The 57671-nt window shown below is 72.1% G+C and carries 51 protein-coding genes (2 of these 51 only partly in view); 16 read left to right on the top strand and 35 right to left on the bottom strand.

What is annotated here, in order from left to right; all coding sequences use genetic code 11:
* From BLV05_RS13940 to BLV05_RS13925, 4 genes are all read right to left on the bottom strand, one after another.
* A protein-coding gene (locus BLV05_RS13940) for a GDSL-type esterase/lipase family protein (RefSeq protein WP_052762237.1) crosses the window boundary here: on the bottom strand, positions 1-1791 show its 5' portion. 3675 nt of this gene lie to the left of the window's left edge; the window shows 1791 of its 5466 coding nt (coding positions 1-1791); the start codon lies at positions 1789-1791; its stop codon lies beyond the left edge, outside the window.
* Between the two features lie 46 nt (positions 1792-1837).
* Positions 1838-3112, bottom strand: coding sequence for an ABC transporter substrate-binding protein (locus BLV05_RS13935; RefSeq protein WP_046767428.1), 1275 nt, complete (start codon positions 3110-3112; stop codon positions 1838-1840).
* A 65-nt stretch (positions 3113-3177) separates the two neighbouring features.
* The gene (locus BLV05_RS13930) at positions 3178-4089 is read right to left on the bottom strand and encodes a carbohydrate ABC transporter permease (RefSeq protein WP_046767429.1); all 912 of its coding nucleotides are present in this window, start codon (positions 4087-4089) and stop codon (positions 3178-3180) included.
* Positions 4086-4952: a carbohydrate ABC transporter permease gene (locus BLV05_RS13925; RefSeq protein ID WP_063932506.1), complete on the bottom strand. Its 867-nt coding sequence runs from the start codon at positions 4950-4952 to the stop codon at positions 4086-4088. The genes BLV05_RS13930 and BLV05_RS13925 overlap by 4 nt, the downstream gene beginning before the upstream one ends.
* A 400-nt stretch (positions 4953-5352) precedes the next feature.
* On the opposite strand from BLV05_RS13925, the gene BLV05_RS13920 reads away from it, so the two are divergent.
* A complete protein-coding gene (locus BLV05_RS13920) occupies positions 5353-6426 on the top strand; it encodes a 3-deoxy-7-phosphoheptulonate synthase (protein WP_046767431.1) in 1074 nt (357 codons plus the stop codon).
* A gap of 88 nt (positions 6427-6514) precedes the next feature.
* On the opposite strand, the gene BLV05_RS13915 is transcribed toward BLV05_RS13920, so the two are convergent.
* From BLV05_RS13915 to BLV05_RS13900, 4 genes are read right to left on the bottom strand one after another with little or no spacing between them, the layout of a single operon-like run.
* Positions 6515-7129, bottom strand: coding sequence for a DUF624 domain-containing protein (locus tag BLV05_RS13915; protein ID WP_046767432.1), 615 nt, complete (start codon positions 7127-7129; stop codon positions 6515-6517).
* Entirely contained in the window at positions 7122-7847 is a 726-nt protein-coding gene (locus BLV05_RS13910) for an SDR family NAD(P)-dependent oxidoreductase (protein ID WP_046767433.1), read from the bottom strand. Before BLV05_RS13910 ends, BLV05_RS13915 begins: the two co-directional genes overlap by 8 nt.
* Positions 7844-8758 (bottom strand): dihydrodipicolinate synthase family protein, encoded by a 915-nt coding sequence (locus BLV05_RS13905; RefSeq protein WP_046767434.1) that lies wholly within the window; start codon positions 8756-8758, stop codon positions 7844-7846. The genes BLV05_RS13910 and BLV05_RS13905 overlap by 4 nt, the downstream gene beginning before the upstream one ends.
* Entirely contained in the window at positions 8755-9924 is a 1170-nt protein-coding gene (locus BLV05_RS13900) for a mandelate racemase/muconate lactonizing enzyme family protein (RefSeq protein ID WP_046767435.1), read from the bottom strand. Before BLV05_RS13900 ends, BLV05_RS13905 begins: the two co-directional genes overlap by 4 nt.
* Positions 9925-10009: 85 nt before the next feature.
* Here BLV05_RS13900 and BLV05_RS13895 point away from each other — a divergent pair, with 85 nt between their 5' ends.
* From BLV05_RS13895 to BLV05_RS38200, 7 genes are read left to right on the top strand one after another with little or no spacing between them, the layout of a single operon-like run.
* Positions 10010-10801 (top strand): IclR family transcriptional regulator, encoded by a 792-nt coding sequence (locus BLV05_RS13895; RefSeq protein WP_082155027.1) that lies wholly within the window; start codon positions 10010-10012, stop codon positions 10799-10801.
* Positions 10802-10837: 36 nt separating this feature from the next.
* On the top strand, positions 10838-12292 hold the full coding sequence (locus BLV05_RS13890; RefSeq protein WP_046767436.1) for an ABC transporter substrate-binding protein: 1455 nt from the start codon (positions 10838-10840) through the stop codon (positions 12290-12292).
* A 6-nt stretch (positions 12293-12298) separates the two neighbouring features.
* Positions 12299-13255, top strand: a complete 957-nt coding sequence (locus tag BLV05_RS13885; protein ID WP_046767437.1) for a carbohydrate ABC transporter permease — start codon at positions 12299-12301, stop codon at positions 13253-13255.
* Entirely contained in the window at positions 13252-14148 is an 897-nt protein-coding gene (locus BLV05_RS13880; RefSeq protein WP_082155028.1) for a carbohydrate ABC transporter permease, read from the top strand. The genes BLV05_RS13885 and BLV05_RS13880 overlap by 4 nt, the downstream gene beginning before the upstream one ends.
* Before the next feature lie 24 nt (positions 14149-14172).
* On the top strand, positions 14173-18891 hold the full coding sequence (locus BLV05_RS13875; protein ID WP_046767438.1) for a golvesin C-terminal-like domain-containing protein: 4719 nt from the start codon (positions 14173-14175) through the stop codon (positions 18889-18891).
* 13 nt (positions 18892-18904) lie between these two features.
* Positions 18905-20044 carry a mandelate racemase/muconate lactonizing enzyme family protein gene (locus BLV05_RS13870; protein ID WP_046767439.1) on the top strand — a complete coding sequence of 380 codons (1140 nt, stop codon included), beginning with the start codon at positions 18905-18907 and terminating at the stop codon, positions 20042-20044.
* Positions 20022-21683: an acyltransferase gene (locus tag BLV05_RS38200; protein ID WP_046767440.1), complete on the top strand. Its 1662-nt coding sequence runs from the start codon at positions 20022-20024 to the stop codon at positions 21681-21683. Before BLV05_RS13870 ends, BLV05_RS38200 begins: the two co-directional genes overlap by 23 nt.
* Here the strand turns inward: BLV05_RS38200 and map are convergent.
* Together map and BLV05_RS13855 are read right to left on the bottom strand one after the other, a co-directional pair.
* Positions 21646-22410, bottom strand: coding sequence for a type I methionyl aminopeptidase (gene map, locus BLV05_RS13860; RefSeq protein ID WP_046767441.1), 765 nt, complete (start codon positions 22408-22410; stop codon positions 21646-21648). The genes BLV05_RS38200 and map overlap by 38 nt on opposite strands.
* Positions 22411-22556: 146 nt before the next feature.
* Positions 22557-23294 carry an SDR family NAD(P)-dependent oxidoreductase gene (locus BLV05_RS13855; protein WP_052762238.1) on the bottom strand — a complete coding sequence of 246 codons (738 nt, stop codon included), beginning with the start codon at positions 23292-23294 and terminating at the stop codon, positions 22557-22559.
* Between the two features lie 82 nt (positions 23295-23376).
* Between BLV05_RS13855 and BLV05_RS13850 the strand changes: the two genes are divergently transcribed.
* Both BLV05_RS13850 and BLV05_RS13845 read left to right on the top strand, forming a co-directional pair.
* Entirely contained in the window at positions 23377-24513 is a 1137-nt protein-coding gene (locus tag BLV05_RS13850) for a mandelate racemase/muconate lactonizing enzyme family protein (protein WP_046767443.1), read from the top strand.
* 7 nt (positions 24514-24520) lie between these two features.
* On the top strand, positions 24521-25288 hold the full coding sequence (locus tag BLV05_RS13845) for an NAD-dependent epimerase/dehydratase family protein (RefSeq protein WP_046767444.1): 768 nt from the start codon (positions 24521-24523) through the stop codon (positions 25286-25288).
* A 7-nt stretch (positions 25289-25295) separates the two neighbouring features.
* Here BLV05_RS13845 and BLV05_RS38605 read toward each other — a convergent pair whose 3' ends face one another.
* Together BLV05_RS38605 and BLV05_RS35775 are read right to left on the bottom strand one after the other, a co-directional pair.
* Positions 25296-28202: a helix-turn-helix transcriptional regulator gene (locus tag BLV05_RS38605; RefSeq protein ID WP_160312718.1), complete on the bottom strand. Its 2907-nt coding sequence runs from the start codon at positions 28200-28202 to the stop codon at positions 25296-25298.
* Positions 28203-28302: 100 nt separating this feature from the next.
* Positions 28303-28473 (bottom strand): hypothetical protein, encoded by a 171-nt coding sequence (locus BLV05_RS35775; protein ID WP_157524251.1) that lies wholly within the window; start codon positions 28471-28473, stop codon positions 28303-28305.
* Positions 28474-29355: 882 nt separating this feature from the next.
* Here BLV05_RS35775 and BLV05_RS13835 point away from each other — a divergent pair.
* On the top strand, positions 29356-30762 hold the full coding sequence (locus BLV05_RS13835) for an IS1380 family transposase (RefSeq protein ID WP_083421320.1): 1407 nt from the start codon (positions 29356-29358) through the stop codon (positions 30760-30762).
* 152 nt (positions 30763-30914) lie between these two features.
* Here BLV05_RS13835 and BLV05_RS13830 read toward each other — a convergent pair whose 3' ends face one another.
* A complete protein-coding gene (locus BLV05_RS13830) occupies positions 30915-31772 on the bottom strand; it encodes an IS5 family transposase (RefSeq protein ID WP_157524380.1) in 858 nt (285 codons plus the stop codon).
* A 333-nt stretch (positions 31773-32105) separates the two neighbouring features.
* On the opposite strand from BLV05_RS13830, the gene BLV05_RS13825 reads away from it, so the two are divergent.
* The 3 genes from BLV05_RS13825 to BLV05_RS13815 are packed head-to-tail and all read left to right on the top strand — an operon-like array spanning position 32106 to position 35019.
* Entirely contained in the window at positions 32106-32975 is an 870-nt protein-coding gene (locus tag BLV05_RS13825) for an ABC transporter ATP-binding protein (RefSeq protein WP_046771362.1), read from the top strand.
* Positions 32972-33790 carry an ABC transporter permease gene (locus BLV05_RS13820; RefSeq protein WP_046771361.1) on the top strand — a complete coding sequence of 273 codons (819 nt, stop codon included), beginning with the start codon at positions 32972-32974 and terminating at the stop codon, positions 33788-33790. The genes BLV05_RS13825 and BLV05_RS13820 overlap by 4 nt, the downstream gene beginning before the upstream one ends.
* Positions 33766-35019 carry a sensor histidine kinase gene (locus tag BLV05_RS13815; protein WP_052762910.1) on the top strand — a complete coding sequence of 418 codons (1254 nt, stop codon included), beginning with the start codon at positions 33766-33768 and terminating at the stop codon, positions 35017-35019. The genes BLV05_RS13820 and BLV05_RS13815 overlap by 25 nt, the downstream gene beginning before the upstream one ends.
* A gap of 7 nt (positions 35020-35026) precedes the next feature.
* Here BLV05_RS13815 and BLV05_RS13810 read toward each other — a convergent pair whose 3' ends face one another.
* Positions 35027-35713 carry an alpha/beta hydrolase gene (locus tag BLV05_RS13810; RefSeq protein WP_046771360.1) on the bottom strand — a complete coding sequence of 229 codons (687 nt, stop codon included), beginning with the start codon at positions 35711-35713 and terminating at the stop codon, positions 35027-35029.
* Positions 35714-35737: 24 nt separating this feature from the next.
* On the opposite strand from BLV05_RS13810, the gene BLV05_RS13805 reads away from it, so the two are divergent.
* Positions 35738-36388: a response regulator gene (locus BLV05_RS13805; protein WP_082155626.1), complete on the top strand. Its 651-nt coding sequence runs from the start codon at positions 35738-35740 to the stop codon at positions 36386-36388.
* 35 nt (positions 36389-36423) lie between these two features.
* Positions 36424-37590: an ROK family glucokinase gene (locus tag BLV05_RS13800; protein ID WP_046771384.1), complete on the top strand. Its 1167-nt coding sequence runs from the start codon at positions 36424-36426 to the stop codon at positions 37588-37590.
* Here the strand turns inward: BLV05_RS13800 and BLV05_RS13795 are convergent.
* The 21 genes from BLV05_RS13795 to thrC all read right to left on the bottom strand — a co-directional run.
* A complete protein-coding gene (locus BLV05_RS13795; protein WP_046771359.1) occupies positions 37578-38426 on the bottom strand; it encodes a 3-hydroxyacyl-CoA dehydrogenase family protein in 849 nt (282 codons plus the stop codon). The genes BLV05_RS13800 and BLV05_RS13795 overlap by 13 nt on opposite strands.
* 2 nt (positions 38427-38428) lie before the next feature.
* Complete coding sequence (locus tag BLV05_RS13790) at positions 38429-39475, bottom strand: phosphatase PAP2 family protein (protein ID WP_063932621.1); 1047 nt, start codon at positions 39473-39475, stop codon at positions 38429-38431.
* The gene (murA, locus tag BLV05_RS13785; protein ID WP_046771358.1) at positions 39468-40742 is read right to left on the bottom strand and encodes a UDP-N-acetylglucosamine 1-carboxyvinyltransferase; all 1275 of its coding nucleotides are present in this window, start codon (positions 40740-40742) and stop codon (positions 39468-39470) included. The genes BLV05_RS13790 and murA overlap by 8 nt, the downstream gene beginning before the upstream one ends.
* A gap of 49 nt (positions 40743-40791) precedes the next feature.
* The gene (locus BLV05_RS13780; protein WP_052762909.1) at positions 40792-41232 is read right to left on the bottom strand and encodes a DUF2550 domain-containing protein; all 441 of its coding nucleotides are present in this window, start codon (positions 41230-41232) and stop codon (positions 40792-40794) included.
* A 39-nt stretch (positions 41233-41271) separates the two neighbouring features.
* Entirely contained in the window at positions 41272-41643 is a 372-nt protein-coding gene (locus tag BLV05_RS13775) for a F0F1 ATP synthase subunit epsilon (RefSeq protein WP_046771357.1), read from the bottom strand.
* Positions 41644-41718: 75 nt separating this feature from the next.
* Positions 41719-43170 (bottom strand): F0F1 ATP synthase subunit beta, encoded by a 1452-nt coding sequence (gene atpD / locus BLV05_RS13770; RefSeq protein ID WP_046771356.1) that lies wholly within the window; start codon positions 43168-43170, stop codon positions 41719-41721.
* A gap of 6 nt (positions 43171-43176) precedes the next feature.
* Positions 43177-44175 carry a F0F1 ATP synthase subunit gamma gene (locus BLV05_RS13765; RefSeq protein WP_046771355.1) on the bottom strand — a complete coding sequence of 333 codons (999 nt, stop codon included), beginning with the start codon at positions 44173-44175 and terminating at the stop codon, positions 43177-43179.
* A 49-nt stretch (positions 44176-44224) separates the two neighbouring features.
* On the bottom strand, positions 44225-45904 hold the full coding sequence (gene atpA / locus BLV05_RS13760; RefSeq protein ID WP_046771354.1) for a F0F1 ATP synthase subunit alpha: 1680 nt from the start codon (positions 45902-45904) through the stop codon (positions 44225-44227).
* A 59-nt stretch (positions 45905-45963) separates the two neighbouring features.
* Positions 45964-46773: a F0F1 ATP synthase subunit delta gene (locus tag BLV05_RS13755; RefSeq protein WP_046771353.1), complete on the bottom strand. Its 810-nt coding sequence runs from the start codon at positions 46771-46773 to the stop codon at positions 45964-45966.
* 2 nt (positions 46774-46775) lie between these two features.
* Positions 46776-47345: a F0F1 ATP synthase subunit B gene (locus BLV05_RS13750; RefSeq protein WP_046771381.1), complete on the bottom strand. Its 570-nt coding sequence runs from the start codon at positions 47343-47345 to the stop codon at positions 46776-46778.
* Positions 47346-47359: 14 nt separating this feature from the next.
* A complete protein-coding gene (atpE, locus tag BLV05_RS13745; protein WP_046771352.1) occupies positions 47360-47563 on the bottom strand; it encodes an ATP synthase F0 subunit C in 204 nt (67 codons plus the stop codon).
* Positions 47564-47591: 28 nt separating this feature from the next.
* Positions 47592-48377, bottom strand: a complete 786-nt coding sequence (atpB, locus tag BLV05_RS13740; RefSeq protein WP_046771351.1) for a F0F1 ATP synthase subunit A — start codon at positions 48375-48377, stop codon at positions 47592-47594.
* A 345-nt stretch (positions 48378-48722) separates the two neighbouring features.
* Positions 48723-49172 (bottom strand): hypothetical protein, encoded by a 450-nt coding sequence (locus BLV05_RS13730; RefSeq protein ID WP_046771350.1) that lies wholly within the window; start codon positions 49170-49172, stop codon positions 48723-48725.
* Positions 49173-49224: 52 nt separating this feature from the next.
* Positions 49225-50340: an MraY family glycosyltransferase gene (locus BLV05_RS13725; RefSeq protein WP_046771349.1), complete on the bottom strand. Its 1116-nt coding sequence runs from the start codon at positions 50338-50340 to the stop codon at positions 49225-49227.
* An 11-nt stretch (positions 50341-50351) separates the two neighbouring features.
* A complete protein-coding gene (locus BLV05_RS13720; protein ID WP_046771348.1) occupies positions 50352-50999 on the bottom strand; it encodes an L-threonylcarbamoyladenylate synthase in 648 nt (215 codons plus the stop codon).
* Between the two features lie 7 nt (positions 51000-51006).
* Positions 51007-51876: a peptide chain release factor N(5)-glutamine methyltransferase gene (gene prmC / locus BLV05_RS13715; protein WP_046771347.1), complete on the bottom strand. Its 870-nt coding sequence runs from the start codon at positions 51874-51876 to the stop codon at positions 51007-51009.
* On the bottom strand, positions 51873-52964 hold the full coding sequence (gene prfA / locus BLV05_RS13710; protein WP_046771346.1) for a peptide chain release factor 1: 1092 nt from the start codon (positions 52962-52964) through the stop codon (positions 51873-51875). Before prfA ends, prmC begins: the two co-directional genes overlap by 4 nt.
* A gap of 87 nt (positions 52965-53051) precedes the next feature.
* On the bottom strand, positions 53052-53273 hold the full coding sequence (rpmE, locus tag BLV05_RS13705; RefSeq protein WP_046771345.1) for a 50S ribosomal protein L31: 222 nt from the start codon (positions 53271-53273) through the stop codon (positions 53052-53054).
* Between the two features lie 885 nt (positions 53274-54158).
* The gene (gene rho / locus BLV05_RS13700) at positions 54159-56249 is read right to left on the bottom strand and encodes a transcription termination factor Rho (RefSeq protein WP_046771344.1); all 2091 of its coding nucleotides are present in this window, start codon (positions 56247-56249) and stop codon (positions 54159-54161) included.
* 260 nt (positions 56250-56509) lie between these two features.
* Entirely contained in the window at positions 56510-57412 is a 903-nt protein-coding gene (gene thrB, locus BLV05_RS13695) for a homoserine kinase (RefSeq protein WP_046771343.1), read from the bottom strand.
* Positions 57409-57671, bottom strand: the 3' portion of a protein-coding gene (gene thrC / locus BLV05_RS13690; RefSeq protein WP_231948815.1) for a threonine synthase. 808 nt of this gene lie beyond the right edge of the window; only the last 263 of its 1071 coding nucleotides appear in the window; its start codon lies beyond the right edge, outside the window — the gene reads right to left on this strand; the stop codon is at positions 57409-57411. The genes thrB and thrC overlap by 4 nt, the downstream gene beginning before the upstream one ends.

The raw sequence follows: 57671 nt of genomic DNA, 5'->3' as shown, positions 1-57671 counted from the left end.
CAGCACGGTGTCGTAGACGTACGGGTGCAGGGCGTCGTGCCACAGCGCGAGGTCGAGCACCTGGGCGGCGTAGTCGGGCCGGCCCAGGTCCCACGGCCCCTTCCCGAACGCCAGCACCGGGGTGAGCGCGTTGAACTGCGCGTTGCGCACGAAGTAGTCCATGTACGCGGGGTCGGTCAGCGACGGGCCCGGGGTGCCGCCGACGTAGTCCGGGTACAGGTTGCCGGCGCCGCTGGCGGCCATGTTCAGCAGGTTCACCGGCATCCGGTCCGGGTCCTCGTGGAACACCTCGCCGGTGCCGTAGATGGTGTCGTTGATGCGGATGATGTCGCCGGGCACGGAGTACGCGGCGTTGCGGACCATCAGCAGGTCGCCGGCGCCGGCCAGGGCCTGCTGCACCGGGTTCCAGTTGCCGTCGAGGTGGAGGTCGGGCTCGTAGAGCATCGTGTCCTCCTTCCACCCGTCCACGCCCCAGGCACGCATCCGGTCGACGTACCACTCGACGGCCGCGGGGTCGGAGCCGTCCAGCACGTAGCTGGCGCCGCTGGGGAACTGCGCGCGGCTGACGACCGTCGGCGTCCCGTCGGCGTCCTCCAGGAGGAGGCCCGCTGCGGCGGCCTCCTCCATGAACGGGCCGTCGTGCACCGGGTTGTGGTTGCCGCCGTCGGCGACCGTCGCCTTGACGTTGTTGCGCGCCCCCAGCAGCAGGTCGAGGTCGTTCTCCGCGAACAGCCGCTTGAGCCCGTCGGGGTCGGGGTAGCGCGGGTTCGGCAGCCCTGGCTGGGAGTCCTCGCGGCCGGGCTCCTCGGTGTCGTCCCACATGCCGAAGCTGTTCGTGGTGCCCTCGGCCGGGCGCCCGCGCGGACCCGGCCAGAAGCCGGAGCCGACGACGCCCCAGCCCAGCGGGTACCCGTGGTCGAGGAAGCCTTGAACGGTCTCCTCGACCGAGGACTGGTAGGTGTTCCACGACAGAGCGCCGTAGGCCTCCCAGCCCAGCTCGAACAGGTCCGGCCGCGGCTCGACGTCGACGTAGCCGTGCTCGACGCGCGCATCGCGGTAGTCGGCGTAGACCCGCTTCAGGTCACCGGCCAGGAAGTAGTGCACGGCGTCGACGCGGTCCACGCCCGCGACGCCCAGCCGGTTCTCGGTGTCCGTCAGCGCGACCCGCTTCTGGCCCTCGTCGAACAGCACCTGCCCGACGCCCTGCGCGGGAAAGACGGTGAACGTGCTGATGTAGCGCTTGCAGGAGCCCTGGTTCGTGAGGTTGTCCAGCACGATCCCGGTCAGCTCCAGCGTCGGCCGGGCCTCGACGTTGCCGCTGCACGGCGTGCCCTGGTCCGGCTGGCCGTCGGCGTGCGCCCCGTAGTCGCCCAGGCCGTAGGACGGACCGGCCGGGCCGGTGCGCAGGTCGACGGTGGCGTCGTCGACCCCGTCGACGGTGATGCGCACGGTCGTCGCCGCCGTGTGGACGTGCACCCGCACCGCCTCGCCGTTCTCCAGCGTGACGTCGAACGCCCCCGGGTCGCCGGCCGGTTCGGCCGTGACGGCGTCGGCGCCGTCGACGCGCAGCCCGGACTCCGGGTGCGGTGGCAGCGTCGGCCGGCCGGCGGCGTCGGTGAAGCCGTAGCGGAAGCCGTCGGCGGCGATGGTCATCGTGTAGGTGTCGCCGCGCAGGACGACGGTGCCGTCGGCGGCGGCGGCCGGGCCGCCCGCCACCCCGGCCAGGCCGGCGGCCAGCGCCACCGTCGCGACGACCGCCAGGCTGCGGTTCCGGGCACGGTCCAGGGTCACGGGAGCTCTCCTCGAACGTCGTCGGTCGTGGAACTCGAAGGTCGGGTCAGATCAGGCCCTGGACCGCCTCGCCCGCCGCGGCCATGGCGTCGGCCGGCGACGAGCTGCCCACGAGCACGGCCTGCACCTGCTCGGCGACGGCCGACTCCATCTGGGCGTACTGCGGGAACTGCCAGAACGGGTTCACGGTGGCGGTCGCGGTGACCCGCTCGCTGAACGCGGCGGTGAACGTATCGCCGGTGACGACGTCGGAGTCCAGGGCCGCCTGGGTCGTCGGCGGCAGGCCCAGCTGCTCGAAGAAGTCGACCGTGGTCGCCTCGTCGGAGGTGACCCACTGCGCGAACTCCGCCGCGGTGCCCGAGCCGTCGCCGTCGACCACGACGATCGCGTGGCCCCAGAACAGCGCCCGCGGGTCGTCGCCGTCCTGCACGACCGGCCGCGCGATCGGGTCGAGCTTGGCGGCGAAGTCGGGGTCGGGCGACTCGCGCACGACCGCGCTCTTGCCGATGATGGCGTCGTCGTACATGACGGCCCGGCCCTGGCTGAACAGCGCGCGGGCGTCGAAGCGGTCGACGTCCGGCGCGATCAGGCCGTCGTCGTAGAGGCGCTTGTACCAGGTGACGGCCTCGACGCTGGCGTCGTCGCCGATGGTGACCTGGCCGTCCTCGATCAGCGGGCTGCCGAACGTCTGCATCCAGATGAGGATGTCCTTGAGCTGCGCCACCTTGGTCGACGCCGCGTAGGGCACGATGCCGTCGCCGAGGCCCTGCAGCTCGCGCAGCATCGCCTCGAAGTCCTCGATGGTGGTCGGCGCGGTGGTGACGCCGGCCTGCTGCAGCAGCTCGGTGTTGGTGACCAGGCCGATGGCGCCGATGGTCCAGGGCAGGCCGTACTGCGTGCCCTCGTACTGCCCGGCCTGCAGGGCGGCGTCGGTGTAGCCGCGGCCCTCGGTGAACGAGCTCAGGTCGGTCAGCTTGCCCAGGGCGGCCAGGGCGCCCAGCCAGGCGACGTCGACCTGCGCCGCGCCGCTGAACTGCCCGCCGCGGATCTGCAGCGTCAGCTGGTTGAGGTACTCGTTGTAGGGGTAGGTGACCGGCGCGATCGAGACGCCGGCGTCGCCCGCGAACGCGCCGACCAGGCCCTCGATGACCGGCTTGGGCGCCTCTTCGCTCAGCGACCATGACGCGAAGGAGAAGTCCTGCGCCTCACCGCCGCTGGTGGGCGTGCTGCTGGAGCCGCCGCTGGTGTTGCTGTCGTCGTCCGCCGACGGCGCGCAGGCGGCCAGGCCGCCGAAGCCGACGGCGCCCGCGCCCAGGCCCATCAACTGGAGCAGACGGCGACGGGAGTAGGTGGTGCTCACGTTGACCTCCGAAGACTGAAGACCGGTCAGCCCTTGACCGCGCCGGCGGTGATGCCGCCGACGAGATAGCGCTGCAGGACGATGAAGCCGATGACGACGGGCAGCGACACGACCAGGGACGCCGCCATGAGTTGCGGCCAGGCCGTCTGGGCCTCGCCGACGAACGTGTTCACCAGGCCGGGCGGCAGCGTCTGCTTGTCCGGGCCGGCCAGGGTGAGAGCGAAGATGAAGTCGTTCCAGCCGCGGACGAACGCGAACAGGCCGGCGGCCACCAGGCCCGGCGCCGACAGCGGCAGGACCACGGAGTGGATGATGCGCATCCGGGACGCACCGTCGACCCGTGCGGCCTCGATCAGCTCGTCGGGGATGGTGTCGAAGAACCCCTTGAGCATCCAGACGCACAGCGGGAGGGTGAACGTCGTGAACGACAGGATCAGCGCGGCGTAGCTGTTGAGCAGGCCGTACGCGCTGAACACCGCGTACAGCGTGACCAGCAGCAGGGCCTGCGGGAACATCTGCGACGACAGCACCAGGTACATCAGCGAGCGCCGGCCGCGATAGCGGAACTTCGAGAACGAGTAGCCCATGTAGGCCGACACCAGGACGCTGAGCACCGCCGTGACGACCGAGACGATGACGCTGTTCACGAGGTAGCGGAACAGGTCCGGGTCGTCGGCAAGGTCGGCGTAGTGCTCGAACGTGATGTCGGTGGGGAAGAACGACGGCGGGTACTGGAACACCTGGTCCTGCGGGCTCAGCGAGGTCGCCAGCAGCCAGTAGGCCGGCAGCAGCGCGAACCCGCCGAACACGACGATGGCCACCCAGGCCGACACGCGCGGCCCGAGCCGGTCGCGCGGCGAGCGCCGCCGCCGCTTCCGGCCGGGCTGGTCAGGTGCGGCGACCGGCCGGGACGGGCGGGTGGACGTGGTCACGCTCACTCCTGCTCACCTCGTTCGGAGAAGCGGACGTAGATGACGACCAGCACCAGCAGGATGAGCATCCACAGCAGGCCGAGTGCGCCGGCCCGGCCGAGGTCGAAGCCCCGGAACGCGGTCTCGTAGACCGACGTCGCGAACGTCTGCGTGGTGCCGGCCGGGCCGCCGCCGGTGAGCACGTAGATGATGTCGAAGTGCTGGAAGTTCCAGATGAACTCCAGCAGCAGCACCAGCCCGACGATGCCCTTCAGGTGCGGCAGCGTGATGGAGAAGAACCGCCTGATGGTTCCGGCGCCGTCGACCTCGGCCGCCTCGTGCAGCTCGGGCGGCACCGTCTGCAGGCCGGCCAGCAGCATGACCATCATCCAGGGGAAGCTCGCCCAGGTCTTGGCGATGATGACCGCGGCCATCGCGGTGCCGGGCTCGGCCAGCCACGCGTGCGGCTCGTCGATGATCCCGAGCCCTTCCAGCAGCCCGTTCGCCACGCCGTAGTTGGCGTTGAAGATCCACATCCAGAGGAAGGACACGATGACGCCGGGCACCAGCCACGGCACCAGGAAGACGCCGCGGAAGACCTTCTGCCCGGGCAGCCCGGAGTTCAACGCCAGCGCCAGGCCGAAGCCGATGACGAACGGCGCCAGCGTACTGCCGATGGTGAACACGAGCGTCTGCCGGAAGATCCGCCAGAAGTCGTTCTCGAGGACGGCCTGGATGTTCTCCAGCCCCACGAACTCCCGCCCGGGGAGCACCAGGCTCTGCTCGAAGAACGCGGTGACCAGCGCCGACACGAGCGGATAGAGCACCACGGCCACGAGGAGAGCCAGGCCAGGCAGGGTCAGCGCGACCGCGAACGCGCCGTCACCGATCCGTCGCGGCGCCGTCGTCGAGGGCGTGTCGACGTTCGCTACACCCGCGCGACCTGGTGCCACAATGCCTCCATGCATCGGATGGAGTTGCTATGCAACATGTGCATACACTACGCATATGCTGTTAAGTGTCAAGCGCGTGTTTCATGCGCTGGTCAGAACGGTGACGTCAGAGGGCCTCGCCGCCGACGGTCGGCTATAGTCGCCACCGTGACCGTGGTTCGTCGGTATCCGTATTTTGCGCAGGCTCCGGGTGGAGCCTGGCGCGTCATGCGCTAGCCACGACCACCCGGAGCCAGCAGGGCAGAGACGTCGGCGTCTCTGCCCTTCGTCATGAGACGGGCCGGCTCGCAGGGCAACCGACGGGACGTCCCACTCGACGCAGAGGAGACGTAGACCCATGTCCGAGCCCCAGTCCCCCACCGGCGACCTGCGCATCACCGGGTTCCAGCCGCTCATCTCGCCGGCCGGCCTGCTCGCCGAGCTGCCGATGGACGAGGAGCACGCCGCGCTCGTGCGGTCCAGCCGGGCCGAGGTCCGCCGCATCATGGCCGGCGACGACGACCGCCTCCTGGTGGTCGTCGGCCCGTGCTCGGTGCACGACCCGGTGGCGGCGCTCGACTACGCCCGCCGGCTGCGGCCGGTGGCCGACGAGCTGCGCGACGACCTCGCCGTCGTCATGCGGGTGTACTTCGAGAAGCCGCGCACGACGGTGGGCTGGAAGGGCCTGATCAACGACCCCGGCCTCGACGGGACGTTCGACGTGCCGCGCGGCCTGCGCATGGCCCGCGAGCTGCTGTTCGAGGTGCTCGGGGCGGGGCTGCCGGTGGGCTGCGAGTTCCTCGAGCCGATCAGCCCGCAGTACATCGCCGACACCGTCTCGTGGGGCGCCATCGGGGCGCGCACGCCGGAGAGCCAGGTGCACCGCCAGCTCGCGTCCGGCCTGTCCATGCCGGTCGGCTTCAAGAACGCCACCAGCGGCGACGTCCAGGCCGCCATCGACGGCTGCACAGCGGCCGCCCACGGCCACGTCTTCTTCGGCGTCGACCACGACGGCCGCGCGGCCGCCGTCAGCACCGCCGGCAACCCCGACTGCCACGTCATCCTGCGCGGCGGCAGCGCCGGCCCGAACTACGCGCCCGAGCACGTCCGCGACGCGCTGGCGCTGCTGCACAAGGCGCAGCTGCCCGAGCGTCTGGTCATCGACGCCAGCCACGGCAACAGCGGCAAGGACCACGAGCGCCAGGCGGTCGTGGCCCGCGAGATCGCCGCGCAGGTCGCGGCCGGCCAGCGCGGCATCGGCGGCGTCATGCTGGAGAGCTTCCTCGTGGCCGGCCGGCAGGACCTCGCGAGCACGCCGCTGGTCTACGGCCAGAGCGTCACCGACGCGTGCATGAGCTGGGAGACGACCGAGGTCCTGCTCGGCGACCTGGCGGCCGCCGTCCGCGCCCGACGCGACGCCGTCCCGGCCTGATCGAGACGCCGCGGCTCAGCCGAGCCACCACCGTTGATCATGGAGAAGGTCGGCTTCGGGGACCGCTGAGAGCCGACCTTCTCCATGATCAACTCGGGGTCCGCGGCGGTGAGTCGGCCAGGCCGCGGTGGACGGTGACGGTGGCGATCAGGGCGGGCAGGGCGGGGAAGAAGAGCGGGACGGCGGCCGGCGTCGTGAGCCAGCCGCCCACCGCAAGCCCCACGACCAGAACCGCCACGGCCACCGTCACCAGCGGCCGGCGCCACGCTACCTCGGCCGTGACCTGCCACGACCGCACCACCGGCAGGTCGACGTGCGCGACGACGGCGGGCAGCTGGAGCAGCGTCGCGAGGTACCCGGCGGCCAGCACGGCCATCCCGACGGCGAACGGCGTCGACCGCGACAGCAGCAGGTAGAACACCACCACCCACACGGTCAGGATCGGCAGCCCGAGCACGACCTGCGACGAGCGCAGCGACGCCCGCCAGGCAGCCCAGTAGTCGTGCCACAGCCGCGGCGACCGGTCCAGCACGTAGGCCCGCAGCACCGCGTACAGGGCGGCCGTAGCCGGGGCCAGGCCGAACAGCACCAGCCCGGCCAGCACGCCGAGCAGCCACAGCACGTTCAGCGCGTCCAGCCGCGCGGGCCAGTCGAGGAACCCGTAGAGGCGGCCGAACCGGCCGCCGATCTCGACCTCAGCCATCGCCCTCCAGCCGGGCCCGCAGGTCCGGCCGGGCGAACGCCGCCGGCGAGGCGATCGACAGCCCGCCGTCGACCGGCAGGACGACGCCGGTGATGGCCGAGGCCGCCGGGCCGGCGAGGAACTCCACCGCCGCCGCGACCTCGTCCGGCCGGATGGTCCGCCCGATGGGGTAGCCCGCCTCGGCGTCGGCGTACTGCTCGCCGCCCACCAGGCCGGGCGCGACGGCGTTGACGCGCACGCCGGAGCGCGCGTAGTCGAGGGCCAGTTGGCGCACCAGGCCGTCGACGCCGCCCTTGGCCGCCGCGTAGCCCGGCAGCCAGGGCGCGGCGAGGAACCCGTTGACCGACGAGACCGCGACGATGGAGCCGCCGCCGTCGACCAGCCGCGGCAGCGCGGCGCGCGCGGTCAGGAAGAACGTGTCGAGGCAGGCGGCCAGGGCCAGCCGCCACTGCTCGTCGGTGGTCCGGTGCGCGGGCGCCACCGGCATCGCGCCGGCCGCCGGCACGAGGACGTCGATGCCGCCGAGGACGCCGGCCGCCTCGGCGACCGCCGCCGAGGCCTGCGCGGGGACGCTGCAGTCGGCGGTCAGGTCCGCCGCCAGCGGCGCGCTGCCCGACGGCTCCAGCGAGATGCCCACGACCCGGCCGCCGGCGGCCGCGAACCGGTCGGCGACGGCGCCGCCGATCGGCGTCGAGGCGCCGACGAGGACGACTCTCACCGAGCGGCCCGCAGGTCCAGCGGGGCCAGGATCTCGTCGAGCAGGGACCGCCCGCCGGCGTCGAGCGTCTTGGCCGGCAGCCGGACGGTGGTGTGTTCGATGATGCCGCGGCGCACCAGCACCTCCTTGTGCACCGCCCAGGCTATGCCCTGCTGCAGCCCGTGCACGATCAGCGGCAGCAGCCGCGTGAACGCCGCCCGCGCCCCGGCCCGGTCGCCCGCGTTCCAGGCGGCCAGGACCGGCGCCAGCAGGTCGGGGAACTCGCAGGCGGGCATGGTGCCGATGGAGCCGCGGGCGTACTCGTCGAGGACGAACTGGGCGTTCTGGCCGCCCAGGACGGCGAACTCGTCCTCGTCGCCGATGGCGTCGGCGACCGCGCCGACCTTGGGCACCGTCGGCGGGGCCTCGACCTTGACGGACGTGACGCCGTCGAGCTTGCTCAGCTCGACGATCAGCGCCGCCGACATCGCGACGCCGGTGACCCCGGGCGCGTCCTGGACCATCACCTCGGTATCCGCCGACGCCGCGAACTCGCCGACCAGCCCGTAGAACTCCACGAGCTGGTCCGGGCCGGGCTTGACCATGAACGGCGGCAGCACCATGAGCGCGTCGGCGCCGCCGTCGGCGGCCTCGCGGGCCTGCTCGAGCGCGGTGACCGACGAGGTGCCGTTGACGCCCGCGACGACCGGGACGGCGTCGGCGACCACCTCGCGGACGTCGCGCAGGATGAGCTGGCGCTCCGTCAGCGTCAGGGCGAACCCCTCGCTGGCCATGCCGAACACCGCGACGCCGTCGACGCCGCTGGTCAGCTGGAACTCCACCAGCCGCCGCAGCCCCGGCCGGTCGAGTGTGCCGTCGGGGAGGAAGGGAGTGGCCAGGATCGGCACCAGGCCGTGGACGGAGTGGGTCATCTGGTTCGGGACTCCTCGGCGAGCGTGCGGATGGTTTCCTCGTCGACGTCGATCCCGAGACCCGGACCGGCCGGCAGCGGGAAGCCGCCGGGGCCGGACGCGATCGGGTGCCGCAGAATGCGCTGGCCGACGTCGGTGGATCTGGGCTGGTACTCGAACACCTCGAGGCTCTCCACCGCGGCGCTGACGTGCAGGCCGGCGGCCAGGGCGACCGCGAGTCCGGTGGAGTGGTGCGGCGCGACCGGCAGGTGCCGGGCGGCCGCGAGTTCGGCGACGACCATCGCCTCGGTGATGCCGGTGCGGCCGACGTCGGGCTGCGCGATCCGCAGCGCCCGGGCGTCGAACCACTGGCCGAACTCGTAACGGTTGCGCAGCGCCTCGCCGACGGCGATCGGGACCGGCGACGTGCGGGCGAGCTCGGCGTGCCCGGCGAGGTCCTCGGGCGCGAGCGGCGCCTCCAGGAACCAGGCGCCCCGCTCGGCCAGGCCGGCGGCGAGCCGGCCGGCGTCGGTGACCGAGTAGACCCAGTGCGCGTCGACGGCGATCCGCAGCGACGGTGCGGCCGCGCGGATGGCGTCGACGGTGGCGAGGTCGGCCTCGACGCCGTGGCCGAGGTGCAGCTTGACCGCGGTGGCGCCGCGGGCGACCCAGTCGGCGGCCAGCGCGGCCCGCTCGTCGTCGGTGGTCCGGGGCAGCCCGGAGACGTAGACCGGCAGGTGGTCGCGGAAGGCGCCGCCGAGCAGGTCGGCCACGGAGCGCCCGCTGAGGCGCCCGGCCAGGTCCCAGAGGGCGATGTCGACGGCGGCCAGAGCGTCGGCCTGGTGCCCCACCAGATGACCGCGCTCGCGCATGAGGTCGCGCAGCCTCGACCACGCCGGCCGCGGCCGGGTGGCGTCCATCCCCCGCAGGATCGGCGCGAGCAGCAGGTCGACGACCGCCGCCGGCACCTCGGGCGCGACCGGCGCCAGTGCCTCACCCCACCCGGACGTCCCGTCCTCCGCCGTCACCTTGACCAGGAGCGCCTCGAACCGATCCGAGTAGAGGCTGCGCCACGGCTCACGGACGGTGTACGCGGGACCGATGTCGCTGCCGTCGCGCAGCGCGCCCAGGTAGGCCTCGTCCGAGCGCAGCTTGACGACGAACGTCTCGATATCACGAATCAACATCTGACATCCGAAGAGGGCTTGACTTCATGCACCATATGCGTAACTCTCCCACATGATGCACGGTTCCTTCAATGTCAGGAGCGCAGTGGCAACGGACCAGGCCACGAACCAGAGTGTCGAGAAGGCGGCGACCGTCCTCAGCGCCTTCCTCGACGGCCGGGCCCTGCGCGTGTCTGACGTCGCCAAGCACGCTGGACTGGGTCAGTCCACGGCGTCCCGACTCCTGTCAACACTTGAATCGTTACAGTACGTCGAGCGCGAACCGGTCAGCGCCCTGTACCGGCTGGGGCCCGCGCTCCTGACGCTGGCCGGCGTGGCGATCAACCAGCACCCCGTGCACCGCGAGGCCCGGCAGGCCGCGCAGCTGCTGGCCGCGTCGCTGGGCCTCGGCGTCAACGTCGCGGTCCGGCACGGCTCGTGGCTGTTCTACCTGTGCAACTTCGAGGGCCGGCTGGCGCCGAAGTCGTTCACGCTCATGGGTCAGCGCAATCCGCTGCACGCCACGGGCATCGGCAAGTGCCTGCTGCTGCCGCTCACCCCGGCCCAGCGCCGCGAGCTCGTCCCCGACCTGCATCGCTACACGCCGCGCACCATCTGCGACCACGACCAGCTCGACGCCGCCCTCGATCTGGCCGCGCACCGCGGCTACGCCACCGAGGTCGAGGAGCTGGCGCTGGGACGGTCCTGCGTCGCGGCCCCGATCCTGGACCAGTCCGGCAACGTCGTCGCCGCGCTGTCCATCTCCGGCCCGCTCTCCGCGCTGGGACTCGCCGACGGCGACCCCGAGCTGGCCAGCACCGTCATCGAGGTAGCCGACTCGATCAGTGTCGGCCTCGGCTACCTCGGTCCCCGGCACGCGCCGGCGTCGCACTACTAGACCCCACGTTCCTCGACAAAGGAGTCAGCGAGAACCATGTCCCGCACACGACGCACGCTGCGCTGGGCCGCCGCCGCCACGGCCGTCGCCCTGACGGCCACCGGCTGCAACCTCGTCGGCAGTGGTGAGGACGACAGCGACAACGACGACGCCTCCGGCGAGAGCGCCACCATCACCGTCGCGCTGGTGCCCGACCCGCCCGGCGCCAGCGAGTTCTACCGCGCTCAGTTCGACCAGTTCGAGGAGGACAACCCGGGCATCACCGTCGACGTGGTCGAGAACCCGTCGGACCAGCAGCTCAACGCCGTCGAGCTGATGTTCCAGCAGGGCGCCCCGCCGGACGTGTTCCGGGCGCAGGCCGACGGCTTCGACCGCATGTACGAGCGCGGCTGGACGCACTCGCTGGAGGAGTTCGTCACCGACGAGTTCATCGACCGCTTCCCCGAGGGCACGATGGACCCGGCGACGTCCGGCCTGCACCGCGACGGCGAGCTGTACACGCTGCCGCTGGTGACCGGCAAGTGGGACGTCCGCGTCATGATCTACAACGAGGCGATCCTGCGCGACAACGGCTACGACGATCCGCCGGAGACGTGGAGCGAGCTGGAGGAGATGGCCACGACCATCACCCAGAACGGCGGCGGCTCGGTGTTCGGCTACGCGCCGACGTCGGGCAAGGCCGGCGCCGTCGAGATCCTCGCGCAGACCGCCGTCCCGTACTCGGTGGTCCAGGACGGCATCGACTTCCGCACCGGCGAGCCGGCGACGGCGTCGCCCGGCATGGTCGAGGCGGTCGAGTTGCACCGGCGCATGCAGGCCAACGGCGTCATGGTGCCGGGCTGGGAGAGCTGGGACGGCAGCCGCGCGTTCACCGAGTTCGCGGCCGGCACGATCGCCATGTACCCGAGCGCGCCGTGGCACGTCGCGGAGATCCGCAAGCTCAACCCGGAGATCGAGATGGGCGTGGCCGCGCTGCCGGTGCCCGACGACGGGCGCGGCGGCTACACGCCGACGAAGCAGTCGTTCCAGCCGATCTGGTCGATGTCCTCGGAGACGGAGAACCCCGAGCAGGCGTGGGCGGTCATGGACTTCCTGGCCTCGGAGGACTTCAACCGGGCCTACTACGAGGAGTTCGGCACGCTGACCGCGGTCGAGAGCGCCTGGGAGGAGCAGGCGGCGGAGAACCCGGACCTGGCGGCGATCCTGGCCGTCTCCGAGGAGGGGATGCGGCTGGTGCCGAACCCGACCCTGGCCAGTCCGGGCGGCGCCGCGCTGCTGCAGGCCCGGGCGCAGCGGCCGGAGCTCAAGCACACCGACGCCGCGGTCGACGCGATCATCAACAACAAGCCGTTCCTGCCGATCGCCGAGGCTCTCGACGCCCAGATCCAGACGTTCCTCGACGAGTCGCTGGCCGAACTGAGCGGTACCGCGACCATCGACGACATCACCTTCCCCGGCTGGGACCCCCTCGAGAACTACACCCCGGAGTAGCAGTCCATGGCTTCGACGCACGCACCCGCCCGGCGGCCTCGCGCCGCCGGGCGGCCCCGGGCCGCGCGCTGGCGCCGGCATGCCTGGAGCTACGCGTTCCTGGTGCCCGGGATCCTGTTGTTCGGCGGCTTCTCGCTCTGGCCGCTCATCGCCAGCTGGTGGTACGCGTTCTTCGACTGGGACGGCGTCGGCACCCCGACCAACTGGATCGGGTTCGACAACTTCCGCGAGGTGCTCGGTTCCGACGCCTTCTGGGACGCGTTCTGGCACTCGTTCCTGTTCTCCTTCGCCGCGCTGGTCATCGAGCTGCCGCTGGCCCTGGTGCTGGCGATCCTGCTGAACAACGCCTGGCTGCGCGGCCGCAACGTGTACCGGCTGGCACTGTTCCTGCCGGTGGTCACGACGACGGCGGTCATCGGCATCGTGTTCGCGATCCTGCTCGACCCCATCCGTGGCGTCGTGAACACCGCGCTCACCGACTCCGGGCTGGTCGGCTCGGCGGTGAACTTCCTCGGCGACACGACGACCGCGCTACCGACGCTGATCGGCATCGACGTGTGGAAGGGCTTCGGCATCACGCTGATCTACTGGCTGGCCGCGCTGCAGACGATCCCGAAGGACATCCACGAGGCGGCGCTGATCGACGGCGCCAACTCGCGGCAGTCGCTGCGCTTCGTGGTGCTGCCGATGCTGGTGCCGCTGGCCATCGTCATCCTGCTGCTGGTCTTCCAGCGCAGCCTCAACACCTTCGACCTGGTGCAGGCCACCACGCAGGGCGGGCCGAACTACTCGACCGACGTCGTGCCGACCTACATCTACCGGTTCGCGTTCGACCCGTTCCTGCAGGCGCCGCGGTACGGCTTCGCCTGTGCGGCGGGCGCGGTCTTCGGCCTGATGACCCTGCTGATCACCCTGATGCAGGCGCCGCTGCTGCGGGGCCGGTACAAGGCGGGAGCGCCATGAGCACCACCGAACTCGTCCGCGAGACCCCGGCGCCGCCCGCGCAGGCCGGTTCCGACCGGCGCAACCGCTGGTATCGGCACCGGCGCAAGCTCTGGCACCTGTTCCTGATCCCGTTCTGCCTGCTGTGGGTCTACCCGTTCATCTGGATGATCTCGGCGGCGTTCAAGTCGCCGCGCGAGATGCTGCTCGGCGGGCTGTCGCTGATCCCGGACGAGTGGACGTTCGACAACTTCGACCGGGCCTGGACGACGGCCAAGTTCGGCGATTACACGATCAACACCATCACGTTCTCCGTCACCGTGGTGCTGCTGGTACTGGTCGCGTCGTCGACCATGGGGTACGCGCTGTCCAAGCCGGGCCTGCCGGGCAAGAAGGTGATCATCGGCGTCCTCGTGGTGACGATGTTCATCCCGCACAGCTACACGATCATCCCGGTGTTCCTGCTGATCAACGACCTGGGGCTGAACAACGGCCTGCTCGGCGCCGCGCTGGCGCAGGCCGGCCCGGGACTGGTGGTGCCGATCCTGCTGTTCATGGGGTTCTTCGCCGGCATCCCCCGGGACCTGGAGGACGCCGCCCGCGTCGACGGCGCCGGCTACGTGCGCACGTTCGCCCGGGTGCTGCTGCCGCTGGCCCGGCCGGTCATCGGCACGGTCGCGCTGATGAACTTCGTCTTCGCCTGGAACGCGTTCTTCGTGCCGCTGGTGTTCACCCTCGGCGCGCCGGAGCTGCGCACGCTCGGCGTCGGCATGTTCAGCTTCTTCGGCCAGGAGGGCACCGACTGGACCGGGCTCGCGGCGGGCGCGTGCATCAGCACCGTCCCGATCGTCATCGTGTTCCTGTTCCTGCAGCGCACGTTCGTGGAAGGCATCGCCGGCGCGGTCAAGAGCTGACCCTCGTACGAAAGGTCGGACCCCATGCACGAGGTACCCCGGGCGGCAGCCTGCCCGAATCCGAGTCTGTCCCGTCGCTCCGCGATCCGCCTGCTGGTCGGCGCGGCCGTGCTGCCGCCGGTGGTGAACGCGTTCGGGCTGTCGTCCGCGGCGGCGGCCACCACCCCGGCCGCGGAAGGGCAGCCGCCGCTGCCCGACGCGCTGCGCCGGCTGCCGATGCCGGACCTGGCCACCGAGCCGGCCGCGACGATCACCGGCGACCGGCACCGGGTGACGTTCCACCGCGCGAGCTGGGGCGGCGGCCACACCTACGTCCGCGACCTCGAGGTCCAAACGGACGGCGGCGACTGGCTGCCGGTCACCGCGGCCGAGCACCGGTTCGACGAGCAGTGGATCGTCCTGACCGGCGACGACGGCAACCCCACCGACTATTACACGTCGATGACGCCGAACTGGGTCGCGTTCGACTCACTCGCCCAGCTCGACGCGCACACCGTCGAGCTGCGCAGCACGCCGCCCGGCGGCTACGACCTCACCGTCCGCTGGTCGCTGGCCGGCGCCAGTCCGGAGCTGCAGTGGACGCTCACCGCCGGCGCCGACGACCACTACGTCGTCGGCTACCAGTCGGTCGACGCCGTCACCCCGGACGACGTCGACGAGGTGCTCTGCGGCTCGTGGCAGCATGCCCGGGTGATCGGCGGGGCACAGTCGCTGGGCGCCTGGGAGCTGTTCGCGCCGATGTCGCTGACCCAGCGCCGCATCGGCGACCACGACGTCACGCTCGGCGTCTACACCCCCGGTGAGGTGCTGCTGTTCGAGCACGAGCGTGAGCCGGGCCCGGACGGCCAGCCGTTCGGCATGAGCCTGCGCAACGACGACCGCGACGTGCAGCCGGTGGTCTTCGCGCCGCAGGCCGGCCGCCGGACGCCGCTGGCCGCCGGTGAGAGCCGCGGGTACGCGTTCGGCCTCTACGCCGCCGCCGGCACCGTCTACCAGTCCTACACCGACCTCGTCCGGAACGAGTACGGCTACACCGACTACCGGCGCAACGTCTACGACACGTCGCTCACCGACACCGTCCACCACCTCATCGACCTGCTGATGGTCGAGCCGGACGGCGACGACAGCGAGTCCTTCGTGCCGTCGTTCAGCGGCTGGTGGAACCGCGCCAAGGGGTTCGTCGACATCGAGAACGACCAGGCCGTGCGTACCCCGATCGCCGGCGTCCTGCTGTCGGCGTACCACCTGACCGGCGACGACGCGCTGTACGAGCGCCGGGCCCGGCCGCTGGTCGAGTACCACCTGTCGCGCGCCGGCCACGGCAGCACCCCGGTGAAGGGCGCGCCGGTGTACGGCAACCCCGATCTCTACCGCATCGGCCGCATCCCCGGCGACGCCTCGACCCTGGTGCCGCTGTACGAGCAGACCCGCGGGCAGAACGCCGGGCTCCACTCGCTGGCGATGGAGCTGATCCGCCAGCGGCCCGGGCGCGACGCCCGCACCCCGATGAGCACCCCGCTGCAGGCCTACGTGCTCACCGGCAACGAGGCCTACCTGGCCGAGGCCAGGGCCGAGGCGCGACGGCTCATCCGCGACCAGATCATGCGGCCGTACGCGACGAACGCCGCCGAGAACGAGTTCGGCTACCACTACGTGAAGGCCTGGACCGAGCTGCTGGTGCTGTTCGAGCTGACCGGCGAGCAGGAGTTCCTGGACGGCTCGTACCGCGAGGCGCAGCGCTACCTCGGCGTCATGAACGTGCGGCCGGTCCCGGACACCACGGTCACGGTGCCGAACCAGCCGTTCATCGACAACCAGATCGACTGGTGGAACACCCCGCTGCTGCCCGACTACCCGCAGACGACCGTGCCGAGCGAGGAGGTGCCGGCCTGGACGGTGTCGTCCTCCGGGGTCACGTTCGAGCAGCTGTCGACCTTCAAGGTCTCCGCGGGCCGGGTGAACCCGGGCGGCGGCTTCACCTGGATCCCCGCCTGGGCGCCGTTCTTCCTGCGCCTCGCCCACCACACCGGTGACGACCTGTTCCGTGACGTGGCGCACAACCTCGTGGTCGGCCGGTTCACCAACTACCCCGGCTACTACAACCGCCAGTTCAGCGTCGCTCACATGAAGCCGGACTTCCCGTACCAGGGTCCGCCCGGTGCCGGGGGCATCTACTTCCACCACATCCCCGCCCAGCTCGGCCTGGCGCTGGACTACCTGATCACCGAGCACCAGACGCGCTCCGACGGCGAGATCGACTTCCCGCGGCAGTTCGAGACCAACTACGTGTTCTTCAAGTTCTCGACCTACGGGCACGCGCCCGGCACCTTCCACGGCGAGGACGGCGTCTGGCCGTACTTCCCGAAGGGGATCGTCGGCGTCGACAACCCGCAGGTCAACTGGCTGACGGCGGTCGGCAACGGCAGCCTCTACCTCAGCCTCACCAACGAGAGCGACACCGACGAGCGGGTCACCGTCGACGTCGCCACCCCGGTCACCGGGCTGGCGCGGCGCGCGGCGAACCGGGTCGAGGTGCTCGGCGGCGGGGTCCGGACCGCTCAGACCCTGCGGGGCGGACGGCTCACCACGACGATTCCGGCGAAGGGCCATGCCGCGCTGGTGGTCCGCGACGTCGACCTCGACGTCCCGTGGCACTGGACCTCCGACGCCGCCGACCAGGGCCCGGACAGCCACCACCACGCCTTCCTCGACCCCGCCGCCCAGGCCGGGCTGGTGCGCGCGGTCCTGCTGGTCCGCCCGGACCGCTCCGGGTACGACGCCTACGTCCAGGCCGACACGGAGACGACGGCCCAGCTGCACTACGCCGTCGGCGACGCTCCCGCCCAGCAGGCGCCGGCGAAGGTGTTCCCGTTCGAGTGGACGATCCCGGTCGGCAACCTGACCGCGCCGATCACCTTCCGGGTCGTCGCCGGCGACCGGGCGACCGCGGACCACACGCTGCGGCTGCCGCCGTCGGTCACCGGGGTCGTCCCGCCCGGCGAGGCCGCCTGCGGCGAGCTGTCGGCCGCGCCCGACACGACGCCGGGCGACGACGTCCGGGTCCGGGCCCGGGTCCGCAACGGCACGGACGCGCCACTGGACGGCGCCGAGCTCGCCCTGGCGGTGCCGAGCGGGTGGACGGCCGCGCCGGTGGGCGACGTGCCGGCGTCAGTGCCGGCCGGCGGCACCGCGGACTGGCTCTTCGACGTCACAGCGCCGGCGGACGCCACCGGAGCCGCCGAGCTGACCGCCACCGCCCGGTGGACGGGTGGCAGCACGGTGCTCACCCCGGCCACGGTCGCGGTCCTGGTGCCGCTCAAGCTCCCCGCGCTGACGGCGGTTCCGGCCGAGCTCGCCCGGCCCGGCGACGCGTTCGAGCTGACCACCGCCGTGCTGAACCTCGGCCCGGTGCGGCGTTCGGGGACGCTGCAGGTGAGCGTCCCGGCGGGCTGGCGGGCCGAACCCGCCATCGTCGGCTACGACGTGCCCGGGCGCGAGGAGCGCGAGTACACCGTCACCGTCACGTCGGCGGCAGGAGCCCTGCCCGGCACCGCGCACCGCATCACCGTCGCCGCGGACGCGTCGGCGCAGCAGGCGGTCACCGTCCGGCTCACGGGCACCGAGATCGTCGTCGACAACGCCGACCCATGGCCCCGGTACGTCGAGACCGGCTGGTGGCTGCCCAGCACCCTGGCCGGCTGGAACCGCACGGCGTCCCGGTTCAGCGAGGAGGACCGGCTCGGCGGCACGGCCACCTGGACCCCGGAGCTGCCGGCCGACGGCGTCTACGACGTCGCCGTCTGGTACCCGTCGAACGCGGACACCACCCGGGCGGCGGTCTACGTCGTCCGGCACGCCGACGGCGAGGACGAGATCGTCGTCGACCAGCAGCAGGACGCCAACGGCTGGCGGGCGCTCGGCCGGTTCCGGTTCACCGCCGGCACCGGCGGGTCCGTGCGCATCGAGGTCCGCAACCCCGGCTTCCACCGGGTCGACGCGGCCCGGTTCCTGCCGGTCGACGCGGCGGCGCTGTTGCCGGTGGTGTCCGGCCTGGCCGCCGCCGACGTCGCGGCGCCCGGCGGCGGCACGACGGTGACGGCGACGCTGCGCGCCCAGGACGGCACCCCGGTGCGGGGCACGGCCACGCTGGCCACCCCGGGCGGCTGGACGGTCACGCCCGCCGAGATCCCGGTGGACCTCGCCGGCGGCGCCACGACGACCTTGGAGTTCGCGCTGACGGCGCCGGCGGACGCCGCGGCCGGGTCGCTGCACGAGCTCGCCCTGTCCGCGGCCGGCGCCGAGGCGGCGATCGCCGTCGCCATCGGGGCGCCGAACGCCGCGGCCGCCGTCGTCGTCGACGACGAGGACACCGGGTACACCGACGCCGGCGGCTGGAGCGCCAGCAGCCTGCTCGGCCACGACGGCAGCCGGTCCCGCTTCGCCGGCGGCGGCAGCGGCGCGGTCGCCACGTGGTCCCCGGAGCTCGCGGCGGCCGGCCGCTACCGTGTAAGCGTCTGGTACCCGACGAACGCGACGACCACCCGCGAGGCCGTCTACACCGTCGTGACGGCCGGCGGCGAGCGGACCGTCGTCGTCGACCAGCAGGCGGGTGGCGCCGCCTGGCGGCCGCTGGCCATCGTGGACCTGGACCCCGCGACCGCGGCGGTCCGGCTGGCCGCGCAGAACAGCGGCCACCATCGTGCCGACGCGGCCCGGTTCGAGCCCGTCGTCCCCGCACAGTGAGGTTGGAGAGCACATGAAGAGCCTGGTGATCGCGGCCGTCGAGGCGCTGCCGCTACGGCTGGCGCTGGACGGCACGCCCGACCGCGGCGGCCCCGACTACCAGGCGCCGCACGAGCGGCCGACCATCTACTCGCCCAGCCGCGAGACGGTGTTCGTCCGCATCGAGACGACCGACGGGCTGGTCGGCTGGGGCGAGGCGCTGGTGCCGGTGGCGCCGCGAGTGGTCGCGGCGATCGTCGAGGACCTGCTGACGCCCGCGCTGATCGGCGCCGACGCCGCCGACGTCCGGCCGCTGCGGTACCGGCTGGGCGAGCTGATGCGCGAGCGCGGGCACCTCGGCGGGCACCAGGCCGACGCGCTGGCCGCCGTCGACATCGCGCTGTGGGACCTGCTCGGCCGGGCCACCGGGCTACCGGTCGCGACGCTGCTCGGCGGGGCGTTCCAGCGGCGGATCCCCAGCTACCTCACGTCCGTCGGCACCGCGACCACGGCGGAGCAGTTCCGGCAGCACTGGGACGACGGCGTGCGCCGGTTCAAGCTGCACCTCGGCCCGTCCGTCGACGAGTCGCTGGCGACGTTCGACGCGGCGGCCGCCGTGCTGCCGGATGCCGCGTTCGCCGTCGACGTGCACTGCCGGCTCGACGGCGCGTCCGGGCTGCGGCTGGCCCGCGAGCTGTCGGCGCGCGGCGCGTGGTTCCTCGAGTCGGCGCTGCCGGCCGAGCACGCCCGCGGGTACGCCGAGCTGGCGGCTGCCGCCGACCTGCCGATCGCCGCCGGCGAGGCGCACCGGCACCGCTACGAGGTGGCCGACTGGCTGGCGATCGACGCCCTGGACATCTACCAGCCCGACATCGGCCGCACCGGGATCACCGAGGGCGACGCGATCGCGACACTGGCCAACACCGCGTACCGGCCGATCCTGCCGCACCACTCGGCGGCGCTCGGGCTGGCGCTGGCGGCCGGCCTGCACGTCGCGGCGGCGGCGGACAACGCGCCGTTCTTCGAGTTCTCGCCGGGGACGGTCGCGCTGGCCAACGTGCTGCTGGCCGAGCCGATCGTCACCGAGCCCGATGCCTACCTGCTGCCCGACGGGCCCGGCCTCGGCGTCGTGGTCGACGAGGACAAGGTCCGTGCCGCCGCCGTCGAACGCTGACCGGTTCGACGTCCTGCCCTGGGAGTTCGCGGCGTCGGCGACCTCCGCGGAGCGCGCCGAGCAGGCGTCGGTGCAGGCCGGGGTCGCGGGCGACACCTCGTTCGGGCCGGACGTGTACGTGTCGCCGCGCGCGGCCGTGTTCCCGCGCCGGCTGGTCCTGGGCGCGCGGTCGTACGTGGCGGCGCACGTGTACCTCACCGACGACGTCGAGCTTGGCGCGGACTGCACCCTGAACCCGTACGCCGTCGCGCGCGGGCGCATCGTCGCTGGTGACGGCGTGCGGGTCGGCGCGCACACGTCGCTGCTCGGGTTTTCGCACGGTATGGCGCCGGACGCGCCGGTGTTCCGGCAGCCGGTGACCAGCCGTGGCATCTCGATCGGCGACGACGTCTGGATCGGCTCGCACGTGGTGGTCGTCGACGGCGTCCGGATCGGGTCGCACGCGGTGGTCGGCGCCGGGTCAGTGGTGACCCGCCACGTGCCCGACTGGGCCGTCGTCGCGGGCAACCCGGCGCGGGTGGTGCGCGACCGGCGGGCGCTGCGGACCGGCGGCTCGGGGCTGGAGTCGCAGCTGGCCGCGTTCGGCGCGCGGGTGCACGAGCAGGCGGCCGACGTGCTGGCGCGGTACTGGACGCCCGCGCCGGCCGCCGAGCTCGGCGGCCGGTTCGCCGAGACGCCTGGCGCCGCGCCCACCGTCCGGGCCTGGTGCGACGCCGTCGAGATCGCCGACCTGCTGCTCGGCGCTCCCCCGCCGCAGGTCGACGGTGCGGCGCTGGCGGCGTACCTGCGGTCGCTGCAGCAGCCGGACACCGGGCTGGTGCCGGAGTACGGCCGGCCGGCATCGCTGGACGACTCAGCGGCCGCGTACCACGTGCTCAGCGTGGGCTATGCGCTGTCGCTGCTGGGCAGCCGGTTCGCGCACCCCGTGGCGGTGCCGCCGGCGGCCGAGCTCGTCGCGCGGCTGGACGCGCTGCCGTGGGCGGAGTCGGCCTGGGCGGCGGGCGCGTGGGTCGATACCGTCGGCACCGCACTGCACCGCAACCGCGCCGACGCCGGCGTCGACGGCCCGGTGGAGGCGCTGTTCGGCTGGCTGCTCACCCGCGCCGATCCCGCGCACGGCATGTGGGGACGCCCGTCGCCACCGCCCACCGGCTGGCACGAGGTGGTGAACGGGTTCTACCGGCTGACCCGCGGCACGTTCGCGCAGTTCGGGCTGCCGCTGCCCTACCCCGAGCGGGCCGTCGACACCGTCCTGGCGCACGCCGCCGACCCGCAGTGGTTCGGGCCGGACCGCGGCACCGCCTGCGACGTCCTCGACGTCGTCCATCCGTTGCTGCTCACCCGGCAGCAGACCGCGCATCGCCGCTCCGACGGCGACGGATGGGTGCGGCAGCAGCTGGACCGGGCGCTGCGCGGCTGGGTCGACGGCGCCGGGTTCTCGTTCGAGCTGACCACCGGCGCGTCGCGGCACCGCACGCCGAGCCTGTTCGGCACCGAGATGTGGCTGGCGATCGTCTGGCTGCTCGCCAACCACCTCGGTGAGAGCGACGCGCTCGGTTACCGTCCCCGCGGCGTGCACCGGCCGGAGCCGGCCGCCGCCGTCAGGGCGCCGTCAGCACCTGGGCGCCGTCCGGCGTGATGGCGATGGTGTGCTCGCTGTGCGCCGTCCGCGACCCGTCGGCGGAGCGGATCGTCCAGCCGTCCGGGTCGTAGACGATGCGGCTGGTGCCGGCGGCGAACCACGGCTCGACGGCGATCGTGAGGCCCGGGCGCAGCGGGTAGCCGCGACCGGCGCGGCCGATGTTGGGGACCGACGGGCTCTCGTGCATCGTCCGGCCGACGCCGTGGCCGCCGAACTCGCCGCTGGGCGTGTAGTCGTAGGACTCCGCGACCGCGGCGATGGCGGCCGAGACGTCCCCGAGCCGGCCGCCTGGCTTGGCCGCCTCGATGCCCGCCGCCAGCGCCTCCTCGGTGGCCCGGACCAGCCGCACGTCCTCGTCGCGCGGCGTCCCGGCGATGACGCTGATGGCGCTGTCGCCGACCCAGCCGTTCAGCGACACGGCCAGGTCCAGGCTGAGCAGGTCGCCGTCGCGCAGCGTCACGTCGTGCGGCAGGCCGTGCAGCACCGCGTCGTTGAGCGACAGGCAGATCACGTTGCGGAACGGCCCGTTGCCGAACGACGGCGCGTAGTCCCAGTAACAGGACACCCCGCCGCCGGCCTCGATCAGGTCGCGCGTGCGACGCTCGATGTCGAGCAGGTTCACCCCGGCCCGGACCATCGGCCGCAGCTCCTCGAGGATCCCTCCGACGAGCCGCCCGGCCGCACGCATCTTCGCGATCTCGGCCTCGGTCTTCAGTTCGATCATTCCCGCACCTCCGGTATAATCATACCGGACCCAAGAGCCAGCCCCACCCCCACCCAAGTTGATCTTGGAGTAGTGCGGCAATTACGGCCCGAAATGCCCGGTAGATACCCGCAGAACTCCAAGATCAACTTGGGCGGGGCGGGGGGTCAGGCGCCGGGGAGGAAGCGGCTGCGCATCTCCGGGCGGGCGAAGGCCGACGGGCTGGCGATGGTCAGGCCGCCGTCGACCGGCAGCGTCACTCCGGTGACGAAGGAGGCGCCGTCGCCGGCGAGGAAGTGGACCACCTCGGCGACCTCCGCCGGGCGTCCGGTGCGGTAGAGCGGGTAGCCCTCGGCGAGGCCCGGCCGGTCGTCGGCGTCGGTGGTGATGAGGCCGGGCACGACGGCGTTGACGCGTACGCCGCGCGGGCCGTAGTCCAGCGCGAGCTGGCGGACCAGGCCCTCCAGGCCGGCCTTCGCGGCGGCGTAGGCGGGCAACCACGGCGACGCGACCCGTCCGTTCACCGACGACACCGCGACGATCGACGAGCCCGGAGCGAGGTGCGGGAGGCCCTGCTTGCAGACCTGGAACGCGGTGGTCATGACGGCGTCGAGGCTGGCGTGCCACTGCTCGTCGGTGGTCTCGACCAGCGGCGCGGTCGGCTGCACCGCCGCCGCGGGCACGATGACGTCGAGCCGGCCGGCGCGGTCGAGCACGGCGTCGACGACCTGCCGGGCGCCGGACGCGGTGGCACAGTCGGCCTCGAGGTGGACGGCCAGCGACGGGTGGTCGAGCGGGTGGACGCTGACGCCGACGACGGTGTCGCCGCCGGCGGCGAACCGGTCGGCGATGGCCCGGCCGATCTCGGACGACGCGCCGATCAGCAGGACACCACGTGCGGGCACCCCGACCTCCTCGCAATTGCACACCTAGTGCATTATCGGGATGACACTATCACCATATGGATACCGAGCTGAGGTCGCATCGATGAAGATCACCGAGGTCGAGCCGCTGGTCATCGCCACCGGCACCGGGACGTATCTGCTGGTCGTCGTGCACACGGACGAGGGCCTGCACGGCCTCGGCGAGGTCGGCATGCGGTCCCGGCCGCGGGCCGTGCTGGGCGCACTGGCCGACTTCGCCGACCTGGCCGTCGGCACCGAGGCGCACCGCATCGAGGAGCTGTCGCAGCTGTTCCTGCGCGGCGGCTTCTTCCCCGCCGTCGGCGACGTCGCGGCGGCCGCGGCGGGCATCGACCTCGCGCTGTGGGACCTGCGCGGCAAGGCGCTCGGCGTCCCCGTCCACGAGCTGCTCGGCGGCGCCGTCCGCGAGCACGTCCCCGCCTACGTGCACCTGCCCGGCCACGGTCTGCCCGAGTACGTCGAGAACGGGCAGCGGCTGGTCGAGCAGGGCTGGCGGCACCTGCGGCTCGGGCTGCAGCCGCCGGCCGAGCCGGTGCTGGAGCCGCGGGCGACGCTGCGCGAGAACATCGCCGCCTTCCACGGCCTGCGCGACGCTCTCGGCGACGACGTCGAGCTGCTCATCGACGTGCACACCCGGCTGGACCCGGCCGAGGCGGCCGTCTTCTGCCGCGAGATCGAGCCGGCCCGGCCGTACTTCGTCGAGGACCCGCTGCGCTCGGAGAACCTGGACTCGTACCGGACGCTGCGGGCCCGCACCGGGGTGCCGCTGGCGGCCGGCGAGCAGCTGACGACGGTGTGGGAGTTCCGCCCGCTGATCGAGGACGACCTCGTCGACCACGCCCGCATCGACCTCGCCAACACCGGGCTCACCCAGGGCCGCAAGGTCGCGGCGATGGCCGAGGCGCACCACATCCAGGTCACCACGCACAACCCGCTCGGCCCGGTCTGCTCGGCGGCGTCGGCGCACTTCAACCTCACGCTGCCCAACCTCGGCGTGCAGGAGCAGACCCATCCGCACGGCTGGGACGACGACCCGCTGCTGCTGGCCGGCCCGGTGGTCTCGGCCGGCGCCGTCCGGCCGGGTGACGGGCCCGGGTTCGGCGTCGAGATCGACCTGCCCGCTGCGCGGCGGGCGGCCGCGGGCGAGCTGGGGCCGCCGCCCCGCTACCGTCGTCCGGACGGATCGCTGACGAACTGGTGAGGTGCCCATGACCGCAGTGCTCGTGACCGGCGCGGCCGGCAAGGTCGCCCAGATGCTCCGGCCCGCCCTGACCGGCCTCGACGTGCGCGCCGTCGACGCCCGCGAGGTGACCGGCTGGGACGGCGCCGACACCCGCACCGGTGACCTCGCCGACCCCGACTTCACCGAAGGCGCAGTCGAGGGCATGGACGCGGTCGTGCACCTGGCCGCCAACCCGCGCCCCGCCTCGTCGTGGCCGGAGTTGCGTGGCCCGAACGCCGACGCCGTCGCCAATCTCCTGGACGCGGCCTGGCGGGCCGGGGTGACGAAGGTGGTGCTGGCCAGCTCGGTGCACGCGATGGGCGGCTACGTCGCCGAGGGCCTGCCCGCCGGCACGCTGGTCGATCCGGCGTGGCCGGCGCGGCCGTGCTGCACCTACGGCGCCACCAAGGTGTTCGCCGAGGCATACGCCCGCACCGTCGCCGACGGCGGCGGGCCGGCCGTGGTGTGCCTGCGGCTGGGCGGGGTGGTGCCGCGGCCGACCGACACCGGCAACCTGCTCGGCTGGCTCTCCCCCGGCGACCTGCGGCTGCTGGTGCGGTCGTCGCTCGCGGCGGACGTCCGCTACGGCACCTACTTCGGGGTGTCGGCCAACACCCGGGGCGTGTTCGACTACGCCAACGCGGTGGACGAGCTCGGCTACCGGCCCGAGTCGGACTCCGAGACCTACGCCGGCGACGTCACACTCGGCGACGGCGGCCTGTGCCGGTGGAGCGCCGAACGCGCCGGCGTCTGAGCGCTGGTCACGAGGCGGCGGTGTCGAGCAGACCGTCGCGGTGGGCGATGGCTGCCGCCTCGCCGCGGCCGGAGGCGCCCAGCTTGGCCAGGATGTTCGACACGTGCACGCTGGCGGTCTTGGCGCTGATGAACAGCTCGGCGCCGATCTCGCGGTTGCTCCGCCCCTCGGCCACCAGCCGCAGCACCTCATGCTCGCGCACCGTCAGCCCGGACGGCGCCGCCGGGGCGGGTACGCCGGACACCAGGGGCAGCTGGGCCCGCCGGGAGAAAGTGCCGATCCAGTCGCGGATCAGTCCCGCACCCACGGCGTCGGCAGCGGCGGCGGCCTGGCGCAGTGCCTCGACCGCGTCGTCGCGCCGGCCGGCCTCGACGAGCGCCTGGCCGAGCCGGTAGCCGGCGTACGGCACCAGGTGCACCGGGCCCTCGGCCGCCCGCAGCTCCGCCAGCGCGGCCTCCCACGCGGCGGCGTCGCTGCCGCCCGGCCCGGCCAGCTCGGCCTCGACCAGCACCGTCCACACGCCGAACGGCCAGCCGCGGCCGGCGTGCGCCGTCAGCGCCCGCAACCACTCGATCTCGGCGCCGAAGCCGGCGGCGCCGCCCGCGGCCCGGATGCGCGCCCCCAGCGCCTGCGCGCCGGCGAACGCCAGCGGCAGGTCGTAGCCGGGCACCGCGGCCTCGGCCCGCGGACCGACCGCATCGGTGACGGCGGCCCAGGCCCGCTCGGCGTCGCCGTGGACGAGGGCGACGTCGGCCTCGAGGCGGGCCACCAGGCGGCCGTCCTGCGGCAGGACCACGCGACGGGTCATGCCGGCCCGCAGCCGCTCGACCGCCGCGGCGGCAGCGTCGACGTCGCCGCGCCAGAGGTCGAGCCAGGCCCGCAGGCCGATCATGTGCCGCTCGTGGTTGGGCGGCGGCACCAGCTCGAGACCGCGCCCGATCATCCGCTCGGCCCGCTCCCAGTCGCCCAAGGCGAGCATCGGCTCGGCCGCGTTGCCCGCCAGCACGACGCCGGAGGTGCGCTTGCGCCCGCGCTTGCGCGCGTGCTCGTAGCCCTCGGTGGCGACGTCGACGGCCTCGCGGTAGCGGCCGAGCAGGCTGTACGCGTCGGACAGGTTGACGAAGTAGCGGTGCAGGTGGTCGGGCTCGGCGGTGGCGATGGGCCCGGCCCGGCGCAGCTCGGTGAGCGCCTGCTCGGCGTCGCCCATGTGCACCCACGCGGTGCCCCGGGTGATGCGCGCCGACGCCACGATGCGGTCGAGGCCGATCAGCGTGGCGACCCGCTCGGCTTCGTCGGCGACCTCGAGCGACTCGTCGAAGCGCCAGTCGAGCATGAGCATGGTGGCCAGCCAGTCCAGCGCCTCGGCCCGCTGCACCGACGGCTCGGCCGGAATGAGCTCGCGCGCCTCCATGAGCGCCTCGATGGCGCCGGGCCGCCCCAGCCGGTTCTTGACGCTGCCCAGGTGCGCCAGCAGCCAGCCGGCCCGGACCGGGTCGGCGGACCGGTCGACCAGCCGCAGGCCCTCTTTGACCAGCGACAACGTCCGCTCGAACTCCCCCGCCGCGTACGCCTCGGTGGCCGCCCGGATGAGGACGTCGAGGCGGTCGCTGCCGGCCACCTGCTCGGGCTCGGCGACCTGGTCCCACAGTTCCAATGCCCGCTCCAGCAGCTGCTGCGCAGTGGCGTGGGCGTAGCTGCGGACCAGCTCGTCGGCCGCGGTCAGCGACCAGGCGAACGCCCGCTCGACGTCGTGGGCGGAGTACCAGTGGTGCGCGACCTCGGCCGCGGTGGGCGTGCTGGGCATCAGCTCGGGGTGCGCCTCGAGCGCCTGCGCGTAGCGGGCATGCATGCGGGCGTGCTCGCCCGGCAGCATGTCGTCGTGCAACGCCTCGCGCAGCAGCGCGTGCCGGAACGCGTAGCCGTCGCCGTCGACCACGATGACGCCGGCCGAGACGGCCTCGCGCAGCGCGGTCTCCAGCGGCCCGGACTGCTCGCCCGCGACCAGCTCGAGGACGGAGTGGTCGACGCGGTTGCCGGCCGCCGACATCAGCCGCAGCAGCCGTTGCGTCTCTTCGGACAGCGGCTCGACCCGGACCAGCAGCAGGTCGCGCAGCGACCCGGGGAGCTCGGCGCAACCGCCGTCGGCATGGGCCAGCTCTTCGACGAAGAACGGGATGCCCTCGCTGCGCCGCACGACGCGGTCGACGTGGGCGCGCTCGGGCGGCCGGCCCAGCAGCTCGCGCAGCTGCACGACCACCTCGTCGGCGTCGAGCCGGGGCAGCTCGATGCGGTGCACCTGGCGCAGCCGGTCGAGCTCGGCCAGCAGCGGGCGAAGCGGATGGCCGCGGTGCAGTTCGTCGGAGCGGTAGGTGGCGACGATCAGCAGCTGGGTGTCGCGCACCCCGCGGACCAGGAAGCGCAGGAGGTCGCGCGTGGGGCTGTCGGCCCACTGCAGGTCCTCGAGCACGACCACCAGCGGACGGTCGGCCGCCACCCGCTCGAACAGCGAGGTGACGACCTCGTACAGCCGGCCGCGACCCTCGGGCCCCTCGGCCGGCGCCACCCCCAGCTCGGGCACCAGCCCGGCCAGCGCGTCGCCGCCCGGACCGGCCAGCTCTAGCAGGCGTTCCGCCCCGAACTCGGCATGCAGCCCGCGTAGCGCGCCCACCAGCGGAGCGAACGCCGGTCCCTCGCCGTCGAGCGGAACCGACTGGCCGGCGACGGCGCGGGTGCCGCCCGCCACCACCTCGGCCACGAACTCCTCGGCCAGCCGCGACTTGCCGATGCCGGCCTCGCCGCCCAGAAGGACGGTGACCGGCTCGCCCGCACACGCGGTGGCATAGGCCGCCCGGAGGTCGGCGAGCTGCCGATCCCTCCCGACGAGGCCCGTGGTGTGGGTGACGTGAATGACCACGTCATTCATCCTGCCACCCGCCACCGACAGCCCCATCCGACCTTTCCTCCCAGCAGAGTCGTCCTCCAGCAGAGACGTCGTCCAGCAGACCCGCCGCCGCTCAGGCGATCCGGGCCCGGCTGCGCGCGGTGGCGCCGGCCTTGCGGCCGGTCCCGCGCCGCAGGGCGGCCAGCGCCTGCCGCGCCAGCCCGTCCCTGCGTGCCTCGGCCTGCAGTTCGCGCGACCGCTGGTCGTGAACGATCCGTGCCGCGTAGTCCCCGTGAATGCTCATGATGCTCGGCTCCTCGCCATGCTCGTGTCCTTCTGTCATCGAGCATGGTTCTGAGGCGCCGTGTGACGCATCGGGAGACTGCCGCATTGTGGCCGCCCGGAACCCGTCTAAGGCGGTCTGAGGCAGCACCTAAGGTGGCTCTGAGCTGGGCTGAGGTGCCTCAGAGACGCAGTTCGCCCGGTGTTCGCCGAGCTGGGGCGTCCCCCTGCTGCCCATTGTCTTAGCCGCGCACCCGCGCCTCAAGCGGACTATGGGGGCGCTTCGCGCCGACGGGACCGCTTGACCCGCGCGCACGCGGCCTAAGAACTGGCAGCTATCAGGGGGACGGGGAAGAACCGGGCACAGCCCGCGCCCGATATGCACCGTTCGCCGGACCCCGCAGTGCCGGCATCCTGGGTCTGAGGCGCGTCCTGGGCGTGAGTCGCGCCGAACCGGCGAAACGGGCCCGAAAACGCGCCTCACGCCCAGGACGCGCCTCACACCCAGGATGGTGTCCGTCGGGCTCCTGGTCTGCCGTGACGTCCTGGTCCCCGGTCACGCCACGAGCCCCGAATCCGCCATTTCGCGTCACGGCAAACCACGACGTAACGCCAGACCACGACCCGCACCGTCGTCCTCAATGGCCAAGGTCATCCTCGATGGCAGAAACCGTCCTCGTGCCCCATCGAAGACGCCCGGCGCTATCGAAGACGACAGCCGGCATCGACGACCAGCCGTCGCCAGACTCCTCCCGTCCCCCTGATAGCTGCCCGTTCTTAGCCTCGATCCACCGACAGGTGGAGTGTCGTGGTAGGGCGTGGGAGCGTGAGAATGCCCTTCTGAGCTGGGAGGATACGACTTGTCTAAGGCACGTATCGCCAGCTCAAGAAGGGCATCTCGTAGATGCAACTCTCTCACACCCGACCGGTCGTCTCGGCGGCCTTCGATGAGCCCAACCTCGTGTCGTCGGCGGGCCTGGTCCCGGCGATGGCCCTGGCCGGCGAGGCACGGCTGCGCGAGCTGGGCGATGAGCACCTGAGCGTGCCGACGGACAAGGGCGCCAACGCCGGGCTGAAGCTGTCGGGCCTGGTCGCCGGCATGACCGCCGGCGCGGACAGCATCGACGACATGGCCCTGCTACGCCACGGCGCGATGGGGAAGGTCTTCGCCGGCATCTACGCCCCCTCCACACTTGGCTCGTTCCTGCGCGCCTTCACCTTCGGCCATGTCCGCCAAGCCGACGCGATCGCCTCTCGGTTTCTGATCAACCTGACCCAGCGCACGGCCCTGCTGGGCGAGACCGCAGACACCGCGACGGTGATGGTCGACATCGACGACACCATCGTGGAGGTACACGGCTATCAGAAGCAGGGCGCGGGGTTCGGGTACTCCGGGGTGCGGGGCCTGAACGCCGTGCTGGCCACCGTTTCCAGCCAGACCTTCGCGCCGGTGATCGCCGCCCAGCGCCTGCGCAACGGCTCGGCCGGGTCCCCACGCGGGGCGACGCGTCTGGCCACCGACGCCCTCGCCCTGATCCGCCGCACCCACCTGGCCGGCCGAGACGTGCTGGTCCGGGCGGACTCGGCGTTCTACTCCCACGCCCTGGTCACCGCAGCGTTGAAGGCCGGCGCGAACGTCTCGATCACCGTGCGGATGGACCCGGCGGTCAAACGCGCCATCGCCGGCATCGCCGAGACCGCCTGGACCACGATCAAATACACCGACGCCGTCTACGACGAGACCACCAGAACATGGAACTCTCGTGCCGAGGTCGCCGAGGTTCCCTTCACCGCGTTCACCTCCAAGAACAAGACCGACCAGGTCCCCGGCCGGCTCGTGGTCCGCCGTATCCCCGATCTCAACCCCCGCAACAGCGAAGGCCAGGACACGTTGTTCGATTCCTGGCGCTTCCACGCCTTCTTCACCACCACCGACACCACCGAGATGGACACCGTCGCCGCGGACCAGACCCACCGGGCCCACGCGGTCATCGAGAACGTCCACGCCGACCTCAAGGCCTCCGCGCTGGCCCACCTGCCCTCCGGGGTGTTCAACGCCAACGCGGCCTGGCTCGTCTGCGCGGTCATGGCGTTCAACCTCACCCGCGCCGCCGCGACCCTGACCAAGACCCCCACTCTGACCAGGGCGACCACCGCGACGATCCGCCGCAAACTCATCACCGTCCCCGCCCGGATCGCCACCTCCGCCCGGCGTCTGACCCTGCACCTGCCGACCAACTGGCCCTGGCAGACCGCGTGGTCCACGCTCTACAACGCCCTCTTCCCCCGGCCCGCCACGACACACACCTGACCACCAGCCCCCGCCGGCACGAGAAGGAACCCCAGTGGAAAGCCGGGCAGACCGGTAACTCACTCACACCCAACGTGATCACAACCACCTCGCCTGAAACCAGACGACGTCACCAAGCTGGTCGGTGGATCGAGGCTTAGAGGGCGTCTGGTCTAGATCTGTGGGGGTGCGCCTGAGTTGGCTGGTTCGTCGCGCCAGGTTTGGATGGTTTCGCCGGTGATCCGGCGGCTCATGTTGTCGATCATCGCCCAGTGGATCATGGTGCGGGAACGTTCTGGGAGCGTCTCGTAATCTCGGACTAATCGACGATGCAGCATCAGCCAGCCGAAGGTGCGCTCCACGGGCCAGCGCAGAGTCGGGTGGAAGCCCTTCAGCCCGGGGTCTTTCTGGACGACCTGAACGTCGATACCGCGATCGACACCACGCTGGGCGACGCTGGCGCGGTAGCCGCGGTCCACCCAAGCCTTGGACACGCCCGCGTGGCGATCGGCGAGGCGATCAACCAGGTCACGCCCACCTGCGGTGTCGTGCACGCTGGCCGCGGTGATCAACACCACCAGCAGCAGCCCCAGCGTGTCGGTGGCGATATGCCGCTTGCGTCCCTTGATCTTCTTGCCCGCATCGATGCCCTGATCGGACTCGGCCACATTCGACGACGTCTTCACCGACTGCGCGTCCAGGATCGCCGCGCTGGGCTCACTGGCCCGCCCGGCCGCTGCGCGCGCCGTGCCGCGCAGCAGGTCATGGATCTTCTCCGTCGTCCCGTCCTTCTCCCACTTGGCGTAGTAGTCATAGACGGTCTTGAACGGCGGGAAATCGTGCGGCAAGTACTCCCAGGCGATGCCGGTCCGGTTCACGTACAAGATCGCGTTGACGATCTCTCGCAGGTCATGGACGGGCTCACTGATCCCCAGCCCGCGCCGGGCCGCACGCCACCCGGACATGACCGGCTCGATCAGCGCCCACCGGGCATCGGACAGATCGCTACGGTACGGCGCCCTGGACATCACAACGACGAGCCCTACCACACCACCCGCCCAAGAACGAGGACCCGAACACCAGCCAACCTCACAACCAGAACATCAACGGATCAGACGCCCTCTTAGACCGGGGACGTGCGGGTCAAGTCCAAGCCCCCAACCACCGCGGAACTCAACCACAGCGGCGCGGACTTGAGGCGCGCGTTCACGGCTAAGAAAATGGGCAGCAGGGGGACGGCCAACGGTCGCTATCCCCCGCCAACTCGGCAACCCGAGCGACAAGTGGGTCCACCGGATGGTGGACACCGGAGCCCACCGCGCGGTGCTCGCCGCCGGCCCAGGCCGGAGCGCATGGTTGACGTCATGAGCACACCCACCGCCATCCGGGTCCGCGGGCTGCGCAAGGCCTATGCCGGAGTCGCCGCCGTCGACGGGCTCGACCTCGACGTGGAGCACGGAGAGGTCTTCGCCCTGCTGGGGCCGAACGGCGCCGGAAAGACCACCACCGTCGAGATCCTCGAGGGCTTCCGCCGCCGCGACGGCGGAGAGGTCAGCGTGCTCGGCGCCGACCCCGCCCGGCCGGGCGCCGGCTGGCGCGAGCGCATCGGCATCGTGCTGCAGAGCTCCGGCGGCCACGACGAGCTGACCGTCCACGAGCTGGTGCACCACTTCGCCGGCTACTACCCCGACGCCCGCGACCCGGACGAGGTGATCGCGGCCGTCGGGCTGGACGAGAAGAGCACCACCCGCGCACGGCACCTGTCCGGCGGCCAGCGCCGCCGGCTGGACGTCGCGCTGGGCATCCTGGGCAACCCGGCGCTGCTCTTCCTCGACGAGCCCACCACCGGGTTCGACCCGGAGGCGCGGCGCGAGTTCTGGGCGCTCATCACCTCGCTCGCCGCCGACGGCACGACGATCATCCTCACCACCCACTATCTCGACGAGGCCGAGCACCTGGCCGGCCGCGTCGGCGTCATCACCAGCGGGCGCATCGTCGCGCTGGACAGCCCGGACCGCCTCGGCGGACGCGACCAGGACCAGGCCGTCGTCCGCTGGACCGAGGACGGCCACACGCAGACCGAGCGGACCGCCGAGCCGACGGCGCTCGTCTCCGCCCTGGCGCACCGCCTCGGCGGCGAGGTGCCCGGCCTCACCGTCAGCCGGCCCACGCTGGAGGACGTCTACCTGCGGCTCATCGGCGAGCCGGCCCAGACCATGGAGGTCGTGTCATGAGCGTCGCCGTGAGCCCGGCACGCATCGCGCGGTCGCGCGCGTCGCTGGAGATCAAGAGCTACTTCCGCGAGCGCGACTCCGTCATCTTCTCGTTCCTGTTCCCCATCATCATGCTGGGCATCTTCGCCGTCGTGTTCGGCGGCGACGACGTCGCGCTCGGCAGCGAACAGGGCATCGACTTCGCCCGCTACTTCCTGCCCGGCATGATCGCGTCCGGCATCATGCTGGTCAGCTTCCAGACGCTGGCGATCAGCCTGGCCATCGAGCGCGAGGACGGCACGCTGAAGCGGCTGCGCGGCACACCGATGCCGCCGGTGTCGTACTTCCTCGGCAAGGTCGGCATGATCCTGGTCGTCGGGCTGAGCCAGACGGTCCTGCTGCTGGCGGTGGCCGCGGTCGCGTTCGGCGTCGAGCTGCCGACGGACCCGGCGAGGTGGCTGACGTTCGCCTGGTGCTACGTGCTCGGCACGGCCGGCGGCGCCGTCCTGGGCATCGCGTACTCGTCGGTCCCGAAGTCGGCGAAGAGCGCGTCCGCCGTCGTCGTCGGGCCGCTGATCGTGCTCCAGTTCATCTCCGGCGTGTTCTTCGTCTTCAACGACCTGCCAAGCTGGCTCCAGAACGTCGCCTCGGTGTTCCCGCTGAAATGGCTGGCCCAGGGCATGCGTTCGGTGTTCCTGCCCGACCGCTTCGAAGAGCTGGAGGTGTCCGGATCATGGCAGCACGGTCCGACGGCGCTGATCCTGTCGCTGTGGCTGATCGTGGGCCTGGTGATCTGCGTCCGGACGTTCCGGTGGCAGCGCCGGGACGACGGCTGAGCCCGGACGACGGCGACCCGGCACGCAGCAGCGTCGCCGAGCTGGACGCGTTCTGGCAGCGCACGACGGTCGCCTGGCACGCCGTCTACCTGGGGTTGCTCGGCCTGCTCGCGGTGATCATCGGCAGCTCCGGCGATCTGTCCAGCCGGCACCGGCTGGCCGGGCTGCTCGTCGTGGCGGCGATGGTGGTCGTCTATCTGCTGATCGGGCGGCGGCTGCTCGGCGCCGAGGAGCACGGCTGGCAGGGCGTCGTGCAGCTGGTGGTCAGCTGGGGCGGCATGTACGCGCTGCTGGGCCTGGGCGTCTACGACGCGTACTTCCTGCTGTTCGGGCTGATCCCGCACATCTGGGTGCTGCTGCCGACCCGCTGGGCCGTCGGCGCGTCGCTGGTGTTCCTGTCCGGCCTGGCCGTCGTCGAGGTCGGCCGCGACGGCTGGACCAGCGAGGCGGTACGCGACGTCGTCCCGCAGGTCGCGCTGCAGATCGGGCTCGCGCTCCTGATGGGCCTGTTCATCACGCACGTGTTCATCCAGGCGGAGAAACGGGCCACGCTCATCGACGAGCTGGAACGGACCCGTTCGGAACTGGCGCAGCTGGAGCACTCCCGCGGCGTGCTGGCCGAGCGGGAACGGCTCTCGCACGAGATCCACGACACCCTGGCCCAGGGCTTCACCAGCATCCTCACGCTGGCACAGGCCATCGAGGTCGCGCTGGACCGCGACCCGCGCGCCGTCCGCGACCGGCTGGCGTTGCTCGAGCAGACCGCGCGCGACAACCTCGCCGAGGCGCGGGCGCTGGTCAGCTCGCTGGCGCCGGTCAGCCTGCAGAACGCGTCGCTGCCCGAGGCGCTCGAGCGCATCGCGGCGCGGTTCGCCGACGAGACCGGGCTGGAGGTCAGCCTGCAGGTCGACGACGGCTGCCCGCCGCTGCCGGCGAACGTCGAGGTCGTACTGCTGCGCACGGCTCAGGAGGCGCTGACGAACGTCCGCAAGCACGCCGGGGCCCGCCGGGTCATCGTCGCGCTGCGGTTCCGGGCCGGGTCCGCGGGCGCCGCCACGGTCGCCGTCGTCGACGACGGGCGCGGGTTCCTGCCCGGCGCGTCGCATGACGGGTACGGGCTGCGCGGCATGCGGGCGCGGGTCGAGCAGGTGGGCGGGCTGCTGGAGGTCGTCAGCGCGCCGGCCGCCGGGACCACCGTCCGCGCGACCGTCGGGCTGGCACCGGGGTAGCTCCGCTTCAGCGCTGAAACGCCCAGGACACCATCAGCGGGAACTCGGCCTGCCAGAACGGGTCGCCGTGGTCGCCAGCCCGCTCGGCCATGACGACGTCCGCGCCGGCGTCGCGCAGCGCGTCCGCCCAGCGGGTCGCGTTCTCGAGGAACCACGGCTCCAGCGTCCCGGCGACGAGGTACGTGGCCGGCAGCGGGCTCGGCAGCACGGCAGGCGGGCGGAAGCCGCCGCCCGGCGATGCGCAGAAGACCGCGCCGTAGACATCCGGGTGGCGAAGCCCCATGGCGAGGGCCAGCTCACCACTGGCCGACACGCCGCACACCGCGGTGCGTTCGGCGGGCGGGGCGAGGCCGAACCGTGACCGTACCCAGCCGCGGACCTCCTCGACGAAGAACCGCTCGTGTGCCGCGAACCGTTCCTCGTCGAAGGACGGTGAGTACTCGGCGATCCGGATCATCTCGTCCGGGTCGTCCGTCCGGTGGGCACCGACGATCATGGTGGGCGGCACGTCGGCCGCCTCGAGGTGTCCGCCCCACTGCGAGATCAGCTGACCGTCGCCGGCGTACACGACGGCTTCGGGCGGATCCGGCGGCACGTACACGGTGACCTGCCGCCCGCCGTCGTAGTCGAAGGTCTCGGTGACCAGGTCACCAGCGATCGGATCGGCGCGCGCCGGCTCCGGCTTCTCGGGCACGACGTCAGGGTAACGTGGGCGGCCGTGACGACGTTGCGGCTGCTGCTGGTCGACGACCACCCGGTGGTGCGGACGGGACTGGCCGGCATGCTCGGCGCCGAGGACGACCTCGAGGTGGTCGGCGAGGCCGGCGACGGCGAGGAGGCGCTGGTCATGGCGCGCCGGTTGCGTCCCGACGTCATCCTGATGGACCTGCGGATGCCGCGGCTGGACGGCGCCGAGGCGACGGCGCGCATCCTGGCCGAGCTACCGAGCATCCGGATCCTGGTGCTGACGACCTACGACACCGACTCCGACATCGTCCGCGCGGTCGAGGCGGGCGCCACCGGCTACCTGCTCAAGGACACCCCGCGGGTCGACCTCGCCGCCGCCGTCCGCGCCGCGCACCGCGGCGAGACGATCCTGGCACCGCCGGTGGCCGCGCGGCTGGTGCACCGGCTGCGGGCGCCGTCGGTGCCGCCGCTGACGCCGCGCGAGCGCGAGGTGCTGGCCGCGGTCGCGACCGGGCTGTCCAACGCCGACGTCGGCCGGGCCCTGCACATCGGCGAGGCGACGGTGAAGACGCACCTGCTGCGGGTGTTCGCCAAGCTCGGCGTCGACGACCGCACGGCCGCCGTGACGACGGCGTACGCGCTGGGCATCCTGGCCCCGCCGGGGTCGTCCCCGGCCCCTTGACCGGCCGGTTGACCACGCCCGGCCATACTGTGGGCATGTCTCCAACCCGGACACGGGTGTCCCGGCTGGCGCTGCGGCCCACCATCGGCATCGACATCGGCGGCACCAAGGTCGCCGCCGGCGTCGTCGACCCCGAGGGCACGATCATCGAGCGCACCCGCCGCGAGACGCCGAGTAAGAGCAAGAGCCCGCGCGTCGTCGAGGACACCATCGCCGACGTCGTCGCCGAACTCGGCGCCCGCCATCACGTCCTCGCGGTCGGCATCGGCGCCGCCGGCTTCGTCGACGGCACCCAGTCCTCCGTGCTGTTCGCCCCGCACCTCGCCTGGCGCAACGAGCCGCTGCGCGACGCCGTCCAGCAACGCATCGGGCTGCCCGTGGTGGTCGACAACGACGCCAACGCCGCGCTGTGGGCCGAGTGCCGGTTCGGCGCCGCCCAGGGCGAGTCGCACGTCGTCTGCGTCAACCTCGGCACGGGCATCGGCGGCGGCGTCGTCCTCGACGGCGTCCTGCACCGTGGCCGGTTCGGCGTCGCCGGCGAGTTCGGGCACATGATCGTCGTGCCGGGCGGGCACCGGTGCGAGTGCGGCAACCGCGGCTGCTGGGAGCAGTACGCCAGCGGCAACGTGCTGGTCCGCGAGGCACGCGAGCTGGTCGCCAACGGCTCCCCCGTCGCCTACCGCATCGCCGAGACGTGCGAGGGCGACCCGTCGCGCATCACCGGCCCGATGATCAGCGAGCTGGCCGCCCAGGGCGACCCGGCCGCGCTGGAGCTGCTCGAGGACATCGGCCACTGGCTCGGTGTCGGGCTGGCCAACCTGGCCGCCGCGTTCGACCCCGGCCTGTTCGTCATCGGCGGCGGCGTCTCCGACGTCGGCGACCTGCTGCTGGATCCGGCCCGGACGACGTTCCGCCGGACGTTGACGGGGCGCGGCTTCCGGCCCGAGGCGAAGGTCGTCCGGGCGGCGCTGGGCAACGACGCCGGCCTGATCGGCGCCGCCGACCTCGCCCGGCGCGAGCGGGCCCGCCGCCGCCGCGACCGCGCCAAGCTGGTGACGACGCGCCTGCTGCTGCCGCGCCGGCGCGAGCTGATCGCCAACGGCACCCCGATCCGCCGCTCCCGTCGCGTCAGCGGCACCGGCACCGCGATCGAGCCGGCCGGCCGCCGCACGAACAGCGCGTGGCGGCGTCAGTACGAGTAGAAGCCGCGGCCGGTCTTGCGGCCGTGCTCGCCGGCGTCGACCATGCGCCGGAGCAGTTCGGGCGGGAAGAACTTGGGGTCGGCGGTCTCGTCCCAGATGTTCGACGTGGCGTGGTGCAGGACGTCGACGCCGGTGAGGTCGGTGGTGGCGAGCGGGCCCATGGCGTGGCCGAAGCCGAGCTTGCAGGCGGTGTCGATGTCTTCGGCCGACGCGACGCCGGACTCGTAGAGCTTCACCGCCTCGACGACGATCGCGCTGATCAGCCGCGTGGTGACGAAGCCGGCGACGTCGCGGTTGACGACGATGCAGGTCTTGCCGGCCGACTCGGCGAACTCGCGGGCCGCCGCCAGCGTGGCGTCGGACGTGTGCAGGCCGCGGACCAGCTCGCACAGCGCCATCATCGGCACCGGCGAGAAGAAGTGGGTGCCGACGACCGCCTCGGGCCGCTGCGTGGCGCCGGCGATCTTGGTGATCGGGATGGCGCTGGTGTTGGTGGCCAGGACGGCGCCGTCGCGGCACAGCCGGTCCAGCTCGGCGAACAGCTCGCGCTTCACGTCGACGCTCTCGAACACCGCCTCGACGACGATGTCGGCGTCGGCGACGGCGCCGAGGTCGGTCGTCGTGCTGATGCGGGCGAGGGCGGCGTCGCGGTCGGCCTCGGACAGCCGGCCCTTCTCGACGAACTTCGCCGTGCTCGCCTCGATCGCCTGGCGTCCCCGCGCGACGGCGGACTCGTCGAGGTCGCGCAGCACGACGTCCCAGCCGCCGGTCGCCGCCACCTGGGCGATGCCCGATCCCATCAGGCCGGCTCCGACGACGGCCACACTGCGTGCCATGCTCACTGCCTTCCCGCTCGTTCGTTCGGTTCCGTGGCGACGCTCGGCTCGGTGCGCAGCGCCGGCTCGACCGGCGCCGGCGTGCCGGCCGACAGCGTGGCCGCCACGGGCTCGAGCCGCTGCCGGCGCCAGCGCTCCCACAGGTGCGCGATGCCGATGACGGCAGCGACGTACAGCCAGCCGAGCAGGACGTCGACGACGTAGTGCTCGCCGCCGTAGACCAAGGTGAACGCCATCGCCAGCGGGTACGCCATGACGAGCACCCGCAGCCACCAGCGTCGCGCCAGCGGCCACAGCGTCACCGCGACCAGCATCGCGAACCCGGCGTGCAGCGACGGCAGCGCCGCCACCTCGTTGGCGCCGCCCTGGGCGTCGGACAGCCAGGCGTTGGCGCTGCGCAGGCCCAGCTCGTTCCAGCCGCGGCCGACCAGCCGATAGACGGGCTCGGCGATGTCGCCGGTGCGGGCCGACGCGTACCACGGCGGCGCGGCCGGCAGCAGCACGTACGTGAGCAGGCCGGCGTACGTCAGCAGCAGCACCCGCCGGATGTAGGACACCCACAGCGGCCGCGACCACATGTAGAACGCCGCCGCCAGCACCCACGGCACGACGAAGTGGCTGAAGTAGATCAGCGCCGCGCCGACGTCCCACCAGCGCACGGTCGACTCGAACAGCTGCTCCTGCAGCCACACCGTCGGGACGGTGCCGCCGAACAGCCATCGTTCGACGTCGACGACCCCGCCCACCTGCAGCGGCATGCCCAGGGTGTCGGCGATGCCGCGGGTGTGGTCGTAGAGGATCAGCGCGGCCAGCAGCGGCAGCCAGTCGAGGAAGGTGCGCAGGTGCTCGCGCCAGGGCCGGCCGATCTTGACCGCGATCATCCCGGCGATGATCCAGCCGGTCTGCCCGACGCGGTCCATCGGGATGCCCTCGACGGCGCAGTAGACCAGCAGCGCGACCAGGTAAGCGGCCAGCCCGACGCGACCCGGCGTCACCCAGCCGCGCAGCCTGTCCCCGGCGCTCGCCGGCGCCTCCGCCTCGTCAGTCATCGAAGTGGTCCGGGTCGGGCTCACGGACCACGTCGGCGCCCAGTGACTGCAGCTGCCCGACGAAGTCGGGGTAGCCGCGGTCGATGTGGTGGACGGCGGACACCAGCGTCTCGCCCTCGGCCAGCAGGCCGGCCAGCACGAGGCCGGCGCCGGCGCGGATGTCGGTGGCGACGACCGGCGCGCCGGACAGCCCGGGCCGGCCGCGCACGACGGCGTGGTGGCCGTCGATGCGGACCTCGGCGCCCAGGCGGACCAGCTCGTTGACGAACATGAACCGGGCCTCGTACACGTTCTCGGTGATCATCGCGGTGCCGTCGGCCACCGCGTCGAGCGCGACGATCATCGGCTGCAGGTCGGTCGGGAAGCCCGGGTACGGGAGCGTGACGACGTCGATGGCGCGCGGCCGGCCGGACATCCCCACCCGTAGCCCGTCGCGCCCGGACTCGATGACCGCACCGGCCGCGGCCAGCTTGTCCAGCACGATCTCGAGGTGCTCGGCCCGGCCGTTGCGGATGGTGATGTCGCCGCGGGTCATGACGGCGGCGACGCCCCAGGTGCCGGTGACGATGCGGTCGGGGATGGTGGTGTGCTCGGTCGGGTTCATCGAGTCGACGCCCTCGACCCGCAGCGTCGACGTGCCGGCGCCGTCGATCTTGGCGCCCATGTCGCCGAGCATGCGGCAGATGTCGACGATCTCGGGCTCGCGGGCGACGTTGTCGATGACCGTCGTGCCCTTGGCCAGCACCGCGGCCATGAGGATGTTCTCGGTGGCGCCGACGCTGGGGAAGTCGAGCCAGATGCTGGTGCCGTGCAGCCCCTGCGGCGCCCGGGCCACCACGAACCCGTGCTCGATCTCGACCTGCGCGCCCAGCTTCTCCAGCCCGGACATGTGCATGTCGAGGCCGCGTGAGCCGATGGCGTCGCCGCCGGGCAGCGCCACGTTCGCCGCGCCGCACCGGGCCACCAGCGGGCCGAGCACGCAGATGGACGCGCGCAGCCGGCGCACCAGGTGGTACGGCGCCTCGTGGTCGATCTTCGCCGGGACGTCGATGGCGACGGTGCCGCCCTCGCGGTGGACGTCGGCGCCGAGTTGGCGCAGCAGCTCGCCCATGTAGTCGACGTCGGTGATGGTGGGGACGTCGTGCAGCACGGTGCGTCCCTCGGCCAGCAGTGCCGCCGCCATCAACTTGAGTGCGCTGTTCTTCGCGCCGCTGACCCGGACCTCACCCCGCAGGGAGCTCCCCCCGGTGACCCGAAATCTCTCCACGCCCGCTGTACCCTTCCGCCGTTCCGATGAACGGTACGCCCCGAAGGCGTCAACCGACGAACTGACCCCCGGGCGGCGCCGCCTCCAGCCAGGTGACGAACGCGGTGGCCGCGGCCTCGGTCATGGACACCTCGACGGTGGAGCCGCTGGAGCGGCAGACCAGCACGACGTGGGCGGCCGGCAGCTCGTAGCTCTCCTCGGCGTCGGGCTGACGACGGCTCTCGACGACCAGCTGGTGGCGCCGGAACGACCGCTTGGGCCACGTGGTGAAGCTGAACGTGCGGAACCACTCGAGGGTGTCCTCGCGGTAGCGCCCGATGCCGAACGCCCAGCCGCCGGACCAGCCGTCGTGGCTGTCGCCGCGCACGCACATGTCGAAGCCGCCGTCACGCTGCAGGATGCCCCGGCGGACGTACAGCGCGAGGAGGACCAGCACAGCGGCGAGCGCGAGCGCACCCAGCACCAGCAGGGTCCACGACACCAGCGCCACCGATCACCTCCCCCGAGCGTGATACCGATGCTCTCAGATCTACCGGCTCGCCGCGACGTCGAGCCTGGCCTGGGCCCATCGGCTCGCGCCGTCACCGTCCTCGCCCAGCTCCGCGAGCTCGGCCTGAGCAGCGGCGACGTCGATCTCGTCGGCCAGCTCCGCCTGTTCGGCCAGAATCGCGATGGTGTTCTCGGAGACCGACAGGAACCCGCCGGACACCGCCACCACGACCGCCTCGCCGCCGGTCGAGCGCACCGTCACCGGGCCGGCCACCAGCAGGCCGAGCACGGGCTCGTGACCGGACATGATGCCGATCTCGCCCTCAGGCGTGCGCGCGATGACGATCGAGGCCTCGCCGGACCACACCTTGCGGTCGGCGGCGACCACCTCGACGTTCAGATCTTCGGCCACGATCTTCCCTTTCTCGTGATCGGCAGGGAGCTGCCTCGCGTGGAGACGGCCCCCTGCCGGTCACCGATGTCAGCCTCAGGAGGCGAGCTCGCGCGCCTTCTTCTCGGCGTCCTCGATGTTGCCGACGTAGCTGAACGCCTGCTCGGGCAGGTGGTCGTACTCGCCCTTGGTGATGGCGTCGAACGACTCGAGCGACTCCGACAGCGGGACGAACACGCCCGGCTGGCCGGTGAACGACTCGGCCACGAACATGTTCTGCGACAGGAACCGCTGCAGGCGCCGCGCCCGGTTGACGGTGACACGGTCCTCCTCGGTCAGCTCGTCGACACCGAGGATGGCGATGATGTCCTGCAGCTCCTTGTACTTCTGCAGGATCTCCTTCACCCGGGTGGCGATGCGGTAGTGGTCCTCGCCGAGGTACGCGGCGTCGAGGATCCGGCTCGAGGAGTCGAGCGGGTCGACCGCCGGGTAGATGCCCAGCTGCGAGATGGGCCGCGAGAGGACCGTCCGGGCGTCGAGGTGCGCGAACGCGGTGTGCGGCGCCGGGTCGGTGATGTCGTCGGCCGGGACGTAGATGGCCTGCATCGACGTGATGGAGTGACCACGCGTCGAGGTGATGCGCTCCTGCAGCTCGCCCATCTCGTCGGCCAGCGTCGGCTGGTAACCGACGGCCGACGGCATGCGGCCCAGCAGCGTGGAGACCTCGGAGCCGGCCTGGGTGAACCGGAAGATGTTGTCGATGAACAGCAGCACGTCCTGCTTCTGGACGTCGCGGAAGTACTCGGCCATGGTCAGCGCCGACAGCGCGACCCGCATGCGGGTGCCCGGCGGCTCGTCCATCTGCCCGAACACCAGCGCGGTGTCCTTGAGGACGTTGGCCTCGCCCATCTCGACCCAGAGGTCGTTACCCTCGCGGGTGCGCTCGCCGACGCCGGCGAACACCGAGGTGCCACCGAAGTTCCGCGCGACACGGGTGATCATCTCCTGGATGAGCACCGTCTTGCCGACACCGGCACCACCGAACAGGCCGATCTTCCCACCCTGGATGTACGGGCTCAGGAGGTCGAGCACCTTGATGCCGGTCTCGAGCATCTGGGTGCTGCCCTCGAGGTCGGCGAACGGCGGCGGGTCGCGGTGGATCTCCCAGCGCTCGCTGACCTCGATCTGCGACTCGTCGACGTCGAGCGGCTTGCCGAGGGCGTTGAACACGTGGCCCTTGACGCCGTCGCCGACCGGCACCGAGATGCCCTTGCCGGTGTCGCGGACGACCGCGCCGCGGACCAGGCCGTCGGTGGGCTGCATCGAGATGGCCTTCACCAGGCCGTCGCCGATGTGCTGCTCGACCTCGAGGGTGAGCGTGCGGTCGCCGCCGGCCTCGTCGGCCAGCTTCACGTCGACCTCGAGGGCGTTGTAGATGCCGGGCATGTGGCCGCCGCCGAACTCGACGTCGACGACAGGTCCGATGACCCGGACCACCCGGCCTGTAGCAGCGGTGGTCTCTGCTGGGGTTTCGATGGTGGCAGTCATGAGGTCCTACTCGCTCCCTGCGGCCGCCAGCGCGTCCGCGCCGCCGACGATCTCGCTGATCTCCTGGGTGATCTCGGCCTGGCGAGCCGAGTTGGACTGCCGGGTGAGCGTCTCCTGCAGCTCACCGGCGTTGTCCGTGGCGTTCTTCATGGCCCGGCGCCGGGCCGCCCACTCCGACGCCGCGGCGTCGAGCAGGGCGGTGTAGACGAGGTTGCCGGCGTACTGCGGCAGCAGCGCGTCGAGCACCTCGTCGGCCGACGGCTCGAACTCGTACAGCGGCAGCACGTCGGTGCGGGCCGGCCGGGTGCTCGCCGCGCCGCCCGAGCCGGCCGCGCCGGCCTGCCGGCCGTCGTCGTCGTCCGAGCGGACCGCGCCGGCCTCGGCCTGGTGCAGTTCCTCGGGCACGTCCTCGACCATGATCGGGAAGAGCCGGCGGGCCCGGACCTGCTGCGTGACCATGTTGACGAAGTGCGTCGAGACGATGTGGATCTCGTCGACGCCGCCCTCGTCGGTGGGCGTGTTGATGGCCTCGAGGAGGTCGTCGGCGATGCGCCGCGCGTCGGCGTAGGACGGCCGGCCGGTGAAGCCCACGTACTGCCCGCCGAGCTCGCGGCCGCGGAACGTGAACCAGCTGACGCCCTTGCGGCCGACGACGTAGGGCACGGTCTCCTGGCCCTGGTCGCGCAGCAGCCCGGCCAGCGCCTCGCTCTGCCGGATGACGTTGGCGGAGTAGGCGCCGGCGAAGCCGCCGTCGCTGCTGACGACGAGGATGGCCGAACGGCGCGCCTGCTCGACGCCCTCGAGCAGCGGGTTGTCGAGGCGGGCGCGCTCGGCGGCCGCCTCCATGGCTCGCACCAGTGCCTGGCTGTACGGACGCGCGGCCTCGGCGTACTGCTGGGCCCGCGCGATCCGGGAGGTCGCGATGAGCTCCTGGGCGCGGGTGATCTTCTTGATCGACTCGACGGAGCGGATGCGCCGCCGCAGCTCGCGAATTTGAGCTCCCATTACGCGTGCGACCTCCCTTCAAAGCCTCGGTACGACATGACGGCCACGCTCACTCGCCCGCGTCGGGACGAGCGGCCTCCTGGATGCCCTGCGCGTCGCGCTTGCGCCGGCGCAGCACCGTGAGGTCCTCCTCGCCCTCGCCGAGGGCGTCGACCGGCTCGTCCTTGATCAGCGGCTGGCCCGAGACGGTGACGTAGTTCTGCTTGAAGTCGTCGATCGCCTGCTCGAGCGTCTTGACGTCGTCGTCGGACAGCTTCCCGCTGGACTCGATGTTCTCGAGGACGGCGGTCTGCTCGCGCGCGACGGTGTCGAGGAACTCGCCCTCGAACCGGCGGATGTCCTCGACCGGGACGTCGTCGAGCTTGCCGGTGGTGCCCGACCAGATCGAGACGACCTCGCGGCCGACCGACAACGGCGCCGACTGCGGCTGCTTGAGCAGCTCGGTGAGCCGCTCGCCGCGGTTCAGCTGCGCCTTGCTGGTGGGGTCGAGGTCGGATGCGAACGCCGCGAACGCCTTGAGCTCGTTGTACTGGGCGAGGTCGAGGCGCAGCGTGCCGGCGACGCTCTTCATCGCCTTGATCTGCGCGTCGCCACCGACGCGGGAGACCGAGATGCCGACGTTGATGGCCGGGCGCACACCCGAGTGGAACAGGTCCGACTCGAGGAAGCACTGGCCGTCGGTGATGGAGATGACGTTGGTCGGGATGAACGCCGAGACGTCGTTGGCCTTGGTCTCGATGATCGGCAGGCCGGTCATGGAGCCGCCGCCGAGGTCGTCGGAGAGCTTCGCGCAGCGCTCGAGCAGCCGCGAGTGCAGGTAGAAGACGTCGCCGGGGTACGCCTCGCGGCCCGGCGGGCGGCGCAGTAGCAGCGACACCGCGCGGTACGCCTCGGCCTGCTTCGACAGGTCGTCGAAGACGATGAGGACGTGGTAGCCCTGGTACATCCAGTGCTGGCCGATGGCCGAGCCGGTGTAGGGCGACAGGTACTTGAAGCCCGCGGCGTCGGACGCCGGCGAGGCGACGATGGTGGTGTACTCCAGCGCGCCGGCCTCGTCCAGTTGCTGCCGGATGCCGGCGATCGTGGAGCCCTTCTGGCCGGTGGCGACGTAGATGCAGCGGACCTGCTTCTTCTTGTCGCCGCTCTTCCAGTTCTCCAGCTGGTTCAGGATGGTGTCGACGGCGACCGTGGTCTTGCCGGTCTGCCGGTCACCGATGATCAGCTGGCGCTGGCCGCGGCCGATCGGGGTCATGGCGTCGATGGCCTTGATGCCGGTCTGCAGCGGCTCGGCGACCTTCTGCCGTTGCACGACGGAGGGAGCCTGCAGCTCCAGCGCGCGGCGGGTCTCGGCCTTGACCTCGCCCAGACCGTCGAGCGGTGCGCCCAGCGGATCGACCACGCGGCCGAGGAAGGCGTCACCGACCGGTACCGACAGCACCTCGCCGGTGCGACGGACCGTCTGGCCCTCCTCGATGCCGGAGTAGTCGCCGAGCACGACGACACCGATCTCGCGTACGTCGAGGTTCAGAGCCAGTCCGAGGGTCCCGTCCTCGAACTCCAGCAGCTCGTTGGCCATGGCCGAGGGCAGGCCCTCGACACGGGCAATGCCGTCGCCGGCGATGGTGACGTGGCCGACCTCTTCGCGGACGGCGGCCGCCGGCTGGTAGGACTCGACGAAGGCGTCGAGCGCCTCGCGAATCTCCTCGGGACGGATTGTCAGCTCCGCCATCGGTTGCTCCTGCTCTCTTCGCTCATCGAACGGTGGTCTCAGGTCTGGGTGGGTGCCGGTCAGCCGACGACCAGCTGACGGCGGGCGGCGTCCAGGCGGCTGGTGACGGTGCCGTCGACGACCTCGTCACCGAGCTCGACCCTGATGCCGCCGACGACGTCAGGCTCGACGACGACGTTCAGCAGGACCGGCCCGCCGGCGCGGACCGCCAGCGCTCGCTCCAGCCGTTCGCGGTGCTCGACGGCGAGCGGCGCGGCGACGTGCACCACGGCCACCCGGCGCTCGCGCAGCCGCGCGGCGAACTCCGCGACGCGAGCGAGCTCCGCTTCCAGGCTACGTGCCCGGCGGTCGAGGACGGCGTGCTCCACCAGCGCGACGGTCTCCGGTGCCGCCTTGTCGTTCAGCAGCGTCCGCACCAACTGCCGCCGTGCGTCGGCGGGAGCGGCACGGTCGATCAGTGCCGAGCGCAGGTCGCGGTTGCCACGGACGACCAGCCCGAACCGGAAGATCTCTTCCTCGACCGCGTCGAGGCGGCCGGCCGACCGGGCGGCCATCAGCACCGCCTGGAGACCGAACTCCTCGATCGAGGAGGTGAGGTCGCCCGGCTTCGCCCAGCGCTCACGCACCGCCGCGGCGAGCACGTCCGTCGCGGCCGGCTCGATGCGGTCGCCGGCCAGCCGGCGCACGAGCGTCTCGCGATCGTCGGGCGTCCGGCCGGTGTCGGTGAGCGCGCGGCGCACCGACGGACGGGAGTCGAGCAGGTTCGCGAACGAGAACAGAGCGTCGCCGACCGCCGGTGCGCGACCGGCAGCCTGGTCGACGATGCTCTCGAACCGCGGCCGGAGCTCGGGCTGGTTGGTGTCAGGCATGCTCACGAGTCCCCTGGGGCGGGCGTCGCCGCGTCGGAGGCCTGAGCGGTCTCGAGGTCGGCCAGGAACCGCTCGACGACGCGGCGGGACCGGTCGTCGTCCTGCAGCGACTCGCCGACCACCTTGCCGGCCAGCGTGGTCGCCAGCGTGCCGACCTCGCCGCGCAGCTCGCGCAGGACCTGCTCGCGCTCGGCCTGCAGCTGCGCCTCGGCCCGTGCGGCGACCCGCTTGGCCTCGGTCTCGGCGTCGTCGCGCGCCTGCGCGACGATGGCCGCCCCCTGCTGCTTGGCGTCCTCGCGGATGCGAGCCGCCTCGCTGCGGGCGTCGGCCAGCTGGGCGCGGTACTCCTCGAGCAGGCGCTGGGCCTCGGCCTGCGCCTCCTCGGCCTTCCTGGCGCCGCCCTGGATGGCGGCGGCGCGATCCGCGTAGGTCTTCTCGAAGATCGGGTAGACCTTCGCGCGAAGGAAGAAGAACAGCAGGGCGAAGGCGACCAGACCGACGATCAGCTCGGACATGTGCGGCATCAGCGGATCGGGACCGTCCTCCGCCGCCATCACCGCGATCGGTGCCATCGAGAGGGCCATGATCAGATGGCGAACGCGAGGCCGATGGCGATGATGAACAGCGCCTCGGCGAGCGCGAAGCCGAGGATCGCGATGCCCTGGAGAACGCTGCGCGCCTCCGGCTGGCGGGCCACGCCGTTGATGTAGGCAGCAAAGATCAGACCGATGCCGACGCCCGGGCCGATGGCCGCGAGGCCGAGACCGACCATGTTGAGCGAGCCTTCCATCTTTCTTCCTTTCCTCTTTAAGTGAAGCTCAGTGCTCGTGGGAGAGAGCGCCGCCGATGTAGATGGCGGAGAGCAGGACGAAAACGTAAGCCTGGAGAATCTGGACGAATGCCTCGAAGAAAGTCAGCACGATGCTGAACAGAATCGACACGCTACCGGCCGCGATTCCGACCACACCCTGATATTCGGTGATCAGGTATTCGCCACCCAGAATCGTCAGCAACAGGACGAGGTGTCCGGCGAACATGTTGAACGTGAGACGGAGGGTGAGCGTGAACGGCCGCACGATGAAGGTCGAGAAGAACTCCAGCGGCGCCAGCAGGGGGTAGATCGCCTTCGGCACACCGGGCGGGAACATCATGTTCTTGAAGTAGCCGCCGAAGCCCTGCCGCTTGATGCCGACGTAGTTGTAGATGACCCACGAGATCAGCGCCAGGAACAGCGGGATCGCGATCTTCGAGGTGGCCGGCAGCTGGAGGACCGGGATGATGCCCGAGATGTTCAGCACGGCGATGAAGCTGAACAGCGTCACGAGATAGGGGACGTACTTGATGCCCTCGCGACCGATGGCGTCACGCGCGATTCCGTCGCGGACGAATCCGTAGACCGCCTCGCCGGCGAACTGCAACTTGCCGGGAACGAGCGCGCTGCGCCGGGCGGCAAAGTAGAAGAATGCGCCGACGGCGATGGTGCCGAGCACGATGACCAGCATCGGCTTGGTGAAGAACGTGCCCTCGCCGAACAGCGGCGGGAATTCGAAGTCGGCCGGTCCGGGACTGTGGAATCCCGACTCGGCCACGATCCGAGTGCTCACGTGGTCCTTTCTTCAGCGCGCTCGCGACACGCCCGACGAGGAGGGCCAGGTCAGGGCTTACCGTATCTGACCCATACCAGGTACAGAGCGGCACCCATCCCTACCAGGAGCCCCAGTACGAGGAACACGCGGCTGTTGAGCCACTCGGAGACGAGCCAGCCGACGCCACCCCATACTGCTACTCCGGACGCGACCAGTGCGAAGGCATCCCACGCACCGTTCTGATCCGTCTGACGTACGTCATCAGGATCGTCCGGACTCATGGCGCCTCGAATACTACTGGGTGCCCTCGCCGGTAACGAAATCGGGTCCCACTACCAGCCGCGGCCGTCGTCAAGGCCCAGGTCATTCCGGCCCGCTGCTCCGTGCCGGTGTGCTCACCCCGCGGCTGTTCTCGCGGAACATCGTCACCGCGTAGGTGAGCGTGTAGACCAGCGCGCAGGCCATCAGCGACAGCCCCAGCGCGCGCTCGTGGACGCCGTCGACGCTGGTCAGGACGCCCAGCCCGATGAGGACCAGCCCGATGCGCAGCGAGTACGTGACGATCAGCGCCCCCGCGGCCGCCATGCCAGTGGGCGGCAGGAACCGGTCCAGCAGGACGGGCAGCGCTCCGGTGGCGAAGAACGCGATGACCAGCGCCGTCGCGCCGACCGCCGACCACAGCCCTGCGCTGCCGCCGGTGAACGCCGCCACCACGGAGCAAGCGACGCCGGCGGCGAGGGTGAGCAACAGGGCGGGGCGCGCGACCGCGGCCGGGCTGCGGCGGCGCGGTGGCGGGGAGGCGGGTTCAGTCATGGCCGCTTCAGCCTACCCGGCCGCTCCGACGTGCTGTTTCTCACACCAGTTCTCACACTGTGGACGGCCCGCCGCGGCGGAAGAGCCGGCGCGGATGGCCCGTGGTGAACGCGATCATGACGACGACGGCGAGCGCCAGCAGCACGTAGGTGGTCCAGCCGCCGACGAGCGCGATGACCACCAGACCACCTGAGACCAGCGCCGCCCACACCCACATGATCGCCACCGCGCGCCACTGCGAATGGCCGATCTCCAGCAGCCGGTGGTGCAGGTGCATCTTGTCCGGCGCGAACGGCGACTTGCCGGCTCTGGTGCGGCGTACGACGGCCAACATCATGTCGAGGAACGGCAGCAGGATGACCGCCAGCGGCAGCACCAGCGGCAGCAGCGTGAGCAGGAAGCTGGAGGTGTCGACGTCCTGGCTGGGCAGCCGGCCGGTCAGGCTGATCGACCCGGCCGCGAGCAGCAGCCCGATCAGCATCGCGCCGGAGTCGCCCATGAAGATCTTCGCCGGGTGCGCATTGTGCGGCAGCAGCCCGGCGCAGATGCCGACGACCACCACCGACACCAGCGCCGACGTCGTCATGTACGAGGGGTTGTTGTTCTCGCGCGCCAGCAGGTAGGCGTAGGAGAAGAACGCCGCGGCGCCGATGCCGACGACGCCGGCGGCCAGTCCGTCGAGTCCGTCGACGAAGTTCACCGCGTTGGTGGCACCCACCACCAGCAGCACCGTCATGATCGCGCCCTGGGTGGAGTCGAGCACGAACGTGCCGCCCGGCAGCGGCAGATAGAGCAACTGCACGCCGAGCGCGACGAGCAGGCCGGCCGCGACCACCTGACCGGCGAACTTGGCCAGCGCGGAGAGGTCCCAGATGTCGTCGGCGACGCCGATGAGGCAGATGACCACCGCGGCGAGGATCAGCGCCCAGGCGTCGCTGGACTCGGTGAACACGTTGCGCATGCGCGGCAGGTAGCTGGCCACCAGCATCGCGACCAGCAGGCCGACGAGCATCGCGATGCCGCCGAGCCGCGGGACGGGGTCGCGGTGCACGTCACGGTCGCGGGTGGGCGGCACCGCGCCCACCCAGTACGCGAACCGTCCCGCGAGCCCCACCACGAGGTACGTGACCGAGGCCGCGATGAAGAAGGTCAGAAGATACTCGCGCACCGGCGGCGTCCTTACGCTTCCGGGCCCTGCAGCTCGGGGACCACTGACTGGAGCTCGGCCAGGCCGAGGGCGCCTTGCCGGAGCACACGCGGCAGCGAGCCGGAGACGTCGACGATCGTCGACGGCGTGTCGCTGCCGGTGTCGCCGGCCTCCAGGTAGACCGCGACGGAGTCGCCGAGCTGGTCGCGGGCGTCGCCCGCGGTCCGGGCCGGCGACTGGCCGGTGACGTTGGCGCTGCTGACCGCCAGCGGGCCAGTGGTCTTGAGCACCTCGACGGCCACGTCGTGGTCGGGCATCCGCACCGCGACGGTGCCGCCGGTGTCGCCGAGGTCCCACCGCACCGACGGCTGCTGCCGGCAGATGAGCGTCAGCCCACCCGGCCAGAACGCCTCGACCAGTGCGTCGATGGTCTTGTCGGTGACGGCGACGCCGCCCAGCGTGGCCGGCGAACCGACCAGCACCGGCACCGGCATGTCGCGGCCGCGCCCCTTGGCCTGCAGCAACGCCGCGACGGCCTCGGGCGTGAACGCGTCGGCGCCGATGCCGTAGACGGTGTCGGTGGGCAGCACGATGAGCTTGCCGTTGCGGATGGCGCGGGCCGCGGCGGCGACGCCGCGCTGCCGCTTGGTCTCGTCGGAGCAGTCGTACAGGGGACTCACGGTGCCATCATCCCGCACGGCGGGCCGTGACGTACCGCGGGCGGCCGGCCAGATCGAGATGATCCGCGACGGCGGTCCAGCCGCCGTGCCGCCGGAACACCTCGGGCGCGGTCTCGCCCTGCACGTCGGCGTGCTCGGCGACCAGCAGGCCGCCGGGCTTGAGCAGCCGCGCGCCGACGTCGGCCAGCACCCGCATGGCGTCGAGGCCGTCGGCGCCGGACCACAGCGCGGCCGGCGGGTCGTGCTCGGCCACCTCGGGGTCGCGGATGGTGGCGTCGGCCGGGATGTACGGCGGGTTCGCGGCGACGACGTCGACCTGGCCGAGCAGCATCGACAGGCTCCGCTCGGCGACCAGGGCGACGTCGTCGCGGTGCACGATGACGGAGTTGCCGGCCGCGTTGCGGCGCAGCCAGGCGACGGCGTCGTCCTCGCGCTCGACGGCGTGCACCATGACCGGGCGCACCTCGGTGGCGACGGAGACGGCAATGGCGCCGGAGCCGGCGAACAGGTCGACGACGACCGGCACCCGGCCGGCCGCGACCACCGCCGCCGCCTCGTCGATGGCCGCTCCGGCGGTCAGCTCGGTCTCCGGCCGCGGGATGAACACACCGGGCCCCACCTGCAGCGTCAGGTGCCGGAAGGGCGCCTCGCCGGTGAGGTGCTGCAGCGGCTCGCGGCCGGCGCGGCGGCGGACCAGTTCGGCGAACCGGGACGCGAACGAGGCGTCCGGCTCGGGCTGGGACAGCAACGCGCCGCGCTCGATGCCGAGCACGTGCGCCGCCAGCGCCTCGGTGTCGTGCCGCGGCGACGGCACCTCGGCGGTGGTCAGCACACCGGTGGCCGCACGGAGCTGCTCGAGCAGCGGCGCCGACGTCATGCCCGCTCGCCGCCCTCGGCGGTGGCCGCCAGCGCCGCCTCTGCGTCGGCGTCGACCAGCGACTGCAGCACCGGGGCGAGTTCACCGTCGAGCACGGCGTCGAGGTTGTACGCCTTGTAGCCGGTGCGGTGGTCGGAGATGCGGTTCTCCGGGTAGTTGTACGTGCGCACCCGCTCGGAGCGGTCGACGGTGCGGACCTGGCTGCGGCGCGCGTCGGAGGCCTCGCGCTGCGCCTCCTCCTGCTGCGCCGCGAGCAGCCGGGCGCGCAGGATGCGCATGGCCTGCTCCTTGTTCTGCAGCTGGCTCTTCTCGTTCTGGCAGGACACGACGATGCCCGTGGGCAGGTGCGTGATGCGTACGGCGGAGTCGGTCGTGTTGACGCTCTGCCCGCCCGGGCCGGACGACCGGAACACGTCGATGCGCAGGTCGTTGGGGTTGATCTCGACCTCGCCCTCGTCCTCGGCCTCGGGCAGCACCAGCACGCCGGCGGCCGACGTGTGGATGCGGCCCTGGCTCTCGGTGACGGGGACGCGCTGGACACGGTGAACGCCGCCCTCGTACTTGAGCCGGGCGAACGGCGCGGTGCCGGGCTGCGGCGTGCCGCGCGCCTTCACCGCGACCGAGACGTCCTTGTACCCGCCGAGGTCGGACTCCTCGGCGTCGAGCACCTGGGTGCTCCAGCCGGCCTGCTCGGCGAAGCGCAGGTACATGCGCAGCAGGTCGCCGGCGAACAGCGCGGACTCCGCGCCGCCCTCCCCCGCCTTGATCTCGAGGATGGCGTCGCGGTCGTCGTTGGGGTCGCGCGGGAGCAGCAGCATGCGCAGCCGCTCGGCCAGCCCGTCCTGCCGCGTCTCCAGCTCGGCCGCCTCGGCGGCGAACGCGGGGTCGTCGGCGCCCAGCTCCAGCGCGGCGGCGCGGTCGTCGCCGGCTTCTCGCCAGGCGGCGTACGCCTCGACGATGGCCGACAGCTCGGCGTAACGCCGGTTCAGCCGCATGGCCAGCCCGGGGTCGGCGTGCACCGACGGGTCGGCCAGGCGCTGCTCGAGCTCGCTGTGCTCGGACACCAGCGTCTCGACACCTTCGAACACGGGGTCGGCTCCTTCCGGGGACGCGGGGTGCGGGCACAAAGGGGGCGGGGCGTGCAAGAGAACCTCGCACGCCCCGCCCACGGAGAACTACTTCGCGTCGGCCTTCTTCTTGCCGTACCGCGACTCGAAGCGCGCGACCCGGCCGCCGGTGTCGAGGATCTTCTGCTTGCCCGTGTAGAACGGGTGGCAGGCGGAGCAGACGTCGGCGTGGATGACGCCGTTGGACGCGGTGCTCCGGGTGGTGAACGTGTTGCCACAGGTGCAGGTGACCGTGGTCTCCACGTAGGCCGGGTGGATGTCGGACTTCATGCTCTGTACTCCTGGCGTCTCATGGGCCGCCGGGTCGGCACGACGGGATGTCGTGACGTGAACCGGAGCCAGCAGATCAGTATTCCAGGCCGCGCCGCCCCGGCCAAACCGTGACCGGGATTCGTACCGTTGGCCGGGGGTTTGCAACGTTGGTCGTCCCCCTGCTGCCCATTTTCTTAGCCGTGAACGCGCGCCTCAAGTCCGACGCCTCTGCTGGTCGCGGCGGTCTGTGGTTGAGGGCTCTGGACTTGACCCGCACGTCCCCAGCCAAGAACGGGCAGCTATCAGGGGGACGGGGGAGGTGTGGCGACGGCTGGGGCGTCGATGCCGGCTGTCGTCTTCGATAGTGGTGACCGTCCTCGACGGGGTGCGAGGACAGTTTCTGCCATCGAGGACCGCCCTGGCTATCGAGGACGACGGTACGGGTCCTGGTCTGGCGTTACGTCGTGGTCTGCCGTGACGCGAAATGGCGGATTCGGGACTGGTGGCGTGACTGGGGACCAGGACGTAACGGCAGACCAGGACGCCGGCGCTCACCAACCTGGGTGTGAGTCGCGTTTTCGGGCCTGTTTCGCCGGTTCGGCGCGACTCACACCCAGGACGCGCCTCACACCCAGGAAGCCGACGCTGCAGAGTCCGGCGAACGGTGCATATCGGGCGCGGCTGTGCCCGGTTCTTCCCCGTCCCCCTGATAGCTGCCAGTTCTTAGGCCGGGGACGCGCGGGTCAAGCGGTCATCGACGGCGCGAAGCGCCCCTCTGTCCGCTTGAGGCGCGGGTGCGCGGCTAAGACAATGGGCAGCAGGGAGACGCCCAACTTGGCAACACACACAGCGATGCCCTGACCGCTCGACAGAACGGTCAGGGCATCAGCGGACTCAGCGGCGTCAGTCGGCGTCCTTGGACCCGTTCCCACCGACCGCCGGCGTCGTCTTCTGGACCGTGAGCATGAACTCGGCGTTGCTCTTGGTCTTCTTGAGCCGGTCGAGCAGCAGCTCGATGGCCTGCTGCGGGTCGAGCGCGGACAGCACGCGGCGCAGCTGCCACATGATGGCCAGCTCGTCGCGCGAGACCAGGATCTCCTCGCGCCGGGTGCTCGACGCGTCGACGTCGATGGCCGGGAACAGGCGCTTGTCGGCGAGGTCGCGACGCAGCCGCAGCTCCATGTTGCCGGTGCCCTTGAACTCCTCGAAGATGACCTCGTCCATCTTGGACCCGGTCTCCACCAGTGCGGTGGCGAGGATGGTCAGCGAGCCGCCGTTCTCGATGTTGCGCGCGGCGCCGAAGAACCGTTTCGGCGGGTACAGCGCGCTGGAGTCGACGCCACCGGACAGGATGCGCCCGCTGGCCGGCGCGGCCAGGTTGTAGGCGCGGCCGAGACGCGTGATGCCGTCGAGCAGGATGACGACGTCGTGGCCCAGCTCGACCAGCCGCTTGGCCCGCTCGATGGCGAGCTCGGCGACCATGGTGTGGTCGATCGGCGGACGGTCGAACGTCGACGCGATGACCTCGCCCTTGACGGTGCGCTGGAAGTCGGTGACCTCTTCGGGCCGCTCGTCGACCAGCACCACCATGAGGTGGGTCTCGGGGTTGTTCTGCGTGATCGCGTGCGCCAGTGCCTGCATGATCAGCGTCTTGCCGGCCTTCGGCGGCGACACGATGAGACCACGCTGGCCCTTGCCGATCGGCGCGATGAGGTCGATGATCCGGGTCGCCATGGTGGTGGCGTCGGTCTCGAGGCGCAGCCGGTCCTGCGGGTACAGCGGGGTCAGCCGGGCGAACTCGGGCCGCTGCTTGGCCGCCTCGGGGTCGGCGCCGTTGATGGTGTCGACCCGGACCAGCGCGTTGAACTTCTGCTGCTTCTCGCCCTCGCGCGGCTGCCGGACGGCGCCGGTGACGGCGTCGCCCTTGCGCAGGCCGTAGCGGCGGACCATGGCCAGCGACACGTACACGTCGTTGGGGCCGGGCAGGTAGCCCGACGTGCGGACGAACGCGTAGTTGTCGAGGATGTCGAGGATGCCGGCCACCGGGATGAGGACGTCGTCCTCGGTGACGGTCGGCTCCTCGATGCGCTCGCGGTCGCGGCCACTGCCGCTGGCGCCGCCACTGCCGCGGCGGTCGCGATCGCGGTCGCGGTCACGCTCGCGGCTGTTGCCGCGCCGGTCGCGCCGGCGCCGCCGGCGGCCGCGGTCGTCGTCATCGTCCTGGGCGTCGTCGCGGCCACCACCCTGGCGGGCGCCGTCGGCGTCCTGGCGGGCGCTGTCGGGACGGGTGTTGTCGCGGTCGCGCTGACGGCCGCCGTCACGGTCGTTCTCGCGGTCGTACTGACGCTCACCGTCGCGGTCACGCTGACGGCCGCCGTCGCGGTCGTTCTCGCGGTCGCCGTCGCGGTCGCTCTGCCGGTCACCGTCGCGACCACCCTGGCGGCCGCGGCGGTTGTCCTGGCGCTCGGAGCGGCGCTCGCGCGGCTCGTCGTCAGAGGCCGCGTCGTCGGAGGCGGGGGCCTCGGTGGCCCGAGCGTCGGTGGCCGGAGCCTCAGCGGCCGGGGTCTCCGCGGCGGCGTCGGCCACGACCACGACCTCGTCGGGACGGGCCTCGGCGGCGGCCTGCGGGCGCTCGGCCCGGCGGCGGCTGCGGCCGCGGGGAGCGGCCGGCGCCTCGGCGGTGCCGGCGACGACGGAGTCGGTGACGGCCGGGGCGGCGGGCTGCGCCGCGGACTCGACCGGAAGTGCGTTGGCAGCGGCCGGCGCCGAGCCGCCGGACTGAGCCGCCTTGATGGCCGCGACCAGCTCGCCCTTGCGCATGCGGCCGGTGCCCTTCAGCCCGAGGCCGCCGGCGAGCTGCTGGAGCTCAGCCAGAACCATGCCCTCGAGGCCGGCTGCGCGGCGGCGCGCGGGGCGCTTCGCCGCGGTGGCGTCGGAATCAGACGCCGAAACGTCCGGCGTCCCAGTGACGCCAGGAATCTCGGTATTAGTCACTCAGGGTCCTTCCCTGGACCGGCATCGGTTCAGACAAGCCGATGCATCGAACACCTCGGGAGGTTCCCGAGGAAAGGCACGACGCGAACTGATGGGCCGCCCTTCCGCGGGACCCGCGTGAGCGAAACCCGGGGAGATGGGCGAAGACCATGGCCATCGGCGACGAACGTCACCACCATGGGGATACCGACCAGCAGAACGTCGGTGCACAGCGAGCGTAGCATGCCGTGGGCCGTTTGACCCACCCCCGTTCGCGCCGCTCACGGCGTGGCGTACTCCACATCCGCACCCCGCGTGTCCACTTGCAATGCGCGGACGTACCACCCGCCGGCGAGGGCGCTGACGCGGCCGGCGTCGTCGCCCGTTCCGAGCACCAGAACCGTCGGGCCGGCGCCCGACACGACGGCCGCCAGCCCATCCGCCCGCAACGCTGTGACCAGCTCGAACGTCTCAGGCATGGCGGGTTCGCGGTAGTGCTGGTGCAGCCGGTCGGCGGTGGCGTCGAGCAGCAGGTCCGGGCGCCGCCCGAGCGCGTGGACGAGCAGTGCGGCGCGGCCCGCGTTGGCGGCGGCGTCGGCGTGCGGGACGGTGCCGGGCAGCAGCCCGCGGGCCTTCTCCGTCGACACCTCGAAGGACGGGACGCACACGATCGGCGCGACGTCGGGGTGGACGTCGATGCGCGTCGCGCGGGCGGCGCCGGCGTCGTCGCGCCAGGCCACCGTGAGCCCGCCGTACAGACAGGCGGCGACGTTGTCCGGGTGCCCCTCGAGGCGGTCGGCCAGGGCGAGCGCGTCGTCGTGCGCCGTCACGCCGGTCAGCGCACGGGCCGCGACGACGCCGCCGACGATCGCGCCTGCCGACGAGCCCAGCCCGCGGCCGTGCGGCAGCGCGTTGCGGCAGTGCAGCCGCAGCGCCGACGGCTGCTCCCCCAGCTCGGCGAAGGCCGCGCGCAGCGACCGCACGACGAGGTGCCGTTCGTCCAGCGGCACCGACCCGGCGCCCTCGCCGTCGACGGTCACCTCGACCGGCGCCGCAGGCCCGCCGAACCGCGCCGTCACCTCGATCTCGTCGTGCAGCGACAGCGCGAGGCCGAACGCGTCGAACCCTGGACCGAGGTTGGCGCTGGTGGCCGGGGTGCGGACGCGGACGGTGGCCGGGCTCACGCCAGGCCCAGCGCCTTCGCGGCGGCGGCGGTCTCGGCCGGGACGACGTAGGGACGGATCTCGCCGTAGTAGGCGCTGGCGGTGTCGACGTCCTTGAGGCCGTGCCCGGTGACGGTGACGACGATGCGCTGCCCGGCGTCGAGGCGTCCGGTGCGGCTGTAGTGCAGCAGGCCCGCGACGCCGGCCGCCGACGCCGGCTCGACGAACAGGCCCTCGCGGCCGGACAGCTCCTGCTGCGCGGCCAGGATCTGCTCGTCGG

This window comes from Jiangella alkaliphila (assembly GCF_900105925.1).
In the GTDB taxonomy this organism is placed as follows: domain Bacteria; phylum Actinomycetota; class Actinomycetes; order Jiangellales; family Jiangellaceae; genus Jiangella; species Jiangella alkaliphila.
This window is presented reverse-complemented; position numbering and strand designations above follow the sequence as displayed.

Excerpts from the sequence above, each read along its gene's own strand:
- BLV05_RS13935 (WP_046767428.1), bottom strand. The coding sequence starts at position 3,112 with ATGGGCCTGGGCGCGGGCGCCGTCGGCTTCGGCGGCCTGGCCGCCTGC.
- BLV05_RS13920 (WP_046767431.1), top strand. The coding sequence starts at position 5,353 with ATGTCCGAGCCCCAGTCCCCCACCGGCGACCTGCGCATCACCGGGTTC.
- BLV05_RS13915 (WP_046767432.1), bottom strand. The coding sequence starts at position 7,129 with ATGGCTGAGGTCGAGATCGGCGGCCGGTTCGGCCGCCTCTACGGGTTC.
- BLV05_RS13905 (WP_046767434.1), bottom strand. The coding sequence starts at position 8,758 with ATGACCCACTCCGTCCACGGCCTGGTGCCGATCCTGGCCACTCCCTTC.
- BLV05_RS13900 (WP_046767435.1), bottom strand. The coding sequence starts at position 9,924 with ATGTTGATTCGTGATATCGAGACGTTCGTCGTCAAGCTGCGCTCGGAC.
- BLV05_RS13890 (WP_046767436.1), top strand. The coding sequence starts at position 10,838 with ATGTCCCGCACACGACGCACGCTGCGCTGGGCCGCCGCCGCCACGGCC.
- BLV05_RS13885 (WP_046767437.1), top strand. The coding sequence starts at position 12,299 with ATGGCTTCGACGCACGCACCCGCCCGGCGGCCTCGCGCCGCCGGGCGG.
- BLV05_RS13880 (WP_082155028.1), top strand. The coding sequence starts at position 13,252 with ATGAGCACCACCGAACTCGTCCGCGAGACCCCGGCGCCGCCCGCGCAG.
- BLV05_RS13875 (WP_046767438.1), top strand. The coding sequence starts at position 14,173 with ATGCACGAGGTACCCCGGGCGGCAGCCTGCCCGAATCCGAGTCTGTCC.
- BLV05_RS13870 (WP_046767439.1), top strand. The coding sequence starts at position 18,905 with ATGAAGAGCCTGGTGATCGCGGCCGTCGAGGCGCTGCCGCTACGGCTG.
- map (WP_046767441.1), bottom strand. The coding sequence starts at position 22,410 with ATGATCGAACTGAAGACCGAGGCCGAGATCGCGAAGATGCGTGCGGCC.
- BLV05_RS13850 (WP_046767443.1), top strand. The coding sequence starts at position 23,377 with ATGAAGATCACCGAGGTCGAGCCGCTGGTCATCGCCACCGGCACCGGG.
- BLV05_RS13845 (WP_046767444.1), top strand. The coding sequence starts at position 24,521 with ATGACCGCAGTGCTCGTGACCGGCGCGGCCGGCAAGGTCGCCCAGATG.
- BLV05_RS35775 (WP_157524251.1), bottom strand. The coding sequence starts at position 28,473 with ATGAGCATTCACGGGGACTACGCGGCACGGATCGTTCACGACCAGCGG.
- BLV05_RS13835 (WP_083421320.1), top strand. The coding sequence starts at position 29,356 with ATGCAACTCTCTCACACCCGACCGGTCGTCTCGGCGGCCTTCGATGAG.
- BLV05_RS13825 (WP_046771362.1), top strand. The coding sequence starts at position 32,106 with ATGAGCACACCCACCGCCATCCGGGTCCGCGGGCTGCGCAAGGCCTAT.
- BLV05_RS13820 (WP_046771361.1), top strand. The coding sequence starts at position 32,972 with ATGAGCGTCGCCGTGAGCCCGGCACGCATCGCGCGGTCGCGCGCGTCG.
- BLV05_RS13800 (WP_046771384.1), top strand. The coding sequence starts at position 36,424 with ATGTCTCCAACCCGGACACGGGTGTCCCGGCTGGCGCTGCGGCCCACC.
- BLV05_RS13795 (WP_046771359.1), bottom strand. The coding sequence starts at position 38,426 with ATGGCACGCAGTGTGGCCGTCGTCGGAGCCGGCCTGATGGGATCGGGC.
- BLV05_RS13790 (WP_063932621.1), bottom strand. The coding sequence starts at position 39,475 with ATGACTGACGAGGCGGAGGCGCCGGCGAGCGCCGGGGACAGGCTGCGC.
- atpD (WP_046771356.1), bottom strand. The coding sequence starts at position 43,170 with ATGACTGCCACCATCGAAACCCCAGCAGAGACCACCGCTGCTACAGGC.
- BLV05_RS13765 (WP_046771355.1), bottom strand. The coding sequence starts at position 44,175 with ATGGGAGCTCAAATTCGCGAGCTGCGGCGGCGCATCCGCTCCGTCGAG.
- atpA (WP_046771354.1), bottom strand. The coding sequence starts at position 45,904 with ATGGCGGAGCTGACAATCCGTCCCGAGGAGATTCGCGAGGCGCTCGAC.
- BLV05_RS13755 (WP_046771353.1), bottom strand. The coding sequence starts at position 46,773 with ATGCCTGACACCAACCAGCCCGAGCTCCGGCCGCGGTTCGAGAGCATC.
- BLV05_RS13750 (WP_046771381.1), bottom strand. The coding sequence starts at position 47,345 with ATGGCACCGATCGCGGTGATGGCGGCGGAGGACGGTCCCGATCCGCTG.
- atpE (WP_046771352.1), bottom strand. The coding sequence starts at position 47,563 with ATGGAAGGCTCGCTCAACATGGTCGGTCTCGGCCTCGCGGCCATCGGC.
- BLV05_RS13730 (WP_046771350.1), bottom strand. The coding sequence starts at position 49,172 with ATGACTGAACCCGCCTCCCCGCCACCGCGCCGCCGCAGCCCGGCCGCG.
- prmC (WP_046771347.1), bottom strand. The coding sequence starts at position 51,876 with ATGACGTCGGCGCCGCTGCTCGAGCAGCTCCGTGCGGCCACCGGTGTG.
- rpmE (WP_046771345.1), bottom strand. The coding sequence starts at position 53,273 with ATGAAGTCCGACATCCACCCGGCCTACGTGGAGACCACGGTCACCTGC.